At 60.4% G+C, this 43,809-nt stretch carries 45 protein-coding genes (1 of these 45 cut by a window edge); 16 read left to right on the top strand and 29 right to left on the bottom strand.

What is annotated here, in order from left to right; all coding sequences use genetic code 11:
• Positions 1 to 115: 115 nt before the first annotated feature.
• From fusA to fkpA, 8 genes are all read right to left on the bottom strand, one after another.
• A complete protein-coding gene (gene fusA, locus ACP39K_RS19100) occupies positions 116 to 2,230 on the bottom strand; it encodes an elongation factor G (RefSeq protein WP_028127620.1) in 2,115 nt (704 codons plus the stop codon).
• A gap of 93 nt (positions 2,231 to 2,323) precedes the next feature.
• A complete protein-coding gene (gene rpsG / locus ACP39K_RS19095) occupies positions 2,324 to 2,794 on the bottom strand; it encodes a 30S ribosomal protein S7 (RefSeq protein ID WP_004956203.1) in 471 nt (156 codons plus the stop codon).
• Positions 2,795 to 2,890: 96 nt separating this feature from the next.
• Entirely contained in the window at positions 2,891 to 3,265 is a 375-nt protein-coding gene (rpsL, locus tag ACP39K_RS19090) for a 30S ribosomal protein S12 (RefSeq protein WP_004930426.1), read from the bottom strand.
• Positions 3,266 to 3,408: 143 nt separating this feature from the next.
• Positions 3,409 to 3,696, bottom strand: a complete 288-nt coding sequence (tusB, locus tag ACP39K_RS19085; RefSeq protein ID WP_019456119.1) for a sulfurtransferase complex subunit TusB — start codon at positions 3,694 to 3,696, stop codon at positions 3,409 to 3,411.
• A gap of 9 nt (positions 3,697 to 3,705) precedes the next feature.
• The gene (gene tusC, locus ACP39K_RS19080; protein ID WP_016930328.1) at positions 3,706 to 4,065 is read right to left on the bottom strand and encodes a sulfurtransferase complex subunit TusC; all 360 of its coding nucleotides are present in this window, start codon (positions 4,063 to 4,065) and stop codon (positions 3,706 to 3,708) included.
• Positions 4,066 to 4,072: 7 nt separating this feature from the next.
• On the bottom strand, positions 4,073 to 4,462 hold the full coding sequence (gene tusD, locus ACP39K_RS19075; protein WP_060445033.1) for a sulfurtransferase complex subunit TusD: 390 nt from the start codon (positions 4,460 to 4,462) through the stop codon (positions 4,073 to 4,075).
• On the bottom strand, positions 4,462 to 5,184 hold the full coding sequence (locus ACP39K_RS19070) for a helix-turn-helix transcriptional regulator (RefSeq protein ID WP_004930418.1): 723 nt from the start codon (positions 5,182 to 5,184) through the stop codon (positions 4,462 to 4,464). The genes tusD and ACP39K_RS19070 overlap by 1 nt, the downstream gene beginning before the upstream one ends.
• Before the next feature lie 372 nt (positions 5,185 to 5,556).
• Positions 5,557 to 6,396, bottom strand: coding sequence for an FKBP-type peptidyl-prolyl cis-trans isomerase (gene fkpA, locus ACP39K_RS19065; RefSeq protein ID WP_016930330.1), 840 nt, complete (start codon positions 6,394 to 6,396; stop codon positions 5,557 to 5,559).
• Positions 6,397 to 6,755: 359 nt separating this feature from the next.
• Here fkpA and ACP39K_RS19060 point away from each other — a divergent pair, with 359 nt between their 5' ends.
• Positions 6,756 to 6,983: a SlyX family protein gene (locus tag ACP39K_RS19060; RefSeq protein ID WP_004930414.1), complete on the top strand. Its 228-nt coding sequence runs from the start codon at positions 6,756 to 6,758 to the stop codon at positions 6,981 to 6,983.
• A 15-nt stretch (positions 6,984 to 6,998) separates the two neighbouring features.
• Here the strand turns inward: ACP39K_RS19060 and ACP39K_RS19055 are convergent, their stop codons facing one another.
• The 7 genes from ACP39K_RS19055 to kefG form a co-directional block, all read right to left on the bottom strand.
• Positions 6,999 to 8,171 carry a MalY/PatB family protein gene (locus ACP39K_RS19055; protein WP_497008761.1) on the bottom strand — a complete coding sequence of 391 codons (1,173 nt, stop codon included), beginning with the start codon at positions 8,169 to 8,171 and terminating at the stop codon, positions 6,999 to 7,001.
• A 1-nt stretch (position 8,172) separates the two neighbouring features.
• A complete protein-coding gene (gene nhaC / locus ACP39K_RS19050; RefSeq protein WP_497008760.1) occupies positions 8,173 to 9,612 on the bottom strand; it encodes a Na+/H+ antiporter NhaC in 1,440 nt (479 codons plus the stop codon).
• A gap of 122 nt (positions 9,613 to 9,734) precedes the next feature.
• Positions 9,735 to 10,763: a LacI family DNA-binding transcriptional regulator gene (locus ACP39K_RS19045; RefSeq protein ID WP_048796240.1), complete on the bottom strand. Its 1,029-nt coding sequence runs from the start codon at positions 10,761 to 10,763 to the stop codon at positions 9,735 to 9,737.
• A gap of 92 nt (positions 10,764 to 10,855) precedes the next feature.
• Entirely contained in the window at positions 10,856 to 11,443 is a 588-nt protein-coding gene (gene slyD, locus ACP39K_RS19040; protein ID WP_004930407.1) for a peptidylprolyl isomerase, read from the bottom strand.
• Positions 11,444 to 11,555: 112 nt separating this feature from the next.
• The gene (locus tag ACP39K_RS19035; protein ID WP_015379274.1) at positions 11,556 to 11,759 is read right to left on the bottom strand and encodes a YheV family putative zinc ribbon protein; all 204 of its coding nucleotides are present in this window, start codon (positions 11,757 to 11,759) and stop codon (positions 11,556 to 11,558) included.
• Between the two features lie 14 nt (positions 11,760 to 11,773).
• Complete coding sequence (kefB, locus tag ACP39K_RS19030) at positions 11,774 to 13,582, bottom strand: glutathione-regulated potassium-efflux system protein KefB (RefSeq protein ID WP_015379275.1); 1,809 nt, start codon at positions 13,580 to 13,582, stop codon at positions 11,774 to 11,776.
• A 2-nt stretch (positions 13,583 to 13,584) separates the two neighbouring features.
• Positions 13,585 to 14,136: a glutathione-regulated potassium-efflux system ancillary protein KefG gene (kefG, locus tag ACP39K_RS19025; protein ID WP_028127618.1), complete on the bottom strand. Its 552-nt coding sequence runs from the start codon at positions 14,134 to 14,136 to the stop codon at positions 13,585 to 13,587.
• A gap of 129 nt (positions 14,137 to 14,265) precedes the next feature.
• Here kefG and ACP39K_RS19020 point away from each other — a divergent pair, with 129 nt between their 5' ends.
• Positions 14,266 to 16,179 carry an ABC transporter ATP-binding protein gene (locus ACP39K_RS19020; protein WP_060445031.1) on the top strand — a complete coding sequence of 638 codons (1,914 nt, stop codon included), beginning with the start codon at positions 14,266 to 14,268 and terminating at the stop codon, positions 16,177 to 16,179.
• Between the two features lie 3 nt (positions 16,180 to 16,182).
• Here the strand turns inward: ACP39K_RS19020 and tauD are convergent, their stop codons facing one another.
• From tauD to ACP39K_RS18990, 6 genes are all read right to left on the bottom strand, one after another.
• Positions 16,183 to 17,031, bottom strand: a complete 849-nt coding sequence (gene tauD, locus ACP39K_RS19015; RefSeq protein ID WP_089185093.1) for a taurine dioxygenase — start codon at positions 17,029 to 17,031, stop codon at positions 16,183 to 16,185.
• The gene (tauC, locus tag ACP39K_RS19010; protein ID WP_060445030.1) at positions 17,028 to 17,864 is read right to left on the bottom strand and encodes a taurine ABC transporter permease TauC; all 837 of its coding nucleotides are present in this window, start codon (positions 17,862 to 17,864) and stop codon (positions 17,028 to 17,030) included. Before tauC ends, tauD begins: the two co-directional genes overlap by 4 nt.
• Positions 17,861 to 18,628: a taurine ABC transporter ATP-binding subunit gene (gene tauB / locus ACP39K_RS19005; RefSeq protein ID WP_147881940.1), complete on the bottom strand. Its 768-nt coding sequence runs from the start codon at positions 18,626 to 18,628 to the stop codon at positions 17,861 to 17,863. The genes tauC and tauB overlap by 4 nt, the downstream gene beginning before the upstream one ends.
• A 9-nt stretch (positions 18,629 to 18,637) precedes the next feature.
• On the bottom strand, positions 18,638 to 19,633 hold the full coding sequence (gene tauA / locus ACP39K_RS19000; protein ID WP_004930383.1) for a taurine ABC transporter substrate-binding protein: 996 nt from the start codon (positions 19,631 to 19,633) through the stop codon (positions 18,638 to 18,640).
• Between the two features lie 114 nt (positions 19,634 to 19,747).
• Complete coding sequence (locus ACP39K_RS18995) at positions 19,748 to 20,530, bottom strand: PhzF family phenazine biosynthesis protein (RefSeq protein ID WP_033639233.1); 783 nt, start codon at positions 20,528 to 20,530, stop codon at positions 19,748 to 19,750.
• 11 nt (positions 20,531 to 20,541) lie between these two features.
• Positions 20,542 to 21,144, bottom strand: a complete 603-nt coding sequence (locus ACP39K_RS18990) for a LysE family translocator (RefSeq protein ID WP_033639232.1) — start codon at positions 21,142 to 21,144, stop codon at positions 20,542 to 20,544.
• A 118-nt stretch (positions 21,145 to 21,262) separates the two neighbouring features.
• On the opposite strand from ACP39K_RS18990, the gene ACP39K_RS18985 reads away from it, so the two are divergent.
• From ACP39K_RS18985 to ACP39K_RS18975, 3 genes are all read left to right on the top strand, one after another.
• Entirely contained in the window at positions 21,263 to 22,243 is a 981-nt protein-coding gene (locus ACP39K_RS18985) for a hydrolase (protein ID WP_033639231.1), read from the top strand.
• On the top strand, positions 22,240 to 22,473 hold the full coding sequence (locus ACP39K_RS18980; RefSeq protein WP_004930376.1) for a YheU family protein: 234 nt from the start codon (positions 22,240 to 22,242) through the stop codon (positions 22,471 to 22,473). Before ACP39K_RS18985 ends, ACP39K_RS18980 begins: the two co-directional genes overlap by 4 nt.
• Positions 22,474 to 22,624: 151 nt before the next feature.
• On the top strand, positions 22,625 to 23,494 hold the full coding sequence (locus ACP39K_RS18975; protein WP_016930343.1) for a phosphoribulokinase: 870 nt from the start codon (positions 22,625 to 22,627) through the stop codon (positions 23,492 to 23,494).
• A gap of 38 nt (positions 23,495 to 23,532) precedes the next feature.
• Here the strand turns inward: ACP39K_RS18975 and ACP39K_RS18970 are convergent, their stop codons facing one another.
• Positions 23,533 to 23,940 carry an OsmC family protein gene (locus ACP39K_RS18970; protein WP_004930372.1) on the bottom strand — a complete coding sequence of 136 codons (408 nt, stop codon included), beginning with the start codon at positions 23,938 to 23,940 and terminating at the stop codon, positions 23,533 to 23,535.
• Positions 23,941 to 24,322: 382 nt separating this feature from the next.
• Between ACP39K_RS18970 and crp the strand changes: the two genes are divergently transcribed.
• Both crp and ACP39K_RS18960 read left to right on the top strand, forming a co-directional pair.
• On the top strand, positions 24,323 to 24,955 hold the full coding sequence (crp, locus tag ACP39K_RS18965) for a cAMP-activated global transcriptional regulator CRP (RefSeq protein ID WP_004090925.1): 633 nt from the start codon (positions 24,323 to 24,325) through the stop codon (positions 24,953 to 24,955).
• 50 nt (positions 24,956 to 25,005) lie between these two features.
• The gene (locus tag ACP39K_RS18960; protein WP_033639230.1) at positions 25,006 to 27,084 is read left to right on the top strand and encodes a YccS/YhfK family putative transporter; all 2,079 of its coding nucleotides are present in this window, start codon (positions 25,006 to 25,008) and stop codon (positions 27,082 to 27,084) included.
• 40 nt (positions 27,085 to 27,124) lie between these two features.
• Here the strand turns inward: ACP39K_RS18960 and argD are convergent, their stop codons facing one another.
• The 3 genes from argD to ACP39K_RS18945 all read right to left on the bottom strand — a co-directional run bounded on the left by argD (position 27,125) and on the right by ACP39K_RS18945 (position 30,645).
• Entirely contained in the window at positions 27,125 to 28,342 is a 1,218-nt protein-coding gene (gene argD / locus ACP39K_RS18955) for a bifunctional acetylornithine/succinyldiaminopimelate transaminase (RefSeq protein WP_048796245.1), read from the bottom strand.
• A 131-nt stretch (positions 28,343 to 28,473) separates the two neighbouring features.
• Complete coding sequence (locus tag ACP39K_RS18950) at positions 28,474 to 29,049, bottom strand: aminodeoxychorismate synthase component II (RefSeq protein WP_497008759.1); 576 nt, start codon at positions 29,047 to 29,049, stop codon at positions 28,474 to 28,476.
• Between the two features lie 72 nt (positions 29,050 to 29,121).
• Positions 29,122 to 30,645: a helicase HerA-like domain-containing protein gene (locus ACP39K_RS18945; RefSeq protein WP_016930348.1), complete on the bottom strand. Its 1,524-nt coding sequence runs from the start codon at positions 30,643 to 30,645 to the stop codon at positions 29,122 to 29,124.
• Between the two features lie 218 nt (positions 30,646 to 30,863).
• On the opposite strand from ACP39K_RS18945, the gene ACP39K_RS18940 reads away from it, so the two are divergent.
• Both ACP39K_RS18940 and ACP39K_RS18935 read left to right on the top strand, forming a co-directional pair.
• The gene (locus ACP39K_RS18940; RefSeq protein ID WP_048796248.1) at positions 30,864 to 31,133 is read left to right on the top strand and encodes a hypothetical protein; all 270 of its coding nucleotides are present in this window, start codon (positions 30,864 to 30,866) and stop codon (positions 31,131 to 31,133) included.
• A gap of 17 nt (positions 31,134 to 31,150) precedes the next feature.
• A complete protein-coding gene (locus ACP39K_RS18935) occupies positions 31,151 to 31,426 on the top strand; it encodes a type II toxin-antitoxin system RelE/ParE family toxin (protein ID WP_497008758.1) in 276 nt (91 codons plus the stop codon).
• Here the strand turns inward: ACP39K_RS18935 and btsR are convergent, their stop codons facing one another.
• The 3 genes from btsR to ppiA all read right to left on the bottom strand — a co-directional run bounded on the left by btsR (position 31,427) and on the right by ppiA (position 34,562).
• A complete protein-coding gene (gene btsR, locus ACP39K_RS18930; protein WP_025304522.1) occupies positions 31,427 to 32,152 on the bottom strand; it encodes a two-component system response regulator BtsR in 726 nt (241 codons plus the stop codon).
• Positions 32,152 to 33,837: a sensor histidine kinase gene (locus ACP39K_RS18925; RefSeq protein WP_033639224.1), complete on the bottom strand. Its 1,686-nt coding sequence runs from the start codon at positions 33,835 to 33,837 to the stop codon at positions 32,152 to 32,154. Before ACP39K_RS18925 ends, btsR begins: the two co-directional genes overlap by 1 nt.
• Positions 33,838 to 33,992: 155 nt before the next feature.
• Positions 33,993 to 34,562 carry a peptidylprolyl isomerase A gene (gene ppiA / locus ACP39K_RS18920; protein ID WP_015379288.1) on the bottom strand — a complete coding sequence of 190 codons (570 nt, stop codon included), beginning with the start codon at positions 34,560 to 34,562 and terminating at the stop codon, positions 33,993 to 33,995.
• A 352-nt stretch (positions 34,563 to 34,914) separates the two neighbouring features.
• Between ppiA and ACP39K_RS18915 the strand changes: the two genes are divergently transcribed.
• From ACP39K_RS18915 to tsgA, 4 genes are all read left to right on the top strand, one after another.
• Entirely contained in the window at positions 34,915 to 35,253 is a 339-nt protein-coding gene (locus ACP39K_RS18915) for a PTS lactose/cellobiose transporter subunit IIA (protein WP_016930352.1), read from the top strand.
• Positions 35,250 to 36,557, top strand: coding sequence for a 6-phospho-beta-glucosidase (locus ACP39K_RS18910; protein WP_016930353.1), 1,308 nt, complete (start codon positions 35,250 to 35,252; stop codon positions 36,555 to 36,557). Before ACP39K_RS18915 ends, ACP39K_RS18910 begins: the two co-directional genes overlap by 4 nt.
• 72 nt (positions 36,558 to 36,629) lie before the next feature.
• Positions 36,630 to 37,610 carry a LacI family DNA-binding transcriptional regulator gene (locus tag ACP39K_RS18905; RefSeq protein ID WP_016930354.1) on the top strand — a complete coding sequence of 327 codons (981 nt, stop codon included), beginning with the start codon at positions 36,630 to 36,632 and terminating at the stop codon, positions 37,608 to 37,610.
• Between the two features lie 191 nt (positions 37,611 to 37,801).
• Entirely contained in the window at positions 37,802 to 38,986 is a 1,185-nt protein-coding gene (gene tsgA, locus ACP39K_RS18900) for an MFS transporter TsgA (protein WP_004930336.1), read from the top strand.
• Positions 38,987 to 39,041: 55 nt separating this feature from the next.
• On the opposite strand, the gene ACP39K_RS18895 is transcribed toward tsgA, so the two are convergent.
• Positions 39,042 to 40,310 carry a cytosine deaminase gene (locus ACP39K_RS18895; protein ID WP_227414677.1) on the bottom strand — a complete coding sequence of 423 codons (1,269 nt, stop codon included), beginning with the start codon at positions 40,308 to 40,310 and terminating at the stop codon, positions 39,042 to 39,044.
• A 316-nt stretch (positions 40,311 to 40,626) separates the two neighbouring features.
• On the opposite strand from ACP39K_RS18895, the gene nirB reads away from it, so the two are divergent.
• The 3 genes in view from nirB to nirC are tightly spaced (at most 16 nt apart) and all read left to right on the top strand, a layout consistent with a single transcriptional unit that may run on beyond the window.
• On the top strand, positions 40,627 to 43,176 hold the full coding sequence (nirB, locus tag ACP39K_RS18890; RefSeq protein WP_033639222.1) for a nitrite reductase large subunit NirB: 2,550 nt from the start codon (positions 40,627 to 40,629) through the stop codon (positions 43,174 to 43,176).
• Positions 43,173 to 43,499: a nitrite reductase small subunit NirD gene (nirD, locus tag ACP39K_RS18885; RefSeq protein ID WP_016930361.1), complete on the top strand. Its 327-nt coding sequence runs from the start codon at positions 43,173 to 43,175 to the stop codon at positions 43,497 to 43,499. Before nirB ends, nirD begins: the two co-directional genes overlap by 4 nt.
• A gap of 16 nt (positions 43,500 to 43,515) precedes the next feature.
• Positions 43,516 to 43,809, top strand: partial view of a nitrite transporter NirC gene (gene nirC, locus ACP39K_RS18880; protein ID WP_497008757.1) — the beginning only. The gene runs 507 nt beyond the window's last position; only the first 294 of its 801 coding nucleotides appear in the window; the start codon lies at positions 43,516 to 43,518; the stop codon falls past the right edge of the window.

Below are 43,809 nucleotides of genomic sequence, written 5' to 3'. Positions count from 1 at the left end.
AACGTTAACGTGCGGTTTTGTACGTTCAAATTTTTCTTTAGACACGGCTATATTCCTTACTATAGCGCTCTCCCCTTCTGGAGAGAGCACGGGACTTTGGTTTTAACCCTGCGGCTTATTTGCCACGGGCTTCGATTACGGCCTGAGCGACGTTGTTCGGTGCATCATCATACTTCAGGAATTCCATGGTGTATGATGCGCGACCTTTAGTCAGAGAACGCAGCTGAGTTGCGTAGCCGAACATTTCGGACAACGGTACTTCAGCGTGGATCTTAACGCCAGTCACTTCAGATTCCTGACCGCGCAGCATGCCGCGACGACGGCTCAAGTCACCGATAACGTCACCGGTGTTCTCTTCTGGAGTCTCAACTTCAACCTTCATGATAGGCTCAAGCAGAACTGGTTTCGCTTTCTTAAAGCCTTCTTTAAAGGCGATAGACGCGGCCAGTTTAAACGCCAGTTCAGAGGAGTCAACGTCGTGGTAAGAACCGAAGTGCAGACGAATACCCATGTCTACTACCGGGTAACCAGCCAACGGACCAGACTTCAGCTGCTCCTGGATGCCTTTATCAACGGCAGGGATGTATTCGCCAGGAATTACACCACCTTTGATGTCGTTGATGAACTCGTAACCTTTCGGGTTAGAGCCCGGCTCCAGTGGGTACATGTCGATCACAACGTGACCGTACTGACCGCGACCACCAGACTGCTTGGCGTGCTTACCTTCAACATCGGTAATCTTCGCGCGAATCGCTTCGCGGTAAGCTACCTGAGGTTTGCCCACGTTAGCTTCAACGTTGAATTCACGCTTCATGCGGTCAACGATGATGTCGAGGTGCAGTTCACCCATACCGGCGATGATGGTCTGGTTAGACTCTTCGTCAGTCCATACGCGGAATGACGGGTCTTCTTTAGCCAGACGGCCCAGAGCCAGACCCATTTTTTCTTGGTCAGCTTTGGTTTTTGGTTCAACGGCGATAGAGATTACCGGCTCAGGGAATTCCATACGCTCCAGGATGATTGGAGAGTCTGGATCACACAGGGTGTCCCCGGTGGTCACGTCTTTCAGACCGATCGCAGCGGCGATGTCGCCTGCGCGAACTTCTTTGATCTCTTCACGCTTGTTGGCGTGCATCTGAACGATACGGCCGAAACGCTCGCGCGCAGCCTTAACGGAGTTCAGCACGGTGTCGCCGGAGTTAACAACGCCGGAGTACACGCGGAAGAAGGTCAGGTTACCCACGAACGGGTCGGTAGCGATTTTGAACGCCAGCGCAGAGAACGGCTCGTCATCACTTGCGTGACGCTCAGCCGGAGTGTCTTTGCCATCGTCCAGGATACCGTTGATCGCAGGAACGTCAGTTGGTGCCGGCAGGTATTCGATTACCGCATCCAGCATCGCCTGTACGCCTTTGTTCTTGAACGCAGAACCACAGGTAACCAGGATGATTTCGTTGTTCAGCACGCGCTGACGCAGAGCGGATTTGATTTCTTCCTCGGTCAGCTCTTCGCCGCCCAGGTATTTTTCCATCAGCTCTTCGGAAGCTTCCGCAGCGGACTCGATCAGGTTCTGGCGCCATTCTTCAGCCAGATCCATCATGTCAGCCGGCACGTCTTCGTATTCGAAGGTTACGCCTGCGTCTTCTTCGTTCCAGTTGATCGCCTTCATCTTCACCAGGTCGATAACGCCGGTGAATTTGTCTTCTGCGCCGATAGCCAGCTGCAGAGGAACAGGGTTGGCGCCCAGACGAGATTTGATCTGGCCAACAACTTTCAGGAAGTTAGCGCCCATGCGGTCCATTTTGTTAACGAACGCGATACGTGGCACTTTGTATTTGTTAGCCTGACGCCATACGGTTTCAGACTGTGGCTGAACACCACCAACAGCACAGTAAACCATTACCGCGCCATCCAGCACACGCATGGAACGTTCTACTTCGATGGTGAAGTCAACGTGCCCTGGGGTGTCGATGATGTTTACGCGATGCGGTTCGAACTGCTTGGCCATACCAGACCAGAAGGCAGTAGTCGCTGCAGAAGTGATGGTAATACCACGCTCCTGCTCCTGTTCCATCCAGTCCATGGTGGCAGCGCCGTCATGAACTTCACCGATTTTGTGGTTTACACCGGTGTAGAACAGAATACGTTCGGTAGTGGTGGTTTTACCGGCGTCGATGTGAGCACTGATACCGATGTTACGGTAGCGTGCAATGGGTGTTGTACGAGCCATTTGATTCCTCTATTCCTAGGGCGTTCAAGTTCAGTTAACCCAAGCGGGCCGATTTGACGCGCCCGCTTGGTTAGCATGACTACAGCCGGGTGATTACCAGCGGTAGTGGGCGAACGCCTTGTTGGCTTCGGCCATACGGTGAACGTCTTCACGCTTCTTAACAGCAGAACCTTTGTTCTCTGCTGCGTCAGACAGCTCGTTCGCCAGGCGCAGAGCCATGGATTTATCACCGCGTTTACGTGCAGCATCAACGATCCAACGCATTGCCAGAGCATTACGACGAACCGGGCGGACTTCAACTGGTACCTGATAAGTAGAACCGCCAACGCGACGCGACTTAACTTCTACAGTCGGGCGAACGTTGTCGAGAGCGACTTCGAAAGCTTCCAGGTGATCTTTACCAGAACGCTGAGCCAGGGTCTCCAGCGCGGTATAGACGATTGCTTCTGCAGTAGATTTTTTACCGTCTACCATCAGGATATTTACAAATTTGGCCAGCAGCTCAGATCCGAACTTAGGATCTGGCAGGATTTTACGTTGGCCGATTACGCGACGACGTGGCATGGAAATACTCCGTTGTTAATTCAGGATTGTCCAAAACTCTACGAGTTTATTTTGACATTAAAGTTAAAACGTTTGGCCTTACTTAACGGAGAACCATTAAGCCTTTGGCTTCTTCACGCCGTACTTGGAACGAGCTTGCTTACGGTCTTTAACACCGGAGCAGTCAAGTGCACCACGGACGGTGTGGTAACGCACACCTGGCAAGTCTTTTACACGACCGCCACGGATCAGGATTACGGAGTGTTCCTGCAGGTTGTGGCCTTCGCCACCGATGTAGGAAGTCACTTCGAAACCGTTGGTCAAACGCACACGGCAAACTTTACGCAGTGCGGAGTTTGGTTTTTTCGGGGTAGTGGTGTATACGCGGGTGCATACGCCACGTTTCTGCGGGCAGGCTTCCAGCGCTGGAACGTTGCTTTTAGCAGCCTTCACAGAGCGTGGTTTGCGAACCAGCTGGTTAATTGTTGCCATTAAAAAAGCTCCTGGTTTTTGCTTCGTACTAGCTTCGTAAACATGTGATAAATCCCCTCGTATGCACTATTGGCAAAGTACGAGGACGCAGAATTTTAGGGCTGACCAGTATGGGTGTCAAGAAATATACAACATCACTCTCATTACCAGGCCATTTGGCTGCGGTGTTGTTCGGTTAATTCAACGAAGTGATTATAGCCGACGACAGTGATTTTGTGCGAAAAATGACCAACCAATCCCCGGGCTTCCAGGTCGTCCTGCAACGCATAAAGGGATATGGGGGCGGCGAGCAGCAATTCAAGATGGGCGCTGCCGGCAAGGCCTGCCAGCACGCCGTCCTGCAACAGCAGCAGCGCGTCGCCCTCCGCCGTCAGGCGCAGCAGCGCAGGTAAGTCACATTGGTTTGGCGAATGGCTCAGGGTATACAGCATCAGAGGATCCTAAAACGTCATCACGGCGTCGTAGCCGGCAAGCTCGCGGCGCAGTTCGTCCGGCGCCAGTACTTCCGCATCCAGCACCCAATCGTTCACCTGGCTCAATCCGCGTTCCTGCAGTGAAGCCTGGCACAGATAGCACCGCTCCACGTCATACAGCGGCAGCACGCCGAAGGTGGCAATGTAATTGCGCGCCAAAATCTTTTCCGGTTGCTGGCCCGGCAACAGCTGCAATACGCCATCGCCGACAAAAAACACCCCCACATCTTCACTGAGCGCCGACGTGGCGAGCAGCGCATCCAGCCCTTCCCTGCCGCTGGCGCCGCCGTGCGGCCCATGGGTGAAAACAAAAGCGACTCGTTTCATCCTATCCTCAGAACTGCACCAGACGGTCGCAACTTAGCGACGCTTCGGCCAGGGAACCCAGCCCGCTCAGGGTAAAACCGGGCTGCAGGTTGGCGCTTGCCAGCCCCTGCTGCGCCGCCTCCCGCTCGTCGGTGACACCGCGGCGCATCGCGGCGGCCACGCAGACGTTGAGCGCCACGCCGTGTTGCTGAGCCAGCTGCGCCCAACCGCGCACCAGGTCGAACTCATCGCTGGCGGGCGCGGTCAGCTGGTTGGCGTTCAACACCCCTTCACGGTAGAAAAAGACGCTGGAAAGCCGGTGCCCTTTCGCCAGCAGGGCCAGCGCGAACTGATAGGCGCTGCTGGCCTGCTGCGTGCCGTAAGCCGGGCCGGTGACCAACAGACAATAATCGAGCATCAACGGTCGCTTCCCAACAGATCGCCGCTCTTGAACTGGCGGATGTACAAATACACGGTGTGTTTGGAGATATTCAGGCGATCCGCCACCTGATTGATCGCATCCTTGATGTCGAAGATGCCTTTCTCATAGAGGTTGAGCACTACCTGGCGGTTCTTGGCATTATTGGATACCGAGCGATCGGCATTCACCTCTTCGATGGTGAACTCCAGCGTCTGCGCCACCAGATCGTCGACTGAAGACGCGAAATTCACCGACGACGGCACGTCCTGCGTGGCCGGCGGCATAAAGGTCTGCATGATCTGCGAGAACGGCACATCGAGGTTCATGTTGATGCACAACAAACCGATTACCCGCTGTTCGCGATTGCGAATCGCGATGGTCACCGACTTCATCAGCACGCCGCTCTTGGCGCGGGTGAAGTAGGCTTTCGACACGCTGCTGTCGTCGCCGGCCATGTCGTGCAGCATGCGCAGCGCCAGGTCGGTGATCGGCGAACCGATTTTACGCCCGGTATGTTCCCCGTTGGCGATGCGCACCGCTGAGCTGTTCAGATCTTCCAGCGCGTGCAATACGATCTCGCAGTGGCCGCCGATCAACATCGCCAGCCCATCGACCACCGCTTCATAGGATTTCAGGATTTCATGATCCGTTTGAGTAAACGGACGTTCATTCAGCAAATCAAGTTCGCTGGCTTCGCTGGATAAAAGCGAATTCGACATCGAAGATACCACCCTCATAGATCGCCTGTGCCAGGGGGCGCAGCTAAAACCGCTCGGACCGGATCGCTGCCGTCGTCGGCACGCCGCAGCGCGGCTGGCTGAGAGCAGCATAAACGGCACGATGACATCCGCGGGCGAGGCGGCCGGGAACAATTTTAGGTACACGCCCTAAGGGGCAGACGCATGACTGATAAGTCAGAATTATTAGTCTAGCAAAGCGGCCGGAGCAAAGTCCTTGCGTTTGCGCGTGGTATTGACGTTAAGCCCGATGCCCGGCAGGCGTCAAGCGTTCAATGGAGAGAGAGGCGGCGGCGGCCGAAATGAAAACCGCCGCGGAGGGCATCCGCGGCGGTGGCAAACAGAGCGACGAGATTATTTCGCTTTGGCGTCTGCTTTCGCGTCAGCCGGTTTTTCGGCTTTAGCGTCGGCTTTCGGCGCCGCTTTCACGTCCAGCAGCTCAACGTCGAACACCAGCGTGGAGTTAGCCGGGATGCCCGGAACGCCGGTTTTGCCGTAGGCCAATGCCGGCGGGATCACCAGCTTGATTTTGCCGCCTTTCTTGATGTGCTTCAGGCCTTCGGTCCAGCCAGGGATCACGCCGTCCAGACGGAACGACAGCGGCTCGCCGCGGGTGTAGGAGTTATCGAACTCGGTACCGTCGGTCAGGGTGCCCTTGTAGTTTACTACCACGGTGTCGCTGTCTTTCGGCGCTTCACCCGCGCCCGGTTTCTCTACCTGGTACAGCAGGCCGGATTCGGTTTTCTTCACGCCTTTTTCTTTAGCGAAGCTGTCGCGGTACTTGGCGCCTTTGGTTTCGTTGTCCTTGGCGTCCTGTTCCATCTTCGCCTGAGCGGAAGCCTTCACGCGCGCTTCGAAGCCCTGCAGGGTCTTCTCGATGTCGGCGTCGTTCAGCTTGCTCTTGTTGGCGAACGCGTCCTGAACGCCGGCGATCAGCTGATCTTTGTCCAGCTTGATGCCCAGCTTCTCTTGCTCTTTCAGAGAGTTGTCCATGTAACGGCCGAGAGACGCACCCAGTGCGTAAGCGGCTTGCTCGTCGTCGTTTTTGAACTTGCCGGTGCTCGGTGCTGCCGCCGCGTCCGCTGGTTTAGCGGCTTCTGCCGGTTTGGCGGCATCGGCTGCCATGACCTGGGTCGCATTCAGAGCAAAAGCCATGGTGGTTGCCAGAAGCGTGACTTTAAACAAAGATTTCATCCATTTCTCCAGTGTCTGAAGCAATGCCCCAAACAATCATTAGGTAAGATAACCGGGCTACTATAGCTGCCTGAAACAAAACAAAACAAAACAGTCGCACAGGTAACCAATCGAGTCAAAGTGTGACTCCCGCTTTGCCAAGAAGTTTCCCCCTGCGTGCTACTCGCATGATAAATCAGATTTTTCTTGCAGAATATTCGGCGAGGTTAGCAAAAAACGGCGTATCGGGCGTGCAACTTTTCAGCACTTTACACTGCCGATCGCAACGTTGCGCGCCGCCTGGAGAAATAGCGCGAGCAAACCCGGCGTCAGCTGTTACCATAGCGCCGAATCAGGATTTTATCGCGTCAGAGGTAGTCATGCACAACGCCGACATTCAACGCCTGCTACAGCGGCTTGAAGAACTGGAGAGCCGTCAGGCCTTCCAAGAGCTCACCATCGAAGAGCTCAACCAGACCGTCATCCAGCATCAAATGGAAATGCTGAAGATGCGCGAACACCTGCGCATGTTGACCGACAAGCTGCGCTCGACCCAAACCTCAATGATCGCCTCGCAATCGGAAGAAACCCCTCCGCCGCACTATTGAGGGCCCGCTGCGCGGTTATTTCAGGCGTGCCAGCCCTTCGACGGCACGCTCGAGATACCGGCGCGGGCACCCCAGGTTGATGCGGATAAAACCGCTCCCCTGCGGGCCGAAACCGCTGCCCATCGACGGCGCCAGCTTCGCCACCGCCACCAGCGCCTGCTGTAAGTCAGCATCGTTCAAACCCAGTGCACGGCAATCCAGCCAGGCGAGATAGGTCCCTTCAGCCTGGGTCATCGAGCACCAGGGCGCGGCGGCCGCCAGCGCCCGCTCAAACCAACGCCGATTCTCCGCCAGGTAGCCGAGCAGCTCATCAAGCCAGGCAGCGCCCCGTTGATAGGCCGCGGTCGCCGCCGTCATCGACAGCGCGTTGAATACATCCAGCCCGTGGGCGTTCAGCCGATCGACAAACGCCTGCCGCAGCCGGGCATTGGGGATCAGAAAATTCGAAATGCGCAGCGAAGAGAGTCCGAAGGTTTTGCTGGCGGACGTCGCCGCAATCACCCGCTCGCGATATTCCTCGTCCAGATGCAACACCGACGTAAACGTCTCGCCGGGCAGCAGCAGATCGGCCCAAATTTCATCGGAGATCACCGTGACGTCGTGGGCATGGCAAAGCGCCATGAGCCGCTCCAGTTCATCGCGGCGCCAGCAACGGCCTGTCGGATTGTGCGGATTGCACAGCAACAACAGCGGCGGTTTACGCTGCGCCAGACAGGCAGCCAACTGGTCGAAATCGATCCGATATCCCTGCGGAGTTTCCAACAGAGGATTCTCAAGCACCTCTCTGCCGTTCATGGTGACTATCTTGGCGAACGAGCCATAATACGGCCCCTGCACCACCACGCCGTCCCCCGGCTTGCTGAGCAGTTGGACCAGCATCGCCAATCCGGGCACCACCCCTTCAATCGACGTAAACCACTCGCGCCGCAGCGGCAAGTCGTGCCGCTTGGCGAACCAGTCGATCGCCGCCTGATAGTAGGCGTCGTCGCGTTCGCTGTAGCCAAAGACGCCGTGATCCACCCGATGATGCAGCGCCTGTTGCACCTCTGGCGGACATGGAAAATCGAAATCGGACACCCACATCGGCAACAGTTCGCTGCCATCCAGTTGCAGATAGCGGTCGATGAAGTCCCACTTCACGGAGCTGGTGTTGTGGCGATCGATGATGGCGTTGAAATGACTCGTCATGTCAGGCTTCCTTACGCTGCAAGTCGTTCTGAGGTTGAAGTTTGGCGATACCGAAGCCGGTGAACCCATAAATCAGGGCGAACACCACCGCGGCATAACATTGGATCGCCCACGGCAGCAGATCGAGCGTGCTGACTCCCAGCGTGGTCGCCATGTAAATACCGGCGGCCGTCCACGGGATCAGCGGCTCGATAACGGTGCCCGCATCTTCGACGGTGCGCGACAGGTTTTTGTTGTCCAGCCCCATGCGTCGATAGGCGCCTTTGAACAGCTCCGCCGGGATCAGCAGCGCCAGCTTGCCGTCACTGGTCGCGCCGGTCACCAGGATGGTGGTGGCAACGGTAGCGGCGATCAGTTGACCGGTGGAGTGCACCACTTTCAGCAGCCGGCTGATGATCACCGTCAGCGCGCCGGTCAGCGTCAAGGCGCCGGCGAAGGAAAAGGCGCAGAACACCAGCAGGATCGTACTCATCATCGAGAACATGCCGCCGCGGTTCAGCAGGCGCGGCACATCGGCGACGATCCCTTCGACGTTATGGCCCTGGCTGGCGAACATCGACAGATTGAAACCGTCCATCAACGCATTCAGCCCCTGTTGCAGGCTAAAACCCTGCAGCGCGACGCCGATGGCGATCGCCAGCGCGCAGGCGGCCAGCATGACGGGGATCACCGGCCGTTTGGTCACCGCGCCCCACAGCACCAGCACCGGCGGCAGGATCAACAGCAGATTGAAATGGTACAACCCCTCAAGCGCGCTGACGATTTCGGTCACTTTTTCCGGCGTTGCCACGCTGCCCACCGCGCCGGTGTGGCCGGCGATCAGGTACACCACGGCGGCCAGGATGAAGCTCGGCAGCGTCGTGTACATCAGATGCTGGATATGGCTGTAGAGATCGGTATCCGCGACGATAGCCGCGAAGTTCGTCGAATCGGACAACGGCGAAATTTTGTCGCCGAAGTAGGCGCCGGACACCACTGCCCCGGCCGCGGCGGCCAGCGGCACGTCCAGACCGGCGGCCACGCCCATCAGCGCCACGCCCACGGTGCCGGCCGCCCCCCACGAGGTGCCGGTGCACACCGAGATCACGCTGGTGATGAAGAACGCGGCGATCAGAATGTATTGGGGGCTAATCAGCTTCAGCCCCCAATACACCATGTAAGGGATTGTGCCGCTGATCATCCAGGTGCCGATCAGGCCGCCCACGCAGATCAGGATCATGATCACCGGCATCGCCTTAGCCAGCTTGGCCACGATGGCCTCGATGATGTCATCCCAGCGGTAGCCTTGCCACCAGGCCAACGCGGCGGCGATGGCGGCGGAAACCAGCAGCAGCGGTTCAATGCGCAGGCCAAACTGGCCATAGCCGATGATGAGCAGCAACAGCATGGCCACAATCGGCAGCGTCGCCAGCCCAAGGTTGAGCGTTTTCTTATTATCCATATACGGCTCCTGTTGAAGAGGGGGTACTGCAACAGCGTAATGGCTTCGGTAATCGGAGGATGTGAGCGCAGGCCACTGGCCATGTAATCGGTTTCATGAGATGGCGTTATGTGAACTGCCTCTCATTCGCCGCGCTTGCTTTGCTCAGGCCTCTCACCATCGGCGACGGAGTCTCGCAGGATAAGTTCGGCCGAAAAGCGGTTGTTCTGCGGCGCGACGTCGCTGCCGCTGTGGATTTGTAACGCCAGACGCGCGGCGCGGCGGGCCATTTTCTCTATGGGGTAATGCACGGTGGTCAACGCGGGGTGGAGGTATTTCGCCAGGGCAATGTCGTCAAAACCGACGATCGACAGCGCTTCAGGCAACGGAACTTGCCGTTGGTGGCAGGTGCGCATCATGCCGGCGGCCATCACGTCGTTGAACGTCACTGCGGCGGTGAAGCGTTGGTCGCTGGCCAGCACGCGCTCGGCCGCCAGTTCGCCCCCTCTTTCATTGAAGGGCACGCTGATGATCCAGCTGCCGGGCACCTCAATGCCGCCGGCGGCCATGGCCTGGCGGTAACCCGCTAACCGCTGCGCGCGGTCGTCGATCGGCAGATCCGTCGTCACGCAGGCGATTCTCCGATGCCCCTGACGAATGAGCAGCTTGGTCGCCGCCTGCGCCGCCTTGGCATTGTCGAGCCAAATACAACGATTGGCGATGGCCGGCAGGTAGCGATTGATCAGCACCAGCGCGGGCGTGTGGGCGGCGTAGCGCAGCAGGTCCTCTTCTCCCATGCGCGTGACGTGCGCCACAATGGCTTCGCATCCCTGATTGATGAGAAAGTCGAGGCCGCTTTTTTCCAGTTCGGCCTGATGCCCGCCGCTGCACAACATCAAACGCACGCCGGCCTGCCGCGTGATGTCTTCCACGCCCCGCGCCAAGCGTGAGAAAAACGGATCGTCGAGGTTGCCGGTCAGCAACCCCAGCATATTGCCGCTTCTTTTCGCCAGCGCCAGCGCGGCGGCGTTGCGGTGGTAGTTAAACTCGCGCATCGCTTTCTCGACGCGTTCGCGGGTCACCGGTTCAACGTAGGCGGTATTATTGATCACCCGGCTGACGGTGGCCGTGGAAACGCCGGCGCGGCGCGCAACGTCTTTCATGGTGGCCATGGCATGTCCTGTTGTGCCGTTCGGCGCCTGGTGCGCCGCGCATAAAAAAGGGCAGCCAATGGCCGCCCTCTTGTCTCGGGATTGCGTTCTGCTTAGTGGCAGCCGCAACCGCCGTTACCGCAACCGCCTTTACCGTGGTCGTGACCATGGTCGTGATCGTGGCTGTGGCCATGACCGCCGCAGCAGCCTTCACCGTGCTCGTGGTGATGGTCGTGCTCGCCGTGTACGTGACCGTGCGCCAGCTCTTCTGCGGTCGCTTCGCGGATCGCGACAACTTCCACGTTGAAGTTCAGGTTTTGGCCGGCCAGCATGTGGTTGCCGTCAACCACCACGTGGTCACCGTCAACTTCGGTGATTTCAACCGGTACCGGGCCCTGATCGGTGTCAGCCAGGAAACGCATGCCGACCTGCAGTTCGTCAACGCCCATGAAGACGTCTTTCGGTACGCGCTGCACCAGGTTTTCGTCGTAGTTGCCGTACGCGTCGTTCGCGCCGACGTGAACGTCAAAACGATCGCCAACGTCGTGGCCTTCGAGCGCTTTTTCCAGACCTGCGATCAGAGAACCATGCCCGTGCAGATAGTCCAGCGGTGCGCTCACCGGAGACTCATCAACCAAAACACCGTCTTCTGTACGTACTTGGTAAGCCAGGCTGACCACCAAGTCTTTTGCTACTTTCATGATATCTCCTACCGTTGGCTACTAGGACGCGCACCGTTATCGGGATGCGCGCCTTTTCCGGACAGATTGTAACGGAAATCTGCCTCGCTGTACCCTCCGGGATAAAAAAACGCTACTTCGGCTGGAAAATGCCGATCACCTGCTCTTGCGGGCGAACGTGTTTTTCCACCTGTTGTTCGGTCTGGCGCTGATGGTGGCCGCACTTGACGCACTCCACCACTTCCACCTGATCCTCCCGCCATACCGCCAACGTATCCATGGCGCTACAGCTCGGGCACACCGCCCCGGCGATAAATCTCTTACGTGTTGCAGACATCGTTATGCTCCCGCTTATTCGTATTCGTCCCAGCCGTCGAACTGGCGACTTTCTTTTTGCATTTCGCGATGGAACAGCTCTTCCAGCTCGCGCCGCGCCTCTTTCACGCGGGAAATTTGCGCCACGTCGCCCTGATGCGGCGGCATCAGTTCACGCAGCATGCGCATATCCAGGCGGCGGAAATGCTGCTGGGCGCGGAAGGCCTGATGCGGGTGCATGCCCAACTCCATCAACGCCTTGCGCCCCAGTTCCAGCGCGCTGGAGAAGGTTTCGCGGCTGAACTGTTTCACGCCCGCCTGCAGCAGCTCATGCGCCTCCACGCGGCCGCGTGCCCGCGCCAGAATGCTCAGATTCGGGAAGTGCTGCTGGCACAACCGCACGATCTCCATGGTGTCTTCCGGCTCATTGCAGGTGATCACGATCGACTTGGCCTTTTCGGCGCCCGCCGCGCGCAACAGCTCCAGCTCGGTGGCGTCGCCGTAATAAACCTGATATCCGTAACGCCGCAGCACGCCGACGGCGCTGACATCGCGTTCCAGTACGGTAATGCGCATTTTGTTGGCCATCAACAGGCGGCCGATCACCTGGCCGAAACGCCCGAAGCCAACGATGATCACCTGCGGATCGTCGTCCTCTACGTACGGCGTCTCCTCGTCTTCGCCTTTGGCGTTGTAGCGGCGCGCCAAAATGCGGTCGATGGCCTGCATGAGTAGCGGCGTGGTCATCATCGACAGCGTCACCACCACCAGCAGCAAAGAGAGTTGATCCGGCTGCAGCACCTTTTGCGCGCCCGCCGCAGAAAACAGCACGAAGGCAAACTCACCGCCCTGGCTGAGCACGCCGGCAAACTGCAGGCGCACCGAACTACGCAGGCCGAACAGCCGCGACACCCCGTAGAGCACGCCGGATTTGACCGCCACCAGCGCCAACACGCCGATCAACACCTCGGCCAGATGGGTATAGAGCACGCCGATATTCAACACCATGCCCACCGAGATAAAGAACAGCCCCAGCAGCAGCCCTTTAAACGGCTCGATAGAAATCTCCAGCTCGTGGCGGTATTCGCTCTCCGCCAACAGCACCCCGGCGATGAAGGTGCCGAGCGCCATCGACAGGCCAAGCGTCTCCATAAACAGCGCCGAGCCGAGCACCAGCAACAGCGCCGCGGCAGTGAAGATCTCGCGCACGCCGGAAGCGGCGATATAGCGGAACAGCGGCCGCAGCAGGAAACGGCCGCCGATCAGCATGCCGCCAAACGCCGCCACCTTGAGCGCGATCTTGGCCCAGTCGTCGCTGGTGCCGCCGGCGCCGGCCAGAATGGGGATCAACGCCAGCGCCGGGATCACCGCCATATCCTGGAACAGCAGCACCGAGAAACCCAGCTGTCCGCCTTCGTTGCGGTTCATGCCCTTTTCGCGCATCAGCTGCAGCGCCATGGCGGTGGAAGACATCGCCAGGCCGATACCGCCGATCACCGCCGCCTGCCAGGCGAAGTGCGTCAGGTACAGCAGCGCGCCCAGCACCGCCGCGGTGATCAACACCTGGCCGGCGCCGGCGCCGAAAATCGAACGCCGCAGCTCCCACAGCTTGCTGGGATTCAGCTCCAGGCCGATGATGAACATCAGGAACACCACGCCCAACTCGGAGAAGTGCAGGATCTCGTCGACGTCGCGAATGAAGCCCAACCCCCACGGGCCGATGGCGATGCCGGCGATCAGATAGCCCAGCACCGCGCCAATCCCCAGACGACGGGCGATCGGCACCGTCACCACCGCGGCGAACAGGAACAGCAAAATGGCGGTCAGTAAGGTCGATCCTTCCATGATCACCGCCCTCCATGCGGCAGCGGGTGGCTCAGCCACTCCCCGTAGGCGTCTGCGTGGCTGCGCAGCACCTCCGGCTTTTGCCGCCGCGCCCAATAGACCACGAACGGCGTCAACCAGTGCATATGGCACATCCCGGCGGTCAGCTCGAACGGCCGCAGGATATCTTCCATCGGATAGTGGTTATAACCGCCGGTGCGGTAGGCGCCTTCCGGCTCGCCGGTGGTGATCACCGAGCGCCAGTATTTGCCCGCCAGCGCATTGCCGCCCACGCCGCTGGCGAAGCCGCGCGCCAGCACGCGATCCAGCCACTCCTTCAGCAGCGCCGGGCAGCTGTAGGTGTACAGAGGGTGCTGAAACACGATGACCTGATGCTCACGCAGCAGCTGTTGTTCGTGATGGATATCGATAAAAAAATCAGGATAGTGCGCGTAGAGATCGTGCACGGTGACATGTTCCAACTGCTGCGCCGGTCGAAGCAAAACCCGGTTCGCCACCGAGTCATGAGATTCCGGATGGGCATACAGCAGCAAGACCTTGGGCGGCTGCGACATCATTCCCCTCCAAAGCGTCGTCAGGGTAGCGGTTTTCCGTTACCATGCATCGCAAAGACAAAAACAGCGCGCGGTGCGCGTTCTGTTACCTTAATGATAATTTAACATACTCTGAACATACGGCGCTTTATGATTGTATTCTCCTCGCTACAAATCCGACGCGGCATCCGCGTCCTGCTGGACAACGCCACGGCGACGGTTAATCCAGGTCAGAAGGTCGGCCTGGTGGGCAAAAACGGCTGTGGCAAATCCACGCTGTTGTCGCTGCTGAAGGGCGAGATCGCGGCGGACGGCGGCAGCTTCACCTTCCCCGGCAACTGGGCGCTGGCCTGGGTCAACCAGGAGACGCCGGCGCTGGACGTGCCGGCGATCGAGTATGTTATCGACGGCGACCGCGAGTTTCGCCAGCTTGAAGCCGAGTTGCAGGCGGCCAACGATCGCAACGACGGCCACGCCATCGCCACCCTGCACGGCAAGCTGGACGCCATCGACGCCTGGACCATCCGCTCCCGCGCCGCCAGCCTGCTGCACGGTCTCGGCTTCTCCAACGAACAGTTGCAAAGCCCGGTGCGCGACTTTTCCGGCGGCTGGCGCATGCGTCTTAACCTGGCGCAGGCGCTGGTGTGCCGTTCCGACCTCCTGCTGCTCGACGAACCAACCAACCACCTGGATCTCGATGCGGTGATCTGGCTGGAGCGCTGGCTGAAGAACTATCCCGGCACGCTGGTGCTGATCTCGCACGATCGCGACTTCCTCGATCCGATTGTCGACAAAATCCTGCATATCGAACAGCAGACCCTGAACGAATACACCGGCAACTACTCGTCGTTCGAACGCCAGCGCGCCACCAAATTGGCGCAGCAACAGTCGCTTTATCAGCATCAGCAAGAAAAAGTGGCGCACCTGCAAAGTTATATCGACCGTTTTCGGGCAAAGGCCTCCAAGGCCAAGCAGGCGCAGAGCCGCATCAAGATGCTGGAGCGCATGGAGCTGATCGCCCCGGCGCACGTCGACAACCCGTTCACCTTCAGCTTCCGTCCGCCGGAAAGCCTGCCGAACCCGCTGCTGCGCATGGAAAAAGTCAGCGCCGGATATGGCGATAAAGTGATCCTGAAGTCAATCAAGCTGAACCTGGTGCCCGGCTCGCGCATTGGCCTGCTCGGCCGCAACGGCGCCGGGAAATCGACGCTGATCAAACTGCTGGCCGGCACCCTTGAGCCGCTGAGCGGCGAGATAGGCCTGGCGAAAGGCATCAAGCTGGGTTACTTCGCCCAGCATCAGCTGGAATTCCTGCGCGCCGACGAATCGCCGTTGCAGCACCTAAGCCGCATCGCCCCAAGGGTGCTGGAGCAGCAGTTGCGCGACTATCTGGGCGGTTTCGGCTTCCAGGGCGACAAGGTCAGCGAAGTGACCGAACGTTTCTCCGGCGGCGAGAAGGCGCGACTGGTGCTGGCGCTGATCGTCTGGCAGCGCCCGAACCTGCTGCTGCTCGATGAACCGACCAACCACCTGGATCTCGACATGCGTCAGGCGCTGACCGAGGCGCTGATCGATTTCGAAGGCGCGTTGGTGGTGGTATCGCACGACCGTCACCTGCTGCGTTCCACCACCGACGATCTGTACCTGGTACACGACGGCCAGGTCGAGCCTTTCGAGGGCGATCTCGACGACTACCAGCAGTGGCTTGTCGACCTGCAGCGCCAGGAAAGCCAGCAGGACGCACCGGAAAAAGAGAGCGGCGGCAACAGCGCGCAGGCGCGCAAGGATCAAAAACGCCGCGAGGCGGAGTTCCGTACGCAAACCCAACCGCTGCGCAAGCAGATCGCCAAGCTGGAACAGCAGATGGAAAAATTGGGCGCCGAGCTGGCGGCGGTGGAAGAGCAGTTGGCGGATCCCGCGCTATACGACATCAGCCGCAAGGCCGAACTGACCGACTGCCTGCAAAAGCAAAGCCAGGCCAAATCCGCGCTGGAAGAGACGGAAATGACCTGGCTGGATGCGCAGGAACAGCTGGAGCAGTTAACGCAGGCGTTCGACGCCTAAGCCTCAGGCTTTGTAAAAAGGCCTATCCCCCAGAATGGTCGCGCGGTGCATGATGCGCCGCTGCGGCAGATAATCCGCGTTGGCGTAGTGCTGCGTCACGCGGTTATCCCAGATCGCCACGTCATTTTCCTGCCATCGCCAGCGCACCTGAAACTCCGGTTTGGTGATGTGAGCAAACAGGAAGTTCAGCAAAGCGTCGCTCTCCTTCGGCGCCAGATCGACGATCCGCGTGGTGAACCCTTCATTGACGAACAGCGCCTGCCGGCCGCTGACCGGATGGGTACGCACCACCGGATGCAGCAGCGGCGGGTTTTTCTGCACCGCCAGTTGCCAGCGCTGATGCTCCTCTTCACTGCCGCGATGCTTGTGCTCCGGGAACGACTTGGTGAAGTCATGCTCCGCGCGCAGCCCCGCGAGCAGCGTTCTGAACGGCGCCGACAGCGCCTCATAGGCGGCGATTCCGCTGGCCCACAGCGTATCGCCGCCGGTGGCAGGCAGCCTCTTGGCCGCCAGGATCGCTCCCAGCGGCGGGTTCTCGATAAAGGTCACGTCGGTGTGCCAGTTGTCGTTGTCCGGCGGGTTGTCGTCGTGGGTATCGAGCACGATGATCTCTTCCACGTCGGTGGCGTGCGGATAGACCGGATGGATATGCAGATCGCCGAAACGGCCGGCCAGATCGCGCTGCTGCAGCGGCGTGATCGGCTGATTGCGGAAGAACAGCACCTGATGCTTCAACAGCGCATGATAGAGCTGTTCAAACTGACCGTCGCCCAACGGCCGGGCCAACTCGACATTTTCCACCAACGCCCCGATGTAAGGCCCCAGCGGGGTGATATTCAGACGTTCGTTCATTGCTGTACTCCATGCCACGGGGTCAATCGGCGCTGCAGGGCGCGCAGCCCCAGCTCCAACCCAAATGCAATCACCGCAATCACGCCGATGCCGGCCAACACTACGTCGGTCGCCAAAAACTCACCGGCGGATTGCACCATAAATCCCAGGCCGCGCGTGGCGGCGATCAGTTCGGCGGCCACCAGCGTCGACCAGCCGACGCCCAGCCCGATGCGGATGCCGGTCAGGATCTCCGGCAGCGCGCTCGGCAGCACCACGAAGCGCAGCACCTGCCAGCGCGTGGCGCCCAACGCGCGGGCGGCGCGCACCCGCACCTGCGCCACGCTGCGCACGCCGGCCACGGCGGACAGCGTCACCGGCGCGAAGATCGCCAGATAAATCAGCAAGATTTTCGAGGTCTCGCCGATGCCGAACCAAATCACCATCAGCGGCAGATAGGCCAGCGGCGGCACCGGGCGATAGATCTCAATCAGCGGATCGAGGATGCCGCGCACCGTGTCGTTCAGTCCCATGGCGATGCCCACCGGAATGCCGATAATCACCGCCGCCAGCAGCGCCACCAAAATGCGCCCCAGGCTGGCCGCCAGATGCTGCCATAGCGTGGCGTCCATAAAGCCTTGCGGGCTGGCGATGGTGATCAGTTGGTGCAGCACCTGCTGCGGCGCCGGCAAAAACAGCGGGCTGATCAGCTGCAGCGCCGTCACGCCCCACCAGACGATCAACACCGTCAACAGCGTGGCGCCGCTCAGCCAAACGTTGCGCGGCACGCTGAAACGGCGCGCCGCTTTGCCCTGCGGCTGGGCCGCGGCCTTCATAGTGGAATGCAGGCTCATAGCAAGGCCTCGCGCTGTTGGAAAACTTTGCCCAGCACGTATTCGCGCTGAGCGATAAATTCAGGATCGGACTTGATGGCGCGGCAGGCTTCGCCGTCGGCATAGCGCTGGCCGAAGTTCAGCGACAGCCGCTCCACCACCTGCCCCGGCCCCGGCGACAGCAGCAGCAGCTCGCTGGCGAGGAACACCGCCTCTTCGATATCGTGGGTGATCAGCAGTACCTGCTTGCCGGTATCACGCCAGATGGTCAGCAGCAGCTCCTGCATTTGCTCGCGCGTGAACGCGTCCAGCGCGCCGAATGGCTCATCCAGCAACAGCAGACGCGGATCGGCGGCCAGGGCGCGGGCAATGCCGACGCGTTGGCGCATGCCGCCGGAAAGCTGCCAGATGAAGTGCTGTTCATAGCCCGCCAGCCCCACGCGCTGCAGCATCTGCTCCGCCACCTGGCGGCGCTGCGCCTTGCCGATGCCGGCCAGTTGCAGGCCGAACTCGACGTTGTCCACCACGTTGCGCCACGGCAGTAAGCCCTCATGCTGGAACACCACGCCCCGTTCGGCCCCCGGGCCGTGAACGGGCGTTCCATCCAGCGTGATGCTGCCAGCTGAAGGCTCGATAAACCCGGCGATCAAATTCAGCAGCGTGGTCTTGCCGCAGCCCGATGGGCCGAGCACCACCACCAGTTGCCCGGTGGCGATCTGGAACGACACGTCACGCAGCGCGGGCCGCCCCTGATACTCTGCTGAAAGATGATTGACGTTTAGCATCCTGCTTCCTTACGACTGCGGCGCAGCCTGCACCTGTTTCACAAAACGGTCGGTGACGTAAGCGCTGTAGTCGCTGTCGACCTGCGGGATCTTGCCCTGCTGCTTGAGGAATTCGGCGGTATCGCGGATTGCCTTGTCCACCGGCTGGCCGAGTTGGGCAACCTGATCGGCCACCGGCAGATAACGGTTCCCCTTAACCAGTTCCGGCACCTGCGCTTCCGGTACGCCGCTCAGGCGCGCCAGCGTGCTGAGATGGCTCGGATCTTTCAGCCACTGTTCCGGCGCCGCCAGGTAGGCCTTTTGCGCCTGCAGGGCGCTGGCGGCAAAGGCGGTCACTACGTCGGGATGTTTCTCGGCGAAGTCTTTGCGCACCACCCACACGTCCAGCGTCGGTGACCCCCATTCGCCCACCTGCGCGGAGTCGGTCAGCACCTTGCCCTGTTTGGCCAGTTCGTTGACCACCGGCGCCCAGACATAAGCGCCGTCGATGTCGCCGCGCTGCCAGGCGGCGGCGATGGCCGGCGGCTGCAGATTGAGGATCTTCACCTGTTCAGGCTTGATGCCCCAATGTTTGAGCGAGGCCAGCAGGCTGTAATGGGTGGTGGAAATAAACGGCACCGCAATGCGCTTGCCGATCAGATCCTGCGGGCTTTTGATGTCATTTTTCACCACCAGCGCTTCGGAGCTGCCGAGCTGCGAGGCGATGAGGAACACTTCGATGGGGAGTTTTTGGCTGGCGGCCACCGCCAGCGGGCTGGAGCCGATATTGCCGATCTGCACGTCGCCGGAGGCCAGCGCGCGCAGCACGCTGGAACCGCTGTCGAACTTACGCCAGTCGACGGTCGCGCCGGACTGTTTGGCGAAGCTGTTTTCCGCCTGCGCCACCTTGGCCGGCTCCGCCGACGTCTGGTACGCCACGGTCACGTCCACCGCGTAGGCGCTGGCCGCGCTGAGCGACAACGCCAGCAGCGCCGCGTTACGTAAAGAAAAGAGTTTGCCCGCCATGTTGCGCTCCGTTGATAAAAATCTGTTCAGTTGCTGACAGTTTTATCTGAGCGATGACGGGCGATAAAAGAATAAAAAAGTCTTCTTTATTACCTTAGGTAATATTAAAGCGGATCACAGCGCGATCGTCCCGCGCAAGAACACGTGAGCGTAGCCGCCCAGCAGCGTGCGGTCCCCTTGCAGTTCGCAGAACAGCTCGCCGCCGCGCGCCGAAATCTGCCGGGCGTGCAACCGATGGCGGCCGAGACGCGCCGTCCAGTAAGGCATCAACGTGCAGTGCGCGGAGCCGGTGACCGGATCCTCACCGCCGTCGAGCGTGAAATAGCGCGAAACGAAGTCCACGGTGTCACCGAGCGCGGTGACGATGACCGCACGCCCGGCCAGCGCGATCAACGCGGGAATGTCCGGCCGCAGCGCGCGCACCTGCGCCTCATGTTCAAGCACCACCAGCAGCGCTTTCGCCTGCCACACTTCCTGCGGCTGCACGCCCAACAGCGCCGCGAGGCCTGCCGGTTCGGCGACTTTCTGCGGCGGCCGGGCGGGGAAATCAAGTACCAGCCGCTCCCCGTCCTGCGCATCGCGCTTGACGAGCAGCTCGCCGCCGGCCGAACGGAAGCGAATATCTCGCAGCGCCGGGTTAACCGCGCTGAACATCACATGCGCCGCCGCCAGGGTGCCGTGGCCGCAAAGATCGACCTCGCGTTCCGGAGTAAACCAGCGGATGGCGGTCATATCGCCGTCATCCCAGACAAAGCTGGTTTCCGGCAGGCCGATCTCGTTGGCGATCGCCTGCAGCCGCTCCGCCGGCAGCGGCTGCGTCAGCAGACAAACCCCGGCCGGGTTGCCGCGCAACCCTTCGCCGGTAAAGGCGACCACGTGATAATAGTTTTCCGCCATCGTTCCGCTCCTTAATGCCAAATCAGTAATACGCAGGCTGCCGTCAGCAGCCCCATGGAAACGTTGAAGATAACCCAGGCCTTTTTGCTGCGCAGCAGGCGGCCGATCAGGGTGCCGAACGCCAGCCAGATAATGCCGGCGACGATGTTCACCGCCACAATGCCCAGCGCGATCGCCGCAATGGAACCGTTGTACTTATCGCCCGCCAGGCTGAAGCTCGCCACCGCGCCCAGCGCCATCAGCCAGGCTTTCGGGTTGAGGAACTGCAGCAGCCAGCCCTGATACAGCCGCACCGGCTGCGGCGGCGCCACGTCGGTTTCCAGCTTTTCATAGGCGGCGGTGGCGACTTTCCACGCCAGCCACAGCAGGTACAAACTGCCGAGGATTTTCAGGATCAGGTGCAGCGACGGGTAGATCAGGATCAGGCTGCCGACGCCGAACGCCACCAGCAGCAAAATGCTTTGCATGCCGAGCATGATGCCGACCATCAGCCACAGCGATCGCATAAAGCCGAAGTTAGCGCCGGAGGTAGTCAGCAGCAGATTATTGGGGCCAGGCGTGATGGCCGCGACCCACAGGAAGCCCAGCATCGAAAGGAATAAACTCGGTTCCATGGCACGGGTGCTCCTCACCCAAGGCGCTTTTTTGCAGTATCATTGTTAATTCTTGGTATTGAAGCTAACAGTGCGCTAGGGATCTCACAATAGCCGCCCACAACATTTTACTCAGCCTATGCCTAACACCTTTCGCCCTCTGACCGGGGCCAGTAACCCGCACCTGCAAACGCTGTTGCCGCGGCTGGTGCGCCGCCGCGTGTTATTGAAACCGCATTGGCAACGGCTGGAATTGCCCGACGGCGATTTCGTCGATCTCGCCTGGAGCGAGGATCCGGCGCAGGCGCGCGACAAACCGCGCGCGGTGCTGTTCCACGGCCTGGAGGGCAGCTTCTACAGCCCCTACGCGCATGGCCTGCTCAACGCCTGGCGCGATCGCGGCTGGCTGGGCGTGGTGATGCACTTTCGCGGCTGCAGCGGCGTGCCCAACCGCAAACAGCGCATCTATCACTCCGGCGAAACCGAAGACGCGCGCTTCTTTCTGCGCTGGCTGCGCGACCGCTACGGCGAAGTGCCAACCGCGGCGGTAGGCGTTTCGCTCGGCGGCAACATGCTGGCCTGCTATCTGGCGCAGCAAGGCGCCGACAGCCTGCTGCAGGCGGCGGTGGTGGTCTCGGCGCCGCTGATGCTGGAACCCTGCGCCTACCGCATGGAGCAAGGCTTCTCCCGCGTTTATCAGCGCTACCTGCTGGGGCAGCTGAAACAAAACGCCACCCGCAAGCTGTTGCACTATCCGGACACCCTGCCGCTCAAGCTGTCACAGCTGAACGGTTTGCGGCGCATCCGCGAGTTCGACGATGCCATCACCTCGCGCATTCACGGCTTCAGCGACGCCACCGACTATTATCGCCGCTGCAGCGCCCTGCCGCTGTTGCCGTCCATCCAGACGCCGCTGCTGATCATCCATGCGCAGGACGACCCTTTCATGACCCCTGAGGTGATCCCCGACGTCGCCGGCCTGCCGCGCAATATCGAATATCAGCTGACTGAGTTCGGCGGCCACGTCGGCTTCGTCGGCGGCACGCTGAAAAAACCGCACATGTGGCTGGAGCATCGCATTCCGGCCTGGCTTTCCCCTTATCTGGACATTCCGACGTGATTATTCCCTGGCAAGAACTGGCTACCGACACCCTGAACAGCCTGATCGAATCCTTTGTGCTGCGCGAAGGCACCGATTACGGCGAGCACGAACGATCGCTGGAGCAGAAGGTGGAGGACGTGCGCCGCCAGCTGAAAAACGGCGAAGTGGTGCTGGTGTGGTCGGAACTGCACGAGAGCGTCAACATCATGCCGCGCGGCCAGTTCCGCGCCGGGCAGGAAGAAATTTAGTGGCGCCCGGTTCTATGACTGACGGAAAAAATCAGGTAACAATGGGACATTGCAAACCAGCGCGCGCCATTTTTTCCTGACATAGAGAGCGTCAACAAGAGCCACAATAATCCCCTGACGCCGGCGCATTCAACACGGAGTGACAACCACCATGTCTGCCAAACATCCCGTTATCGCGGTGACCGGTTCCAGCGGCGCCGGCACCACCACCACCAGCGTGGCGTTCCGCAAAATCTTCCAGCAGCTCAACATTCGCGCCGCCGAGCTGGAGGGCGACAGCTTCCACCGCTATACCCGGCCGGAAATGGACGCGGCGATCCGCAAGGCGCGCGATCTGGGCAGACACATCAGCTATTTCGGCCCCGAGGCCAACGACTTCGGCCTGCTGCAGCAGAGCTTTATCGAGTACGGTAAAAACGGCACCGGCCGTTCGCGCAAGTACCTGCACACCTACGACGAAGCGGTGCCCTACAATCAGGTGCCGGGCACCTTCACCCCGTGGGAGCCGCTGCCGGCGCCGACCGACGTGCTGTTCTACGAGGGGCTGCACGGCGGCGTGGTCACCGAGCACCATGACGTGGCCAAACACGTCGATCTGCTGGTCGGCGTGGTGCCGATCGTCAACCTGGAGTGGATCCAGAAGCTGATCCGCGATACCGGCGAACGCGGCCACTCCCGCGAAGCGGTGATGGATTCGGTGGTGCGCTCGATGGAAGACTACATCAACTACATTACGCCGCAATTCTCGCGCACCCACATCAACTTCCAGCGCGTGCCGACGGTGGACACCTCCAACCCGTTCGCCGCCAAGGCCATTCCCTCACTGGATGAAAGCTTCGTGGTGATCCACTTCCGCGGCCTGGACCAGATCGACTTCCCCTACTTGCTGGCGATGCTGCAGGGCTCGTTTATCTCGCACATCAATACGTTAGTGGTGCCGGGCGGCAAAATGGGGCTGGCGATGGAGCTGATCATGGCGCCGCTGGTGCAGCGGCTGCTGGAAGGCAAGAAAATCGAATAAGCGCGTTGAGCGCGGCGCCGAGCCGCGCTCCGTCTCGATTACGCCGGCTGGCGGATCTCGAAGCTGTGGGTCACCGTGGCGGCCTTGTTGAGCATCAGCGCCACCGAGCAGTACTTCTCCGCCGACAGGTTCACCGCTCGCTCGACGATTTTGTCGGTCAGATCCTGGCCGGTAACGATGAAGTGCAGGTTGATATGGGTGAACAAGCGCGGGGCTTCTTCGCGGCGCTCGGAGGTCAGCTTCACCTCGCAGTCGCGCACGTCGTTGCGCCCTTTTTGCAGGATGGAGACCACGTCGATCGCGCTGCAGCCGCCCACCGACATCAGCACCATCTCCATCGGGCTGGGCGCTTTATCACCGGCGTTGCCGTCCATCAGCACCTGATGGCCGGAGGCCGATTCACCCAAAAACGTTAACCCTTCCACCCATTTAACTCTTGCCTGCATTCTGGTCACTCCGGTTGATTTCTTAAAATCAGAGTACGCTTTCGCATAGAAACAGGCAACGTAACCTGATGCTAATCATGCTGAAGCGAGACAACACGAGACACCCGCCTTACTCTGTGCTACAAACAGAGCCGCAATAAATCTTTCCGGGACACTGTATTTCAGGGAAACGCCCAGAGAAAGGCTCCTTTACCGGTATGTTAACAGAATGTAGCTTGCAGCGCTTACGGCAAGTTAATATGCTAGAGCGACAGCGTATTTTTATGACACGCCTCAAAACTTGCCGGTAGCCCTCGCTCATGACTGCGGCTACAGGCGGGTTTTACAGGGAACTCTGACCCCTGTGACACAAGGCAGCGATAACAACAGAGGATAACAGCGAATGGTTCTCGGCAAACCGCAAACAGACCCTACTCTCGAATGGTTCCTGTCTCATTGCCATATCCACAAATATCCATCGAAGAGTACGCTGATTCACCAAGGTGAAAAGGCCGAAACGCTTTACTACATCGTGAAAGGCTCCGTCGCGGTGCTGATCAAGGATGAAGAAGGTAAAGAGATGATCCTGTCCTACCTCAACCAGGGGGATTTCATCGGCGAGCTCGGATTGTTCGAAGAAGGCCAGGAGCGCAGCGCCTGGGTTCGCGCGAAAACCGCCTGTGAAGTGGCCGAAATTTCCTACAAGAAATTCCGCCAACTGATCCAGGTGAACCCGGACATCCTGATGCGTCTGTCCGCCCAAATGGCGAGCCGCCTGCAGGTCACCTCCGAAAAAGTGGGCAACCTCGCCTTCCTGGACGTGACCGGCCGCATCGCGCAAACCCTGCTGAATCTGGCGAAGCAACCCGACGCCATGACTCACCCGGACGGCATGCAGATCAAGATCACCCGTCAGGAGATCGGCCAGATCGTCGGCTGCTCGCGTGAAACCGTTGGCCGTATTCTGAAAATGCTGGAAGATCAAAACCTGATTTCCGCCCACGGCAAAACCATTGTCGTCTACGGCACCCGTTAATCTCCGAAGAAACGGCGCAATCTGCGCCGTTTTTTTATCTGCTCTCTGCCATGTGGCGCCGCCTGATCTACCACCCGGAAATCAACTACGCACTGCGACAAACGCTGGTGTTGTGCCTGCCGGTGCTGTTCGGCCTGCTGATAGGCCAGCTGCAGCTCGGCCTGATGTTCTCTCTGGTGCCCGCCTGCTGCAATATCGCCGGTCTGGACACGCCGCATAAGCGCTTCTTTAAACGGCTGATCGTCGGCGGCTCGCTGTTCGCCTTCAGCAGCGTGCTGTTGCAACAGGCGCTGCTGTGGCACGTACCGCTGCCGGCGCTGATGCTGGGCCTGGCGCTGCTGCTCGGCGTCACCGGTGAAATCAGCCCGCTGCACGCCCGGCTATTGCCGGCGGCGCTGGTGGCCGCCATTTTCGCTCTCAGCACGGCCGGCACGGTGCCTCTCTGGCAGGCGCCGCTGCTGTACGCGATCGGCACCGTCTGGTACGGCTTATTCACCTGGTTCTGGTTCAAGCTGTGGAAAGAGCAGCCGATGCGCGAGACGCTGAGCCAGCTCTACCTGGAGCTGGCGGACTATTTCGAAGCCAAATACTCACTTCTGACCCAGCACACCGATCCGCAAACCGCGCTGCCGCCGCTGCTGGTGCGCCAGCAAAAGGTGATGGATCTGATCAGCCTTTTGTACCAACAGCTCAATTTCCTGCCGCACGCCAACAACCTCGAACAAAAGCGCCTGCAGCGCGCCTTTCAGGTGGCGATGGATCTGCAGGAGCACATCACCGTCAGCCTGCATTTGCCGGAGGAAGTGCAAAAACTGGTGGAGCAGAGCCAGGCCGAAGCGATCATTCGCCGCAATGCACTGGTGATCGCCGGCCGGCTGCGCGTGGTGGCGCACGATATCCTCTACCATCAGCATTCGAAGCGCTTCTCCATGAGCCACGAACTGGCGGCGCTGGAAAAAATGGCGGCGCAGCATCCCGATAACCCGGTCGGCCAGTTTTGTTATTACCACTTCAGCCGCATCGCCCGCCTGCTGCGCACCCAGCATCCGCTGTACCGCCGCGACCTGATGCCCGGCCAGCACCGCCTGCCGTTTTGGCCGGCGCTGGCCAGCTATCTGTCGTTCAAATCCACCGCCCTGCGCAACGCCGCGCGGCTGGGGGTGACGCTGGCGGTCGGCAGCAGCCTGGGTGCGGTCTTCAACCTGCCGAAGCCATACTGGATCCTGCTCACCATCATGCTGGTGAGCCAAAACGGGTATAACGCCACCCGGGTGCGTATTCAGCACCGTGCGCTGGGCACGATTGCCGGACTGTTGCTGGCGGCCGGGCTGCTGCAGCTGCAGCTGCCGGAGGGAGAAACGCTGAGCATCATGCTGGTGATCACCCTGCTGGCCTACCTGGTTTCGCGCAAGAACTACGGGCTGTCGGTGATTGGCTTTACGGTCACGGCGGTTTACACCCTGCAGCTGCTGGCGCTGAACGGCTCGCATTTTCTGGTACCGCGCCTGATCGATACGCTGATAGGCTGCGTGCTGGCGTTCGGCGGCACCATTTGGCTGTGGCCGCAGTGGCAAAGCGGGCTGCTGCGCAAGAATGCCCATCAGGCGCTGGAACACGATCAAACCGCGCTGCGGCTGATGCTGAAGCAACCGGAACCGGACGCCACCGCATTGGCCTATACCCGCATGCAGGTCAACCAGGCGCACAACGCGCTGTTCACCTCGCTCAATCAGGCGATGCAGGAACCGGGGTTCGCGTCGAATTATCTGGCGGACATGCGGCTGTGGGTCACTCACAGCCAGTTCATCGTCGAACACCTGAACGCCATGACCATTCTGGCGCGCGAGCACTACATGCTGACGCCGAAACTGGCGGAAGCCTATCTACAAACCTGTGAAATCGCGCTGCAAAGCTGTCAGCAGCGGTTGGAATACGACGGCCCGAGCAGCGGCAACAGCGGCATCATGCAGCCGCCGGATCTGCATCCGGAGATGCCCGTCACCGAGATGGAACGTCATTTGCGGCGCATCCTGTCGCACCTGAACGTGATGCATACCATTTCGTCGCTGGCCTGGCGCCAGCGCCCGCACCACGGCATCTGGCTCAAGCGCAAACTGCGCGATCAATAAGGGCGCGGCATGCCGCGCCCCGTTATGCGCCGCACGGGCTTCAGGCGTTGATCACATCCTGCACCGCCAGCTCGAACAGCGCCATGCCGGCCTCGATATCCTGCAGCTCCACCACCAGCGACGGCGCGAAACGGATCACGTTCGGCCCGGCGTTGAGGATCATCAGCCCACGCGCGGCGGCGGCGGTGAGGAAATCGCGCGCTTTGCCGTGATAATGCGGCGTCAGTTCGGCGCCGATCAGTAACCCCATGCCGCGAATGGCGGTGAAAATACCGTATTTATCGCCGATATCCTGCAAAGCCTGCACATACAGCGCGTGGCGCTGTTCGATGCCGCTCAGCACTTCCGGCGTATTGATCACATCCAACGCCGCCTCCGCCACCGCGCAGGCCAGCGGGTTGCCGCCGTAGGTGGTGCCGTGAGTGCCCACCTGCATCACCGACGCAATCTCTTCGGTGGTCAGCATGGCGCTGACCGGGAAACCGCCGCCCAACGCCTTGGCGGTGGTGAGAATGTCCGGCGTCACGCCATAATGCATATAGGCGAACAGTTTGCCGCTGCGCCCCATGCCGCTTTGCACTTCGTCGAACACCAGCAGCGCCTGATGTTGGTCGCACAGCTCGCGCACGCCTTTGAGGAAGCCGGCGTCGACCGGCGTAATGCCGCCCTCGCCCTGAATCGGCTCCATTACCACCGCGCAGGTATGGTCGTCCATCACCGCTTTCACCGCCGCCAGATCGTTGAACGGCACGTGCACGATGTCGGCCGGCTTCGGCCCGAACCCGTCGGAATATTTGGCCTGCCCGCCCACCGACACGGTGAACAACGTGCGGCCGTGAAACGCGTTATAGAAGGCGATGATTTTGGTTTTGTACGGGCTGTGGCGGGTGATGGCGTAATGACGCGCCAGTTTGAACGCCGCTTCGTTGGCCTCTGCGCCGGAGTTGGCGAAGAACACCCGGTCGGCGAAGGTGGCGTCGATCAGTTTGCTCGCCAGGCGCAGCGCCGGTTCATTAGTGAAGACATTGCTGGTATGCCACAGGGTTTCGCCCTGGCGTTTGAGCGCCTCGACCAGCGCCGGATGGCAGTGCCCCAGCGCTGTCACCGCGATGCCGCCGGAAAAATCGATGTACTCTTTTCCCTGCTGATCCCAGACTCGGCTGCCTTGGCCGCGCACCGGCACAAACTGGGCCGGTGCATAAACAGGCAGGATCACCTGGTCAAAGGTGCTGCGGCTCACTGCGGATTTTTCAGTCATTTTCGGCTCCACCCTGAAGGTTTTTCAACGCTATCGTAATATTAGATTGAAAACATAATCACGAAATATGCATAAAAAACCAATCAAGCGCAAACGCAAAACGCCTGACGAGCGAAAAAAACGCATCGGGATTAACGGTTGAGGAAGTTATCCAGCAGCTGATGGCCCTGCTCGCTGAGCACGCTTTCCGGATGGAACTGCACGCCTTCCAACGCCAGCGTGCGGTGGCGGATGCCCATGATCTCGTCGCGCACGCCGTCGCGTTCGCTCCAGGCGGTCACTTCAAAACAGTCCGGCAGCGTATCGGCTTTCAGCACCAGCGAGTGATAGCGGGTCACGGTCAGCGGATCGTTCAGGCCGCGAAACACGCCGACGCCCAGATGGCGAATGGCCGAAGTTTTGCCGTGCATCACCGCGCGGGCGCGCACCACCTCGGCGCCGAACGCCTGCCCCAGCGCCTGGTGCCCCAGGCACACGCCGAGGATCGGCAGTTTGCCGGCGAAATGACGAATGGCGGCCAGCGAGATGCCCGCTTCGTTCGGGGTGCAGGGGCCAGGGGAAATCACCAGATACTGCGGCGCCAGCCGCTCGATATCGGCCAGCTGCAGCTCATCGTTGCGCTTCACCATCACCTCGGCGCCCAATTCGCAGAAGTACTGGTAAAGGTTATAGGTAAAGGAGTCGTAGTTATCGATCAGCAGCAGCATGTTAGGTCCGGCAGAGAAAAACGCCGCCATAGTTTACTGATTTAACCCGCTGCTGCCGACGATAATTTCCGCTTACTTTTTACGGCCGCCGGTGATCGAGCCCAGTACGCCGCGCAGGATCTGGCGGCCGAGATCGCGCGCCATGCTCTTGGCGGCAGTCTGGACGATGCCGTCGCGTTTGCCGCCGCGCGGGCCGGTGGAACCGAACAGCAGCTCGTTCAATCCGTCCATCAGGCCGCCGCCCGTCTGTTGCTGCGCTTGCGCCTGCGGTTGCTGCCCCTGCTGCGCAGTGCCGACGGTGGCGAAGCCGCCCGACGACAGCTTCTCGTAGGCGGACTCGCGGTCAATCATGTCTTCATAGCGGCCATACAGCGGCGACTTGTTGATCGCGCTGTTCAGTCCTTCCGCGCCGAGCATGCCCATTTTGGATTCCGGCGCGATCACCATCGCCCGCTCCACCACGTTCGGTCGGCCCTTCTCGTCGAGGAACGACACCAGCGCTTCGCCCACGCCCAGCTCGGTGATCGCCGTTTCGGCATCGAAGGCCGGGTTGGCGCGCAAGGTTTGCGCCGCCGTTTTCACCGCCTTCTGATCGCGCGGCGTGAAGGCGCGCAGCGCATGTTGCACGCGGTTGCCCAACTGGCCCAGCACGCTGTCCGGGATATCCAGCGGGTTCTGGGTGACGAAGTAAATGCCGACGCCTTTGGAGCGGATCAGGCGCACCACCTGTTCGATCTTGGTCAACAGCGCCGCCGGCGCGTCGTTGAACAGCAGGTGCGCTTCATCGAAGAAGAACACCAGCTTCGGCTGTTCAGGGTCGCCCACTTCCGGCAGATGTTCAAACAGCTCGGCCAGCAGCCACAGCAGGAACACTGAATACAGCTTCGGCTGATTGATCAGCTTGTCCGCCGCCAGCAGGTTGATCACGCCATGACCGTTGGCGTCGGTTTTCATCAGATCGTTGATGTCCAGCATCGGCTCGCCGAAGAACTGGTTGGCGCCCTGCTCTTCCAGCGTCAGCAACCCGCGCTGGATGGCGCCGATCGACGCAGCAGAGATGTTGCCGTACTGAGTCTGGAATTGTTTGGCGTTATCGCCGACGAACTGCACCATGGCGCGCAGGTCTTTCATGTCCAACAGCAGCAGCGCGTTGTCATCGGCGATTTTGAACACCAGCTGCAGCACGCCGCTTTGCACCTCGTTCAGATCCAACAGGCGCCCCAGCAGCAGCGGCCCGAGATCGGAAATCGTGGCGCGGATCGGGTGGCCCTTTTCGCCGTAAATATCCCACGGGATAATGGTGCAGGCCTGCGGCTGCCAGTCGGTGACGCCAATCGCCGCCAGACGCGCCTGCAGTTTCTCGGAAGGCGCGCCCTCAGCGCCAATCCCGGACAGATCGCCCTTCACGTCCGACAGGAACACCGGCACGCCGATGCGCGAGAACTGCTCGGCCATTTTCTGCAGCGTCACCGTCTTGCCGGTGCCGGTTGCCCCGGTGATCAGCCCGTGGCGGTTGGCCAACGCCGGCAAAATCACCAGATCCTGTTCCGGTTTTCCGTCTTTCATCGCCTTGGCGATAATCCGTGGTTCACTCATTTTCGATTCCTTTGACGCTGACGCGGCGCAAAACGCGCCTGTTGATGCAATAAAGCTATAAGCGCCGCGTAACCCCGTCAAGGACAAACAAAAAGGGCGCCGTCGGAGCTTGATGAATTCAGATTGCGCTTAACGCCACAGCCTCCGACCGTCCTTGCTTGAACAATAAAGCAGCGGTGTTATAGTGAATATTACGCTGTATATACGAGGTAAATACCATGTCTGAATCTACCGTGGTAATCCGCGTGGATGAAGAGTTAAAAACCGCTTTCGCCAGCGCGGCAAAGGCCGCCGACCGCACGGCTTCACAACTGCTGCGCGATTTCATGCGCGAGTTTGTCAGCCGCCAGGCGCAGCAGGAAGAATACGACCAGTGGTTAAAGGAAAAGGTCGAGGTGAGCCGCAAGGCGTTGCGTGAAGGCAAGTTCGCCGACGATGAAGAGGTGGCCGCTTATTTCGCCGAACGCAGAGCTAAGGCAAAGCAATAAAACACAAAAGGACTTTTGTGAAACTGATATGGACGGAACCCGCCATCGCCGATCGTCTGGCGATTTATGAATGGTTGGAACTTAAAAACCCGGCCGCCGCAGAAAATGATGTAAAAATCGCTGACGCGGCGGCACGCCTCGTGCATCATCCCGCCAGCGGAAAAACGGGTCGGATAGCCGGCACGCGCGAGTTGGTCATCTCTCCGTCCTATCTGCTGGTCTATGAATGGGCGGATCAGCGCGTCATCATATTGGCCATCGTGCATACCCGCCGCCGGTGGCCACCCGTATAGTCACCCCCGCAGCCCCAGTTGCTCCTTCAGCGCTTTCAAATAGCGCCGGCTGACCGGCACCGGATCGCCGGCGGACATGATCATCTCCGCCGCGCCGCCTTCTTCGAAGCGGATCTCGCGCACCTGCTCCAGGTTGACCAAATACTGCCGATGGCAGCGCACCAGCGGCGTACGGCTTTCCAGCGTGCGCAGCGTCAGCTCGGTGAAACACTCCATGCCGTCGCTGCGCACCACGAATACCCCGCTCAGTTTGGAACGGATCGCCAACACCTCGTCAAACCGCAGCAGATAGATGCGGCTGTGGCCGGTGCAGGGAATGTATTTCAGGTAACCGGCGCTCTCATCCAGCGCCGTCACGTCCTGCGGCGCACTGCGCTGCCGCAGGCGTTGCAGCGTCTTGCTCAGCCGCTTCGGCTCCGCCGGCTTCAGCAGATAGTCGAAGGCGTGCTCCTCGAATGCCTGCACCGCGTATTCGTCGTAGGCGGTCAGAAACACGATGTGCGGCATCCGATTGGGATCCAGCATGCCGACCATTTCTAGCCCGCTGATACGCGGCATTTGAATATCGAGAAACACCACGTCCGGCTGCAGCCGGTGGATCTGGCTGATGGCTTCGATGGCGTTGGCGCATTCGCCGATGATCGTGATCCCCGCTTCGGCCTCCAGCAGATGGCGGAGGTTGTCGCGCGCGGAAGGCTCATCGTCAACAATCAGTGCGTTTAACATCAGGCGGCCCTCTCCATGGGAACATTGAGCGTAATGCGGGTATAGGCGTCCGGCCGGCAATCCACCCGCACGCCATAGCCTTCGCCGTAGCGCACGCGAATGCGCTTATCCACCAGGTTCATCCCCAGCCCGCTGCAGTTCGGCTTCGGCTGGAACAGCCCGGCGTTGTCCGTCACCTGCAATAGCAGATGTTCGCCTTCGCAGCAGGCACCGATTTCGATGCGGCCCACGCCCAACAGATGCGAGGTGCCGTGCTTGATGGCATTCTCGACGATCGGCTGCAGCGAAAACGCCGGCAGCCGCGCCGCCAACAGCGCCTCCGGCAACGATACCGCGATCTCCAGCCGATCGGCGAAGCGCGCTTTCTCTATCTGCAGGTAGGCGTTCACATGTTCAATTTCGTCCGCCAGGCTGACTTCGTCATCCGAGCGTTTGAGGTTTTTACGAAAGAAGGTCGAGAGGGACTGCACCAGATCGCAGGCGCGCTCGCCATCGCGGCGGATCACCGCTACCAGGGTATTCAGGGCATTGAACAGGAAATGCGGATTGACCTGCGCATGCAGCAGCTTGATCTCCGACTGCGCCAGCAGTTGCTTGTGGCGCTCGTACTGTCCGGCCATGATCTGCGCCGACAGCAGGCTGGCGATGCCTTCGCCCAGCGTACGGTTGATGGTGCTGAACAGCTGGCTTTTCGGTTCATACAGCTTGATGGTGCCGATGACCCGCTGGTTTTCGCCGCGCAGCGGGATCACCAGCGTCGATCCCAGCTTGCAGGCCGGATTGATCGAGCAGCAGTAAGAGAGCTGATTGCCGTCGGCGTACACCACCTCGTTGTTGTCGATGGCGCGATGCGAATGCACCGAGGCGATCGGCGTGCCCGGCAGGTGATGATCGTCGCCGATGCCGATAAACGCCAGCAGCTTGTCGCGATCGGTGATCGCCACCGCGCCGATGCCCAGCTCCTGATAAATCACCCGAGCAACCTTCATGCTGTTTTCCTGATCGAATCCCTGCCGCAGGATGCCCTCGGTGCGCTCGGCGATCTTCAGCGCTTTGGAAGAGAAAGCGCTGGTGTATTTCTCGAACATCGCGCGCCGATCCAGCAGGATTTGCATAAACATCGCCGCGCCGACGGTATTGGCGATCATCATCGGCAGCGCGATGTGTTCCACCAGCTGCAACGCCTCGTTATAAGGGCGCGCCACCGCCAGAATGATCGCCATTTGCAGCACTTCCGCCACCAGCGCCACGCCGCCGACGAACAGCGGATTGAACAGCAGCTCGATGCGCCCCCGGCGCATGGCGATGCTGTGCACGATGCCGCCGACCAGCCCCTCGGACACCGTGGAGATCGCGCAGGCCACGTCGGTCATGCCGCCGAGCGTATACCGGTGCAGGCCGCCGGTCAGCCCGACCAGAAAGCCCACGGACGGCCCGCCCAGCAGCCCGCCCAGGACCGCACCTATCGCGCGAGTATTGGCGATCGAATCCTGAATGTGCAGCCCGAAATAGGTGCCCATGATGCAAAACACCGAGAAGATCACGTAGCACAGCAGCTTGTGCGGCAGGCGAATGGTCACCTGCATCAGCGGGATAAACAGCGGGGTTTTGCTCAGCAGATAGGCGATAACAAGATAGACGCACATCTGCTGCAACAGCAACAGCACCTGGTTAAATTCATACATGGCAGCCACTCATCCAGAGACAACAAAGGGCGAACGCCGGATTTCCGGTCTGGTTATTGTCTGCCGATTAGAGCATGGAGCGCGGGAGAAAACAGTGATGAAGGCAAGGCTTCGTGAGGAAGGACGGCCGACCCCGGCGGGATCGGCCAAAAAACTTACGGCAGCACCTTGGCCGACAGAATCACCACCGGTTTGGTCGGCACATTCTGGTAAGGGCCGACGTTGCCGGTTGGCACCTGAGCGATCTTGTCCACCACGTCCATGCCTTTCACCACTTTGCCGAACACCGCGTAGCCGAAGTCGCGCTGGCCGTGATCCAGGAAGGCGTTATCCGCCACGTTCAGGAAGAACTGGCTGGTGGCGCTGTCCTTGTCGGCGGTGCGCGCCATCGAGATGGTGCCGCGCAGGTTGCGCAGGCCGTTGTCGGCTTCGTTCTTGATTGGCGCCTTGGTGGATTTTTGCTGCATGTCAGCGGTGAACCCGCCGCCCTGGATCATGAAGCCCGGGATCACGCGGTGGAAAATGGTGTTGTTGTAATACCCGCTGTTCACGTAATCGACGAAGTTCTGGGTGGAAACCGGTGCCTTCTGGCTGTCGAGCGCCAATTCGATATTCCCCGCCGAGGTCGTCAGCATGACGTGGGTCTCACCGGCGGCGAGTGCGGCTGGTGCCACTGCGGACAGGGAACACAGCGCGACGAAGGTCACTAAAGTACGTTTGAACATTAACGGGTCCTTTCTCTGAGAGACAAACAACGGAAAAGCGCTTTGATTCTAAAGAGCTGTATCGGCAAGTGCCAGCCATTTACCTATATTTACCCAATTACGGGACATATCCTAGGCGGCCCTGAATTTTGCTGCGGAAAGTATGGGCGCAGAAGGCTTTTTTGCCAACCGCATCACGCATTTTTTGCCCCGTGCCGCCCCGGGGCGGTTTTTGCGATCTGCCTCCCAGTTTGCACACGCATTGTCGTTACTCTATATAAATGAGAGCGCTCTCATTATAAAAGAACGGATACTGAAGCATCCCACGGCGGCGTCGCCGCGCAACCCCTGGAGAAATGACGTGAGTGAATTGATGACTGAAGTCAGCCCCGAGTTTGAAAGCACCATCATGGAACTGCTGGTGTTCTCCGGCAGCGCGCGCAGCAATGCGTTGATGGCGTTGCGGCAAGCGCGCGCCGGCGACTTCGCCGCCGCGGCCAAACACATGGCCGAATCCAAAGAATGGGTGAAGAAAGCGCACCTGATCCAGACCGAGCTGATCGGCCTGGACGAAGGCTGCGGCAAGCTGGCGATCAACCTGATCACGGTACATGCGCAGGATCATCTGATGAACGCCATGGTGATCCAGGATCTGGCCGACGACATGATCGAGCTCTATCGCCGTCAGTCGCAAACGGAGGGCCGCCAATGAGCACGCTCAAAATCGCGGTGATCGGCGGCGGCAGCAGCTACACTCCCGAACTGGTCGATGGGCTGATCCAGCGCATCGAGGAGCTGCCGGTCACCGAACTGGCGCTGGTGGACGTCGAGCCGGGCCGGCAAAAAGTGGAAACCATCGCCGCTCTGACCCGCCGCATGCTGGCGCGCCACGGGCTGGAACAGGTGAAGGTCAGCGTGCACTTCGCGCTGGACGACGCCATTCGCGGCGCCGCTTTCGTGCTGACCCAGTTCCGCGTCGGGCAACTGCCGGCGCGCGCCGCCGATGAACGGCTGGGCCTGAAATACCAGCTGCTCGGCCAGGAGACTACCGGCGTCGGCGGCTTCGCCAAGGCGCTGCGCACCATTCCGGTGATGCTGGATATCGCCCGTCGGGTGGAAAAGCTGGCGCCGGACGCCTGGATCATCAACTTCACCAACCCGGCAGGCATCGTCACCGAGGCGGTGTCCCGCTTTACCAAAGCGAAGATCATCGGCCTGTGCAACGTGCCGATCAGCATGCATCACATGATCGCCAACATGCTGCAGGCGCCTTACGCCGACGTGCAGCTGCGGTTCGCCGGTTTGAATCACATGGTCTGGGTGCATCAGGTCACGCAGCAGGGGCGCGACGTCACCGCCAAAGTGATCGACATGCTGTGCGACGGCGCGGCGCTGACCATGAACAACATCAAGGAAGAGCCCTGGCAGCCGGACTTCCTGCGCGCGCTCGGCGCCATCCCCTGCCCGTACCACCGCTATTTTTACCAGACCCGTGAGATGCTGGCGGAAGAGATGGCCGCCGCCGGCGAGCGCGGCACCCGCGCCGAGCAGGTGATGCAGGTGGAGAAAGAGCTGTTCGAGCTGTATGCCGATCCGCAGTTGAACACGAAACCGGAACAGCTCAGCTTCCGCGGCGGTTCTTTCTATTCCGAGGTTGCGCTGGAGCTGATTCGTGCTATCCATAATAATCTCGGCACGCAATTAGTGGTCAACACCGCAAACCGCGGCGCGATCCATGGCCTGCCGGACGATGCTGTGATAGAAATCAACTGTATCGTCGATGCCCAAGGCGCGCATCCGCTGACGTTCGGCCCGCTGTCGGAGCCGATGCAGGCGCTGACGCAGCAGGTGAAAGCCTACGAACGCCTGACCATCGAGGCCGCGGTGCACGGCGATCGCCGCAGCGGCTTGCTGGCGCTGATCGCCAACCCGCTGGTGGGCAACGCCAACCTGGCGCAGCCGTTGCTGGACGAGGTGTTGACGATAAACGCGCCGTATTTGCCGCAGTTCAGGTAAGCGCCTGCGCGCGGTATGACAGGGGTTCGGCGCGCCGAACCCATTTTTTTAGCCGTAATCAGGAGTTGGACGATGGTGACACTGGAAGATGTCGCGGCGCTGGCGGGCGTTTCGCGCGCCACCGTATCGCGGGTAGTGAACGGCGACAGCAACGTCAAGGCGCCGACCCGCGAGAAGGTTGAACGCGCCGTCGCCCAGCTCGGTTACACCCCCAACCCGGCGGCCCGCGCGCTCGCCTCCAGCCACAGCAATACCCTCGGGCTGGTGACCACGTCGTATCGCGGCGGCTTCTTCGGCGCGCTGATGGACTTCGTGCAGACCGAGGCCGAATCCCACGGCAAGCAGCTGCTGGTGACCCAGGGCCGCAACAGCGCCGAAAACGAATGGCAGGCGGTGCAACGGCTGTTCAGCCTGCGCTGCGACGGCGTGATCCTGCACGTGCGTTTTCTCAGCGACGATCGGCTGCGCCAGCTGGCGGCGGAACAACGTGATTTCGTGTTGCTCGATCGTCTGGTGCCGGGGCTGGAAGACCGCTGCGTCACCTTCGATCACCCGCTCGCCAGCCGCATGGCGACGCAGCAGTTGCTCGACGCCGGGCACCGGCGCATCGCCTGCATCAGCGGCCCGCGCGAGCGCCCGTCGAGCCGCCTGCGGCTGCAGGGGTTTGAAGAGGCGATGCAGGCGGCGAATATCGAGCCGGTGGCCTGTCTGGAGGGCGTCTACGATCTGGAAAGCGGTTACCGCTGCGCCGATCACCTGCTGCAGCAAACCGCACGGCCCAGCGCCATCTACTGCTGCAACGAAGAGATGGCGATCGGCGCGCTGCTGGCGATCAACGAGCACCGCCTGCGGGTACCGCAGGATATCTCCTTGATCTGTTACGACAGCGGCGAACGCGCACCTTTCGTGCGCCCGGCGTTGAGCAGCGTACATTTTCCCATCAGCGAAATGGCCCAATACGCGGCGCGCAGGCTGATCGACCCCGCCACCCCGGCGCACCGGTTTGAGCCGACGATCATCAGCCGTGATTCCATTGTGACGGCACGCAAATAGATCACAATAATGCGTATCATCTCTTCATGGGTTGCATCAAAAAATCGACAGCCATCACAAAAAATCCCGTTGTCTGTGCTAGGATCCGCCCCCTGGTGGCCTGATCGGGACTTTTTTCTGCGTTTGCCAGGAAAAGCCAGCGGCCTTATGCCAGCGTTAAAACCTCTAACAGACATATTCAGGCCTATACAATGAATGACAGTAACCGCATACGGCTTACCTGGATCAGCTTCTTTTCGTACGCGCTGACCGGTGCTTTAGTGATCGTCACAGGGATGGTGATGGGAAACATTGCAGAGTACTTTAATCTGCCGGTTTCCAGCATGAGTAACACCTTTACTTTCCTCAACGCCGGTATTTTGATTTCGATCTTCCTTAATGCCTGGCTGATGGAAATCATCCCGCTGAAGCGTCAGTTGATCTTCGGCTTTGTCCTGATGGTGCTGGCGGTCGCAGGGCTGATGCTCGGCAAGAGCCTGACCATGTTCTCGCTGTGCATGTTTATCCTCGGCGTGGTGAGCGGCATCACCATGTCGATCGGCACCTTCCTGATCACCCACATGTATGCCGGCCGCCAGCGCGGTTCGCGCCTGTTGTTCACCGATTCCTTCTTCAGCATGGCCGGGATGATCTTCCCGATCGTCGCCGCGATGCTGCTGGCCCGCCATATCGGCTGGTACTGGGTTTACGCCTGCATCGGCCTGCTGTACGTGGCGATCTTCGTGCTGACCCTGTGCTCCGAATTCCCGGTGCTGGGCAAGAAAGGCGCCGATGCCGGTCAACCGGTCGAGAAAGAAAAATGGGGCATCGGCGTGCTGTTCCTGTCGATCGCCGCGCTGTGCTACATCCTTGGCCAGCTGGGCTTCATTCAGTGGGTGCCTGAGTACGCGACCAAGTCGTTCAACATGGACATCGGCCAGGCCGGTAAGCTGGTGAGCGACTTCTGGACCTCTTACATGGTCGGCATGTGGGTGTTCAGCTTCATCCTGCGCTTCTTCGATCTGCAGCGCATCGTCACCGTACTGGCCGCGCTGGCTACCGGCGCGATGTACCTGTTCGTCAGCACCGATAATCCGGAACACCTGGGCTACTACATCATGGCCCTGGGCTTCGTTTCCAGCGCCATCTACACCACGCTGATCACCCTCGGCTCGCTGCAGACCAAGGTCTCCTCGCCGAAGCTGGTCAACTTTATCCTGACCTGCGGCACCATCGGCACCATGCTGACCTTCGTGGTCACCGGCCCGATCGTGGCGAAAGGCGGCGCGCACGCGGCGCTGACTACCGCCAACGGCCTGTACCTGGCGGTATTCGTGATGTGTCTGCTGCTGGGCTTCGTGACCAAGCACCGCAGCCACGGTCACGTGACGCACTGATTTCTTCGTATCAAATACATCAAGGGCGCCCGCAAGGCGCCCTTTTTTTTGCGCCTTAGCGCCGAAAATCCACCGTCTCATCCTGCTGCAAATGCAGCGTGGTTTCCGCCGGCCGCGTTTCGGCGATCACCGCGCCCTGGCGAATCGAATAACGCACCGGCGTCTGGCGGCGCACCGCGTCGAAACCGCTTTCCGCCGGCAGGATCACCAGGTTGGCGCTGTTGCCGGCCGCCAGGCCGTAGTCGCTCAGGTTAAGCGTGCGCGCGCTGTGGTGGGTGATCAGCTTCAGCCCATCGTCGATTTGGCCATAGCCCATCAGCTGGCACACGTGCAGCCCCATGTGCAGCACCTGCAGCATGTTGGCGGTGCCGAGCGGATACCAGGGATCGAACACGTCGTCGTGGCCGAAGCAGACGTTGATCTCCGCCTCCAACATCTCCTTCACTCGGGTCACGCCGCGCCGTTTCGGGTAACTGTCGAAACGGCCCTGCAGGTGAATGTTCACCAGCGGGTTGGCGACGAAGTTGATGCCGGACATTTTCAGCAGGCGGAACAGCCGCGAGGCGTAAGCGCCGTTGTAAGAGTGCATCGCCGTGGTGTGGCTGGCGGTGACTTTCTCCCCCATCTCCAGCTTCAGCGCCAGCGCCGCCACGGTTTCGACGAAACGCGATTGCTCGTCGTCTATCTCGTCGCAGTGCACGTCCACCAGCCGATCGTATTTTTGCGCCAGCGCGAACGCCTTATGCAGCGACTCCACGCCGTATTCGCGGGTGAATTCGAAGTGCGGAATGGCGCCCACCACGTCGGCCCCCAGCCGCAGCGCCTCTTCAAGCAGCGCTTCGCCGTTGGGATAGGAAAGGATCCCCTCCTGCGGAAAGGCGACGATCTGCAGCGTCACCCAGGGCGCCACCTCCTGCTTCACCTCCAGCATGGCGCGCAGCGCGGTCAGCGTAGGATCGGAAACGTCGACGTGGGTGCGCACATACTGCACGCCGTTGGCGATCTGCCACTTGAGCGTTTGCCAGGCGCGCTGTTTGACGTCTTCATGGGTCAACAGCGCTTTGCGTTCGGCCCAGCGCTCAATGCCCTCGAACAGCGTGCCGGACTGGTTCCAGGCCGGCTGACCGGCGGTCTGCGTGGTATCCAGGTGGATATGCGGTTCGACGAACGCCGGCAGCGCCAGCCCGCCCTGCGCATCCAACACGTCGCTGCGCCACTCCTGTCCTTCCGGCTGCGGCACCAGATGCGCGATGCGCCCCTGCTCGATCGCCAGTTGCCACAATCCTTCATGCCCGCTTAAACGCAGGTTGTCGATAAACTTCAATGGACGTTTCGCCACCCTTCACCTCTGCCGTTGCGCTGGTTTTCTTCATCATACTGGCAGCGGATCGCGCTGACAAAGTCGCCGTGTCGTGCCTACCCCCTGCGTTTACTCCCTGCGTTTACTCCCTGCGGGGTAATTTACCAGCAAACTGACTCGCTTCAGCTAAAGATGAATAAAATCCGCAACTTATCAAAAAACGTGAAAAATCATTCATATACCACATTGGAGGTATATGGAAGTGTGATTGATTTGCATCAATAAATTGCTCATCGGGAGGGATAAGGTAACCCTAGGAAACCAGAATTTTGAGGCAATAATGAGCAGAGTCAAACTTGCCGTCGTCGGCAATGGCATGGTCGGCCACCGGTTCATCGAAGATCTGTTGGATAAAGCAGACAAAGACCAATTCGAGATCACCGTATTTTGCGAAGAGCCGCGCATCGCTTACGATCGCGTGCACCTCTCTTCCTACTTCTCTCACCACACCGCCGAAGAGCTGTCGCTGGTGCGCGAAGGCTTTTACGAAAAACACGGCGTGAAGGTGCTGATCGGCGAACGCGCTATCACCATCAATCGCGACGAGAAGGTCATCCACTCCAACACCGGCCGCACCGTCTATTACGACAAGCTGATCATGGCCACCGGCTCCTATCCGTGGATCCCGCCGATTAAAGGCTCGGATAGCCAGGACTGCTTCGTTTACCGCACCATCGAAGACCTGAACGCCATCGAAGCCTGTGCGCGCCGCAGCAAACGCGGCGCGGTAGTCGGTGGCGGGCTGTTGGGGCTGGAAGCCGCCGGCGCGCTGAAAAGCCTGGGGGTGGAAACGCATGTGATCGAGTTCGCTCCGGTGCTGATGGCCGAACAGCTCGACCCGATGGGCGGTGACCAGCTGCGCCGCAAGATCGAGCGCATGGGCGTCAAGGTGCACACCGGCAAAAATACCCAGGAGATCGTCAACGGCGGCGGCACGGCGCGCAAAACCCTGCATTTCGCCGACGGCAGCCTGCTGGAAGTGGATTTCATCGTGTTCTCCACCGGCATCCGCGCCCAGGACAAGCTGGCGCGCCAGTGCGGGCTGGAGATCGGCCGCCGCGGCGGCATCGCCATCAACGACAGCTGCCAGACGTCGGATCCGGACGTGTACGCCATCGGTGAGTGCGCCGCCTGGCGCGATCGCACCTTCGGCCTGGTGGCGCCGGGATACAAAATGGCGCAGGTGGCCGCCGATCGCCTGCTGGGCCGCGAAAACGGCTTCCAGGGCGCCGACATGAGCGCCAAACTGAAACTGCTGGGCGTGGACGTCGGCGGCATCGGCGATGCCCACGGCCGCACCGAAGGCGCCCGCAGCTACGTTTATCTGGATGAAAGCAAAGAAGTCTACAAACGCATCGTGGTCAGCGCCGACAACAAAACCCTGCTCGGCGCGGTGCTGGTGGGCGACACCAGCGACTACGGCAACCTGCTGCAGCTGGCGCTGAACGGCATCGCGCTGCCGGAGAACCCGGACGGCCTGATCCTGCCGGCCCACGCGGGCAGCAAACCGGCCATCGGCGTGGATTCGCTGCCGGAAAGCGCGCAGATCTGCTCCTGCTTCGACGTCAGCAAAGGCGACATCATCCAGGCGGTCAACAAAGGCTGCCACACCGTGGCGGCGCTGAAGGCCGAAACCAAGGCCGGCACCGGTTGCGGCGGCTGCATCCCGCTGCTCACCCAGGTGTTGAACGCCGAGCTGAGCAAGCAAGGCATCGAGGTCAACCATCACCTGTGCGAACACTTCGCCTATTCGCGCCAGGAGCTGTTCCACCTGATCCGCGTCGAAGGCATCAAGTCGTTCGAGGCGCTGCTGGCCAAATACGGCAAAGGCTACGGCTGCGAAGTGTGTAAGCCGACCGTCGGCTCGTTGCTGGCTTCTTGCTGGAACGAATACATCCTCAAGCCGCAGCATACGCCGCTGCAGGATACCAACGACAACTTCCTCGGCAATATCCAGAAAGACGGCACCTACTCGGTGATCCCGCGCTCCGCCGGCGGCGAAATCACCCCGGACGGCCTGCTGGCCATCGGCCAAATCGCCAAGGAGTACAACCTGTACACCAAAATGACCGGTTCGCAACGCATCGGCATGTTCGGCGCGCAAAAAGACGACCTGCCGGCCATCTGGCGCAAGCTGCTCGCCGCCGGCTTTGAAACCGGCCATGCTTACGCCAAGGCGCTGCGCATGGCGAAAACCTGCGTCGGCAGCACCTGGTGCCGGTATGGCGTCGGCGACAGCGTCGGTTTCGGCGTCACGCTGGAACATCGCTACAAAGGCATCCGCACCCCGCACAAAATGAAGTTCGGCGTCTCGGGCTGCACCCGTGAATGCGCCGAAGCGCAGGGCAAGGACGTCGGCATCATCGCCACCGAGAACGGCTGGAACCTGTATGTCTGCGGCAACGGCGGCATGAAACCGCGCCACGCCGACCTGCTGGCCGCTGACCTCGATCGCGAAACCCTGGTGCGTTACCTCGACCGCTTCATGATGTTCTATATCCGCACCGCCGATAAGCTGCAGCGTACCTCGGTATGGCTGGAGAGCCTGGAAGGTGGCATCGATTACCTGCGCAAGGTGATCGTCGACGATAAGCTCGGCATCAACGCGCAGTTGGAAGCGGAGATCGCCCGCCTGCGCGACGCGGTGGTCTGCGAGTGGAAAGAGACAGTCGAGCACCCGGAAACGCAGCTGCGCTTCGCTCACTTCATCAACAGCCCGCTGCGCGATCCGAATGTGCAGGTAGTGGCCGAACGCGACCAACACCGCCCGGCGCGCCCTGATGAGCGCATTCCCGTCACCCTGATCGATACCGAGGAGAGCCACGCATGAGCCAGTGGATTACCGTTTGTCCCGTCGCCGACATTCTGCCCGGCACCGGCGTGTGCGCCCTGATCGGCGATCGGCAGGTGGCGGTGTTCCGCCCCTATGCCGACGAGCAGGTGTTCGCCATCAGCAATATCGACCCGTTCGCCCAGGCCAGCGTGCTGTCGCGCGGCCTCATCGCCGAGCATCAGGGCGAGCTGTGGGTCGCCAGCCCGCTGAAGAAACAGCATTTCCGCCTGTACGACGGCCACTGTCTGGAAGATGACAACCGTTCCGTTGCCAGCTTCACCAGCCGGGTGGTCGACGGCATCGTGCAAGTCGCGGCATAACCTTTCGGGAGGCAACATGTTTACCGATACGATCAACAAATGCGCCGTCAACGCGGCGCGCATCGTCCGCCTGGCGAAGGAGAGCCCACTCGGCTTCTGGATCAGCTCGGCGATGGCGGGCGCCTACGTCGGCCTCGGCATCATCCTGATCTTCACCCTCGGCAACCTGGTCGACCCAAGCGTGCGGCCGCTGGTGATGGGCGCCACCTTCGGCATCGCGCTGACGCTGGTGATCATCGCCGGTTCCGAGCTGTTCACCGGCCATACGATGTTCCTGACGCTCGGCGTCAAGGCCGGCACCATCCGCCAA

It is taken from the genome of Serratia sp. EC4, from assembly GCF_059652115.1.
Note: the sequence above shows the minus strand (reverse complement) of the source record. Positions and strands in the feature narration are given on the sequence as shown.

What these genes read in the sequence shown, in the direction of transcription:
- fusA (WP_028127620.1), bottom strand. Translation starts at nt 2,230, where the DNA reads ATGGCTCGTACAACACCCATTGCACGCTACCGTAACATCGGTATCAGT.
- rpsG (WP_004956203.1), bottom strand. Translation starts at nt 2,794, where the DNA reads ATGCCACGTCGTCGCGTAATCGGCCAACGTAAAATCCTGCCAGATCCT.
- rpsL (WP_004930426.1), bottom strand. Translation starts at nt 3,265, where the DNA reads ATGGCAACAATTAACCAGCTGGTTCGCAAACCACGCTCTGTGAAGGCT.
- tusB (WP_019456119.1), bottom strand. Translation starts at nt 3,696, where the DNA reads ATGCTGTATACCCTGAGCCATTCGCCAAACCAATGTGACTTACCTGCG.
- tusC (WP_016930328.1), bottom strand. Translation starts at nt 4,065, where the DNA reads ATGAAACGAGTCGCTTTTGTTTTCACCCATGGGCCGCACGGCGGCGCC.
- tusD (WP_060445033.1), bottom strand. Translation starts at nt 4,462, where the DNA reads ATGCTCGATTATTGTCTGTTGGTCACCGGCCCGGCTTACGGCACGCAG.
- ACP39K_RS19070 (WP_004930418.1), bottom strand. Translation starts at nt 5,184, where the DNA reads ATGTCGAATTCGCTTTTATCCAGCGAAGCCAGCGAACTTGATTTGCTG.
- fkpA (WP_016930330.1), bottom strand. Translation starts at nt 6,396, where the DNA reads ATGAAATCTTTGTTTAAAGTCACGCTTCTGGCAACCACCATGGCTTTT.
- ACP39K_RS19060 (WP_004930414.1), top strand. Translation starts at nt 6,756, where the DNA reads ATGCACAACGCCGACATTCAACGCCTGCTACAGCGGCTTGAAGAACTG.
- ACP39K_RS19055 (WP_497008761.1), bottom strand. Translation starts at nt 8,171, where the DNA reads ATGACGAGTCATTTCAACGCCATCATCGATCGCCACAACACCAGCTCC.
- nhaC (WP_497008760.1), bottom strand. Translation starts at nt 9,612, where the DNA reads ATGGATAATAAGAAAACGCTCAACCTTGGGCTGGCGACGCTGCCGATT.
- ACP39K_RS19045 (WP_048796240.1), bottom strand. Translation starts at nt 10,763, where the DNA reads ATGGCCACCATGAAAGACGTTGCGCGCCGCGCCGGCGTTTCCACGGCC.
- slyD (WP_004930407.1), bottom strand. Translation starts at nt 11,443, where the DNA reads ATGAAAGTAGCAAAAGACTTGGTGGTCAGCCTGGCTTACCAAGTACGT.
- ACP39K_RS19035 (WP_015379274.1), bottom strand. Translation starts at nt 11,759, where the DNA reads ATGTCTGCAACACGTAAGAGATTTATCGCCGGGGCGGTGTGCCCGAGC.
- kefB (WP_015379275.1), bottom strand. Translation starts at nt 13,582, where the DNA reads ATGGAAGGATCGACCTTACTGACCGCCATTTTGCTGTTCCTGTTCGCC.
- kefG (WP_028127618.1), bottom strand. Translation starts at nt 14,136, where the DNA reads ATGTCGCAGCCGCCCAAGGTCTTGCTGCTGTATGCCCATCCGGAATCT.
- ACP39K_RS19020 (WP_060445031.1), top strand. Translation starts at nt 14,266, where the DNA reads ATGATTGTATTCTCCTCGCTACAAATCCGACGCGGCATCCGCGTCCTG.
- tauD (WP_089185093.1), bottom strand. Translation starts at nt 17,031, where the DNA reads ATGAACGAACGTCTGAATATCACCCCGCTGGGGCCTTACATCGGGGCG.
- tauC (WP_060445030.1), bottom strand. Translation starts at nt 17,864, where the DNA reads ATGAGCCTGCATTCCACTATGAAGGCCGCGGCCCAGCCGCAGGGCAAA.
- tauB (WP_147881940.1), bottom strand. Translation starts at nt 18,628, where the DNA reads ATGCTAAACGTCAATCATCTTTCAGCAGAGTATCAGGGGCGGCCCGCG.
- tauA (WP_004930383.1), bottom strand. Translation starts at nt 19,633, where the DNA reads ATGGCGGGCAAACTCTTTTCTTTACGTAACGCGGCGCTGCTGGCGTTG.
- ACP39K_RS18995 (WP_033639233.1), bottom strand. Translation starts at nt 20,530, where the DNA reads ATGGCGGAAAACTATTATCACGTGGTCGCCTTTACCGGCGAAGGGTTG.
- ACP39K_RS18990 (WP_033639232.1), bottom strand. Translation starts at nt 21,144, where the DNA reads ATGGAACCGAGTTTATTCCTTTCGATGCTGGGCTTCCTGTGGGTCGCG.
- ACP39K_RS18985 (WP_033639231.1), top strand. Translation starts at nt 21,263, where the DNA reads ATGCCTAACACCTTTCGCCCTCTGACCGGGGCCAGTAACCCGCACCTG.
- ACP39K_RS18975 (WP_016930343.1), top strand. Translation starts at nt 22,625, where the DNA reads ATGTCTGCCAAACATCCCGTTATCGCGGTGACCGGTTCCAGCGGCGCC.
- ACP39K_RS18970 (WP_004930372.1), bottom strand. Translation starts at nt 23,940, where the DNA reads ATGCAGGCAAGAGTTAAATGGGTGGAAGGGTTAACGTTTTTGGGTGAA.
- crp (WP_004090925.1), top strand. Translation starts at nt 24,323, where the DNA reads ATGGTTCTCGGCAAACCGCAAACAGACCCTACTCTCGAATGGTTCCTG.
- ACP39K_RS18960 (WP_033639230.1), top strand. Translation starts at nt 25,006, where the DNA reads ATGTGGCGCCGCCTGATCTACCACCCGGAAATCAACTACGCACTGCGA.
- argD (WP_048796245.1), bottom strand. Translation starts at nt 28,342, where the DNA reads ATGACTGAAAAATCCGCAGTGAGCCGCAGCACCTTTGACCAGGTGATC.
- ACP39K_RS18950 (WP_497008759.1), bottom strand. Translation starts at nt 29,049, where the DNA reads ATGCTGCTGCTGATCGATAACTACGACTCCTTTACCTATAACCTTTAC.
- ACP39K_RS18945 (WP_016930348.1), bottom strand. Translation starts at nt 30,645, where the DNA reads ATGAGTGAACCACGGATTATCGCCAAGGCGATGAAAGACGGAAAACCG.
- ACP39K_RS18940 (WP_048796248.1), top strand. Translation starts at nt 30,864, where the DNA reads ATGTCTGAATCTACCGTGGTAATCCGCGTGGATGAAGAGTTAAAAACC.
- btsR (WP_025304522.1), bottom strand. Translation starts at nt 32,152, where the DNA reads ATGTTAAACGCACTGATTGTTGACGATGAGCCTTCCGCGCGCGACAAC.
- ACP39K_RS18925 (WP_033639224.1), bottom strand. Translation starts at nt 33,837, where the DNA reads ATGTATGAATTTAACCAGGTGCTGTTGCTGTTGCAGCAGATGTGCGTC.
- ppiA (WP_015379288.1), bottom strand. Translation starts at nt 34,562, where the DNA reads ATGTTCAAACGTACTTTAGTGACCTTCGTCGCGCTGTGTTCCCTGTCC.
- ACP39K_RS18915 (WP_016930352.1), top strand. Translation starts at nt 34,915, where the DNA reads ATGACTGAAGTCAGCCCCGAGTTTGAAAGCACCATCATGGAACTGCTG.
- ACP39K_RS18910 (WP_016930353.1), top strand. Translation starts at nt 35,250, where the DNA reads ATGAGCACGCTCAAAATCGCGGTGATCGGCGGCGGCAGCAGCTACACT.
- ACP39K_RS18905 (WP_016930354.1), top strand. Translation starts at nt 36,630, where the DNA reads ATGGTGACACTGGAAGATGTCGCGGCGCTGGCGGGCGTTTCGCGCGCC.
- tsgA (WP_004930336.1), top strand. Translation starts at nt 37,802, where the DNA reads ATGAATGACAGTAACCGCATACGGCTTACCTGGATCAGCTTCTTTTCG.
- nirB (WP_033639222.1), top strand. Translation starts at nt 40,627, where the DNA reads ATGAGCAGAGTCAAACTTGCCGTCGTCGGCAATGGCATGGTCGGCCAC.
- nirD (WP_016930361.1), top strand. Translation starts at nt 43,173, where the DNA reads ATGAGCCAGTGGATTACCGTTTGTCCCGTCGCCGACATTCTGCCCGGC.